At 66.5% G+C, this 56,098-nt stretch carries 50 protein-coding genes, 1 tRNA gene, 1 other RNA gene and 1 pseudogene (1 of these 53 cut by a window edge); 30 read left to right on the top strand and 23 right to left on the bottom strand.

Going from position 1 to position 56,098, the window contains the following annotated elements:
- A protein-coding gene (locus tag ACIA12_RS22820; protein WP_328332386.1) for a hypothetical protein crosses the window boundary here: on the bottom strand, positions 1-169 show its 5' portion. The gene continues 32 nt to the left of window position 1, outside the view; only the first 169 of its 201 coding nucleotides appear in the window; its start codon is at positions 167-169; its stop codon lies off the left edge, out of view.
- 397 nt (positions 170-566) lie between these two features.
- Entirely contained in the window at positions 567-1,805 is a 1,239-nt protein-coding gene (locus tag ACIA12_RS22825; protein ID WP_396369047.1) for an MFS transporter, read from the bottom strand.
- A gap of 45 nt (positions 1,806-1,850) precedes the next feature.
- Here ACIA12_RS22825 and ACIA12_RS22830 point away from each other — a divergent pair, with 45 nt between their 5' ends.
- The 3 genes from ACIA12_RS22830 (at position 1,851) to ACIA12_RS22840 (ending at position 5,241) form a co-directional block, all read left to right on the top strand.
- On the top strand, positions 1,851-2,276 hold the full coding sequence (locus ACIA12_RS22830) for a helix-turn-helix domain-containing protein (protein WP_396369048.1): 426 nt from the start codon (positions 1,851-1,853) through the stop codon (positions 2,274-2,276).
- Positions 2,277-2,438: 162 nt separating this feature from the next.
- Positions 2,439-3,215: a GNAT family N-acetyltransferase gene (locus ACIA12_RS22835; protein ID WP_396369049.1), complete on the top strand. Its 777-nt coding sequence runs from the start codon at positions 2,439-2,441 to the stop codon at positions 3,213-3,215.
- Positions 3,216-3,855: 640 nt separating this feature from the next.
- The gene (locus tag ACIA12_RS22840) at positions 3,856-5,241 is read left to right on the top strand and encodes a purine-cytosine permease family protein (protein WP_396369050.1); all 1,386 of its coding nucleotides are present in this window, start codon (positions 3,856-3,858) and stop codon (positions 5,239-5,241) included.
- Between the two features lie 10 nt (positions 5,242-5,251).
- On the opposite strand, the gene ACIA12_RS22845 is transcribed toward ACIA12_RS22840, so the two are convergent.
- From ACIA12_RS22845 to ACIA12_RS22860, 4 genes are all read right to left on the bottom strand, one after another.
- The gene (locus ACIA12_RS22845; protein WP_396369051.1) at positions 5,252-5,653 is read right to left on the bottom strand and encodes a VOC family protein; all 402 of its coding nucleotides are present in this window, start codon (positions 5,651-5,653) and stop codon (positions 5,252-5,254) included.
- A 497-nt stretch (positions 5,654-6,150) separates the two neighbouring features.
- Entirely contained in the window at positions 6,151-8,604 is a 2,454-nt protein-coding gene (locus ACIA12_RS22850) for a Tex family protein (protein WP_396369052.1), read from the bottom strand.
- Positions 8,605-8,894: 290 nt separating this feature from the next.
- Complete coding sequence (locus tag ACIA12_RS22855) at positions 8,895-10,385, bottom strand: DHA2 family efflux MFS transporter permease subunit (protein ID WP_396369053.1); 1,491 nt, start codon at positions 10,383-10,385, stop codon at positions 8,895-8,897.
- Positions 10,386-10,443: 58 nt separating this feature from the next.
- Positions 10,444-11,079 (bottom strand): DUF624 domain-containing protein, encoded by a 636-nt coding sequence (locus ACIA12_RS22860; RefSeq protein WP_396369054.1) that lies wholly within the window; start codon positions 11,077-11,079, stop codon positions 10,444-10,446.
- Between the two features lie 78 nt (positions 11,080-11,157).
- Here ACIA12_RS22860 and ACIA12_RS22865 point away from each other — a divergent pair, with 78 nt between their 5' ends.
- The 10 genes from ACIA12_RS22865 (at position 11,158) to ACIA12_RS22910 (ending at position 22,552) form a co-directional block, all read left to right on the top strand.
- Positions 11,158-12,234 (top strand): substrate-binding domain-containing protein, encoded by a 1,077-nt coding sequence (locus ACIA12_RS22865; RefSeq protein WP_396369055.1) that lies wholly within the window; start codon positions 11,158-11,160, stop codon positions 12,232-12,234.
- A 117-nt stretch (positions 12,235-12,351) separates the two neighbouring features.
- Complete coding sequence (locus ACIA12_RS22870; protein ID WP_396369056.1) at positions 12,352-13,635, top strand: extracellular solute-binding protein; 1,284 nt, start codon at positions 12,352-12,354, stop codon at positions 13,633-13,635.
- On the top strand, positions 13,632-14,576 hold the full coding sequence (locus ACIA12_RS22875; RefSeq protein WP_396369057.1) for a carbohydrate ABC transporter permease: 945 nt from the start codon (positions 13,632-13,634) through the stop codon (positions 14,574-14,576). The genes ACIA12_RS22870 and ACIA12_RS22875 overlap by 4 nt, the downstream gene beginning before the upstream one ends.
- Positions 14,569-15,474, top strand: a complete 906-nt coding sequence (locus tag ACIA12_RS22880) for a carbohydrate ABC transporter permease (RefSeq protein ID WP_396369058.1) — start codon at positions 14,569-14,571, stop codon at positions 15,472-15,474. Before ACIA12_RS22875 ends, ACIA12_RS22880 begins: the two co-directional genes overlap by 8 nt.
- Positions 15,475-15,842: 368 nt before the next feature.
- Positions 15,843-16,580, top strand: a complete 738-nt coding sequence (locus tag ACIA12_RS22885) for an endonuclease/exonuclease/phosphatase family protein (protein WP_396369059.1) — start codon at positions 15,843-15,845, stop codon at positions 16,578-16,580.
- Between the two features lie 16 nt (positions 16,581-16,596).
- The gene (locus tag ACIA12_RS22890) at positions 16,597-18,063 is read left to right on the top strand and encodes an ATP-binding protein (protein WP_396369060.1); all 1,467 of its coding nucleotides are present in this window, start codon (positions 16,597-16,599) and stop codon (positions 18,061-18,063) included.
- 20 nt (positions 18,064-18,083) lie between these two features.
- Positions 18,084-18,872: an MBL fold metallo-hydrolase gene (locus ACIA12_RS22895; protein ID WP_396369061.1), complete on the top strand. Its 789-nt coding sequence runs from the start codon at positions 18,084-18,086 to the stop codon at positions 18,870-18,872.
- Positions 18,873-18,982: 110 nt separating this feature from the next.
- Complete coding sequence (locus ACIA12_RS22900) at positions 18,983-21,187, top strand: N,N-dimethylformamidase beta subunit family domain-containing protein (RefSeq protein ID WP_396369062.1); 2,205 nt, start codon at positions 18,983-18,985, stop codon at positions 21,185-21,187.
- A 37-nt stretch (positions 21,188-21,224) separates the two neighbouring features.
- Positions 21,225-21,920 (top strand): phosphatase PAP2 family protein, encoded by a 696-nt coding sequence (locus ACIA12_RS22905; protein WP_396369063.1) that lies wholly within the window; start codon positions 21,225-21,227, stop codon positions 21,918-21,920.
- Positions 21,857-22,552, top strand: coding sequence for a phosphatase PAP2 family protein (locus ACIA12_RS22910; protein WP_396369064.1), 696 nt, complete (start codon positions 21,857-21,859; stop codon positions 22,550-22,552). The genes ACIA12_RS22905 and ACIA12_RS22910 overlap by 64 nt, the downstream gene beginning before the upstream one ends.
- 18 nt (positions 22,553-22,570) lie before the next feature.
- Here the strand turns inward: ACIA12_RS22910 and ACIA12_RS22915 are convergent, their stop codons facing one another.
- From ACIA12_RS22915 to ACIA12_RS22940, 6 genes are all read right to left on the bottom strand, one after another.
- Complete coding sequence (locus ACIA12_RS22915) at positions 22,571-23,953, bottom strand: ABC transporter substrate-binding protein (protein ID WP_396369065.1); 1,383 nt, start codon at positions 23,951-23,953, stop codon at positions 22,571-22,573.
- Between the two features lie 10 nt (positions 23,954-23,963).
- The gene (locus ACIA12_RS22920; protein ID WP_396369066.1) at positions 23,964-24,911 is read right to left on the bottom strand and encodes a carbohydrate ABC transporter permease; all 948 of its coding nucleotides are present in this window, start codon (positions 24,909-24,911) and stop codon (positions 23,964-23,966) included.
- A gap of 9 nt (positions 24,912-24,920) precedes the next feature.
- Positions 24,921-25,841, bottom strand: coding sequence for a carbohydrate ABC transporter permease (locus ACIA12_RS22925; protein ID WP_396369067.1), 921 nt, complete (start codon positions 25,839-25,841; stop codon positions 24,921-24,923).
- 85 nt (positions 25,842-25,926) lie between these two features.
- Positions 25,927-28,131, bottom strand: coding sequence for an RNA polymerase recycling motor ATPase HelR (helR, locus tag ACIA12_RS22930; RefSeq protein ID WP_396369068.1), 2,205 nt, complete (start codon positions 28,129-28,131; stop codon positions 25,927-25,929).
- A complete protein-coding gene (locus tag ACIA12_RS22935; protein WP_396369069.1) occupies positions 28,118-29,311 on the bottom strand; it encodes a glycosyltransferase in 1,194 nt (397 codons plus the stop codon). Before ACIA12_RS22935 ends, helR begins: the two co-directional genes overlap by 14 nt.
- A 128-nt stretch (positions 29,312-29,439) precedes the next feature.
- The gene (locus ACIA12_RS22940; protein WP_396369070.1) at positions 29,440-30,072 is read right to left on the bottom strand and encodes a GPR1/FUN34/YaaH family transporter; all 633 of its coding nucleotides are present in this window, start codon (positions 30,070-30,072) and stop codon (positions 29,440-29,442) included.
- Positions 30,073-30,276: 204 nt separating this feature from the next.
- Here ACIA12_RS22940 and ACIA12_RS22945 point away from each other — a divergent pair, with 204 nt between their 5' ends.
- Together ACIA12_RS22945 and ACIA12_RS22950 are read left to right on the top strand one after the other, a co-directional pair.
- Positions 30,277-31,155: a class I SAM-dependent methyltransferase gene (locus ACIA12_RS22945; protein ID WP_396369071.1), complete on the top strand. Its 879-nt coding sequence runs from the start codon at positions 30,277-30,279 to the stop codon at positions 31,153-31,155.
- Between the two features lie 97 nt (positions 31,156-31,252).
- Positions 31,253-31,657, top strand: coding sequence for a hypothetical protein (locus ACIA12_RS22950; RefSeq protein ID WP_396369072.1), 405 nt, complete (start codon positions 31,253-31,255; stop codon positions 31,655-31,657).
- 65 nt (positions 31,658-31,722) lie between these two features.
- On the opposite strand, the gene ACIA12_RS22955 is transcribed toward ACIA12_RS22950, so the two are convergent.
- A complete protein-coding gene (locus tag ACIA12_RS22955; RefSeq protein ID WP_396369074.1) occupies positions 31,723-32,241 on the bottom strand; it encodes a hypothetical protein in 519 nt (172 codons plus the stop codon).
- Between the two features lie 266 nt (positions 32,242-32,507).
- Here ACIA12_RS22955 and ACIA12_RS22960 point away from each other — a divergent pair, with 266 nt between their 5' ends.
- Positions 32,508-33,494 (top strand): alpha/beta hydrolase, encoded by a 987-nt coding sequence (locus ACIA12_RS22960; RefSeq protein ID WP_396369075.1) that lies wholly within the window; start codon positions 32,508-32,510, stop codon positions 33,492-33,494.
- 418 nt (positions 33,495-33,912) lie between these two features.
- Here the strand turns inward: ACIA12_RS22960 and ACIA12_RS22965 are convergent, their stop codons facing one another.
- From ACIA12_RS22965 to ACIA12_RS22975, 3 genes are all read right to left on the bottom strand, one after another.
- Positions 33,913-34,557: a hypothetical protein gene (locus tag ACIA12_RS22965; protein ID WP_396369076.1), complete on the bottom strand. Its 645-nt coding sequence runs from the start codon at positions 34,555-34,557 to the stop codon at positions 33,913-33,915.
- Positions 34,558-34,652: 95 nt separating this feature from the next.
- The gene (locus tag ACIA12_RS22970) at positions 34,653-34,901 is read right to left on the bottom strand and encodes a hypothetical protein (RefSeq protein WP_396369077.1); all 249 of its coding nucleotides are present in this window, start codon (positions 34,899-34,901) and stop codon (positions 34,653-34,655) included.
- Positions 34,898-35,059 (bottom strand): hypothetical protein, encoded by a 162-nt coding sequence (locus ACIA12_RS22975; RefSeq protein ID WP_396369078.1) that lies wholly within the window; start codon positions 35,057-35,059, stop codon positions 34,898-34,900. The genes ACIA12_RS22970 and ACIA12_RS22975 overlap by 4 nt, the downstream gene beginning before the upstream one ends.
- A gap of 99 nt (positions 35,060-35,158) precedes the next feature.
- On the opposite strand from ACIA12_RS22975, the gene ACIA12_RS22980 reads away from it, so the two are divergent.
- Positions 35,159-36,319, top strand: coding sequence for a helix-turn-helix domain-containing protein (locus tag ACIA12_RS22980; RefSeq protein ID WP_396369079.1), 1,161 nt, complete (start codon positions 35,159-35,161; stop codon positions 36,317-36,319).
- Positions 36,320-36,483: 164 nt separating this feature from the next.
- Positions 36,484-37,257 (top strand): DUF6602 domain-containing protein, encoded by a 774-nt coding sequence (locus ACIA12_RS22985; protein WP_396369080.1) that lies wholly within the window; start codon positions 36,484-36,486, stop codon positions 37,255-37,257.
- 32 nt (positions 37,258-37,289) lie between these two features.
- Here the strand turns inward: ACIA12_RS22985 and ACIA12_RS22990 are convergent, their stop codons facing one another.
- From ACIA12_RS22990 to ACIA12_RS23000, 3 genes are all read right to left on the bottom strand, one after another.
- A complete protein-coding gene (locus ACIA12_RS22990) occupies positions 37,290-38,279 on the bottom strand; it encodes an LPO_1073/Vpar_1526 family protein (protein ID WP_396369081.1) in 990 nt (329 codons plus the stop codon).
- The gene (locus ACIA12_RS22995) at positions 38,276-38,779 is read right to left on the bottom strand and encodes a GNAT family N-acetyltransferase (protein WP_396369082.1); all 504 of its coding nucleotides are present in this window, start codon (positions 38,777-38,779) and stop codon (positions 38,276-38,278) included. The genes ACIA12_RS22990 and ACIA12_RS22995 overlap by 4 nt, the downstream gene beginning before the upstream one ends.
- Positions 38,780-39,155: 376 nt before the next feature.
- Positions 39,156-39,243, bottom strand: a tRNA-Ser gene (locus tag ACIA12_RS23000).
- Positions 39,244-39,321: 78 nt separating this feature from the next.
- Between ACIA12_RS23000 and ACIA12_RS23005 the strand changes: the two genes are divergently transcribed.
- Both ACIA12_RS23005 and ACIA12_RS23010 read left to right on the top strand, forming a co-directional pair.
- Positions 39,322-39,954, top strand: coding sequence for a CatB-related O-acetyltransferase (locus tag ACIA12_RS23005; protein ID WP_396369083.1), 633 nt, complete (start codon positions 39,322-39,324; stop codon positions 39,952-39,954).
- Positions 39,951-40,934: a GNAT family N-acetyltransferase gene (locus ACIA12_RS23010; RefSeq protein WP_396369084.1), complete on the top strand. Its 984-nt coding sequence runs from the start codon at positions 39,951-39,953 to the stop codon at positions 40,932-40,934. The genes ACIA12_RS23005 and ACIA12_RS23010 overlap by 4 nt, the downstream gene beginning before the upstream one ends.
- Here ACIA12_RS23010 and ACIA12_RS23015 read toward each other — a convergent pair.
- Positions 40,911-41,729, bottom strand: a complete 819-nt coding sequence (locus ACIA12_RS23015) for a TIGR03620 family F420-dependent LLM class oxidoreductase (RefSeq protein WP_396369085.1) — start codon at positions 41,727-41,729, stop codon at positions 40,911-40,913. The genes ACIA12_RS23010 and ACIA12_RS23015 overlap by 24 nt on opposite strands.
- An 89-nt stretch (positions 41,730-41,818) precedes the next feature.
- Between ACIA12_RS23015 and ffs the strand changes: the two genes are divergently transcribed.
- Together ffs and nadE are read left to right on the top strand one after the other, a co-directional pair.
- Positions 41,819-41,915, top strand: an RNA gene (gene ffs / locus ACIA12_RS23020) — signal recognition particle sRNA small type.
- 78 nt (positions 41,916-41,993) lie between these two features.
- Entirely contained in the window at positions 41,994-42,812 is an 819-nt protein-coding gene (gene nadE / locus ACIA12_RS23025; protein ID WP_396369086.1) for an ammonia-dependent NAD(+) synthetase, read from the top strand.
- On the opposite strand, the gene ACIA12_RS23030 is transcribed toward nadE, so the two are convergent.
- Positions 42,813-43,685, bottom strand: a complete 873-nt coding sequence (locus ACIA12_RS23030; protein WP_396369087.1) for an alpha/beta fold hydrolase — start codon at positions 43,683-43,685, stop codon at positions 42,813-42,815.
- Between the two features lie 55 nt (positions 43,686-43,740).
- Here ACIA12_RS23030 and ACIA12_RS23035 point away from each other — a divergent pair, with 55 nt between their 5' ends.
- The 3 genes from ACIA12_RS23035 to ACIA12_RS23045 all read left to right on the top strand — a co-directional run bounded on the left by ACIA12_RS23035 (position 43,741) and on the right by ACIA12_RS23045 (position 47,731).
- Positions 43,741-44,913, top strand: a complete 1,173-nt coding sequence (locus tag ACIA12_RS23035) for an acyl-CoA dehydrogenase family protein (protein ID WP_396369088.1) — start codon at positions 43,741-43,743, stop codon at positions 44,911-44,913.
- A 29-nt stretch (positions 44,914-44,942) separates the two neighbouring features.
- Positions 44,943-46,031, top strand: coding sequence for a Gfo/Idh/MocA family protein (locus tag ACIA12_RS23040; RefSeq protein WP_396369089.1), 1,089 nt, complete (start codon positions 44,943-44,945; stop codon positions 46,029-46,031).
- A gap of 74 nt (positions 46,032-46,105) precedes the next feature.
- Positions 46,106-47,731: a long-chain fatty acid--CoA ligase gene (locus ACIA12_RS23045; protein WP_396369090.1), complete on the top strand. Its 1,626-nt coding sequence runs from the start codon at positions 46,106-46,108 to the stop codon at positions 47,729-47,731.
- 4 nt (positions 47,732-47,735) lie between these two features.
- On the opposite strand, the gene ACIA12_RS23050 is transcribed toward ACIA12_RS23045, so the two are convergent.
- Both ACIA12_RS23050 and ACIA12_RS23055 read right to left on the bottom strand, forming a co-directional pair.
- Positions 47,736-48,503, bottom strand: coding sequence for a nucleotidyltransferase domain-containing protein (locus ACIA12_RS23050; protein WP_396369091.1), 768 nt, complete (start codon positions 48,501-48,503; stop codon positions 47,736-47,738).
- Positions 48,504-48,581: 78 nt separating this feature from the next.
- Positions 48,582-49,448 (bottom strand): nucleotidyltransferase domain-containing protein, encoded by an 867-nt coding sequence (locus tag ACIA12_RS23055; RefSeq protein ID WP_396369092.1) that lies wholly within the window; start codon positions 49,446-49,448, stop codon positions 48,582-48,584.
- Positions 49,449-49,483: 35 nt separating this feature from the next.
- Here ACIA12_RS23055 and rfbA point away from each other — a divergent pair, with 35 nt between their 5' ends.
- The 5 genes and pseudogenes from rfbA to ACIA12_RS23080 all read left to right on the top strand — a co-directional run bounded on the left by rfbA (position 49,484) and on the right by ACIA12_RS23080 (position 56,021).
- Positions 49,484-50,356 carry a glucose-1-phosphate thymidylyltransferase RfbA gene (gene rfbA, locus ACIA12_RS23060; RefSeq protein WP_363815942.1) on the top strand — a complete coding sequence of 291 codons (873 nt, stop codon included), beginning with the start codon at positions 49,484-49,486 and terminating at the stop codon, positions 50,354-50,356.
- 13 nt (positions 50,357-50,369) lie between these two features.
- Positions 50,370-52,412, top strand: a pseudogene (locus ACIA12_RS23065) (DNA polymerase III subunit gamma and tau); the annotation flags it as partial.
- A 1,873-nt stretch (positions 52,413-54,285) separates the two neighbouring features.
- Entirely contained in the window at positions 54,286-54,783 is a 498-nt protein-coding gene (locus ACIA12_RS23070; RefSeq protein ID WP_396369093.1) for a YbaB/EbfC family nucleoid-associated protein, read from the top strand.
- 1 nt (position 54,784) lies between these two features.
- Positions 54,785-55,384, top strand: a complete 600-nt coding sequence (gene recR, locus ACIA12_RS23075; protein ID WP_363815936.1) for a recombination mediator RecR — start codon at positions 54,785-54,787, stop codon at positions 55,382-55,384.
- Positions 55,377-56,021 (top strand): DUF5063 domain-containing protein, encoded by a 645-nt coding sequence (locus tag ACIA12_RS23080; RefSeq protein ID WP_328332473.1) that lies wholly within the window; start codon positions 55,377-55,379, stop codon positions 56,019-56,021. Before recR ends, ACIA12_RS23080 begins: the two co-directional genes overlap by 8 nt.
- Positions 56,022-56,098: the final 77 nt, after the last annotated feature.

Consider the following 56,098-nt stretch of genomic DNA (forward strand, 5'->3'; position numbering starts at 1 on the left):
CGACGAGAACCGGCTCGCTGGTCACTCGCAGCGAGGCGAACCGGCGGCGCATGGCCTCTTCGTACTGCGCGGCGTGGTCGACGTCGGCGATGTGATCAGCGATCGTGGTAGCGCCGAACCAGACCCGCACGCGGCGGTGCGAGGCGGGAATCTCGATCGACTCGGTCATCGTGGTCCTTCAGTTCTCGAGGGGGCTGCCCGACGCTGGGCATAAGGAAAGAACACCGTATAAAGCCTGCCCCCGGAATAGACTGGCAGGGACCTTTACAGAGGCCTTACGCTCCGTGCGAAACCGCTGGTCAGAGCACCGGTAGCGGTTCCGGGAAGGGTCCGGCTTTATGGCCTGTCAAGAATGTTTGCAGGAATTTGCCAATAACGATTCGAACAGCCACTTCTATTGGCTGCCGCTGCAAATGTAGGGCTTCCTGGTAACTCCCGGCACGCATCTGGCCACGCTCCGAACCGACCTCCCCGACCCGTGGATCACGCCGCAGGATTCCCTTCGCGCCACGCCGATCCGGCACTCACGCATCCTCTCGCCCAAACACTTACAACCAGGACCGTAACTACACCGTGTAGTGCCTGCTGCGGGTGAGCCCGGCCGGATGGCTTGGTACTGCGACGAACGTGACCGGCGCGGCTAGTACTGCGAAGGCTGCGATCAAGTTGAGGGTGAGCGGTAGGCCTGCGAGCTTGGTCAGGGCTGGCGCGGTCAGGGCGCCGATCACGACCGTGAGGGAGTCCATCGCGAAGAACAGTGAGCCGATCCTGCCCAGCAACTCGGTGGGGGCTACGCGTTGGACCGTGGTTTCGGCGGTGATCAGGAGGATGCTGCCGGGGAATCCGATCAGTGCGGTGGCGGCGATCGCCCAGGGGACGGTGGGCGCATTGAACAAGGCGAAGAAGGCCGCGCCGACGGCTGTCTGGGTGACGATGAGCAGGTCGCGGATGTTCAGCCAGGTAAGGGCTTTCGGGCTCAGTGCGGCGCCCAGCAGGAAGCCGGCGCCGAGTCCTGAGATCAGGTAGCCGACGGTTGGCCCGGGTGCGTCGAGTCGCTCGACGGTGAACGGAACCAGGAGGGCTGTCGCGCCGGCGTTGGCGGTCAGGAAGACGCCGTTCGCGATCAGAATCCCGGAGAGGATCTTGTTCCGCACGACACCTCGCAGGCCTTCTCTGAGCGCCTGGAATCCCTTGCCTGCCTGGGGGTTCGGCGTCAGTCGCCGGTGGCTGACCGACGCGATGACGGCTGCTGACAGCAAGTAGCTGACGATGTCGACGATCAGGACGAAGGTGATCCCGGGGCCTGTCAGCAGGAGTGCGCCGAGGGGTGGTGTGGTTAGTCGGATGACGCTGCCGGAGAAGGCCGAGAGTGAGTTCGCTGCCGCCAGTTCGTCGCCAGTGCCCACCACGGCCGGGGTGAGTGCCCGGGCCGCGGGTCTGAAGACGGTGGTCGCAAGATTCTCGGCCAGGACGGCGACGTAGACGAGCCAGATGCGGTCGGCCGAGTCGGCGAACAGGATCAATGCGACGGCCGCCGCGCTGGCGAGATCGGCCAGCCACATGGCGCGCGACAGATTCCAGCGATCGAGCAGTACGCCGGCCCACGGTCCGACGATCAGCGCCGGTACGGCCTCCAGGGCGACCGTGAGTCCCGTTGCCGTGGCCGAGCCGGTCAACTGGAACACGTGGACCGGGATCGCGACCACCAGCAGCCAGGAGCCGATCCCGGAGATCGCACCGCTGACCCACAGCCGCCGGAAGTCGCTGTTCCTCAGGATCCTCACGTCGATCGAAACTATCTTCATGGGACACTTCTTGGCAACAGTGTTTTGTGAAGATAGTCTTCTGTCGTGGACCTGAGCACTGAGCTGAGAGACCGCCGCAAGGCGGCCAACCGCACGATCGCCTCCGTCGCCGTCGACGCCGGTCTCTCCGTCCCGTACATCGCCAACCTCGAGAACGGCCGCGGCAACCCCACCGTCGCCGCCCTCGACCGCCTGGTCTCCGCCCTGGGCGCGCAACTGCAACTCACGATCGTCGACGAGTCCCCGCAGCCGGCGCTCGACGCATCGGTCGCTGCCGACCTCCTGGCCGCGTCACCGCGCGCCCGCCAAGTCATCGCCGAGCTAGCCACCGCCCGCGGCCGAACCAAGCGCTCCATCGAGCGCCACCTGCTGACAACCCTCGACGCCCTCACCCACCTCCTCCCCGCCAACCCCACCCCAGCCGACCTCAACCGCCTCCTCGACCTCCTCCTCCTCGCAACCAAAAGCTGACTGCCGGTCAACCCAGCCGACAAGCCGAGCGCCGCCACCAGCCCGACCCAGCCGACAAGCCGAGCGCCGGCACCAAGCCCGACCCAGCGGCTGCCGGCTTGGTCGACTGGCGCGAGCATCAGCTGCCGGGTGAGTAGTTGGGGGTGGGGCTAGGGTCGGGGAGTGGAGATTGCTGCGCGGATCGCGTCCGCTCAAATGGTGGGGCTGGGGAGGTCGCGGCGGCAGATCGTGGCTGGGCCGTTGGTTGGCATGCTGCATGACGAGGACGTCTGGTTCTTGTCCAGTGCGGTCGCGGCGGATCCGGGGACGCCCTTCGATCCTGACGAGGTGTCCTGGGCGCTCGAGACGATTCGTCAGGCCTTCGCCGCGGAAGGGCGCTGGCTGCACGTCGAGCTGATCGAGGAAGCCAACCCAGGACTCGCTGAAGCTCTCGTGGCGAACGGTATGACGATCGCCTCGCGCCCGCCGTTGCTGGTGGTCGAGCCCGCCGACCTCAAGCTCCCCGACCTCCCCGAAGGCATCACCGCCTCGGTCGTCACCTCACCCGAGGAGCAGTCCGAGGCCGACGCGGTAGCCGCCGACGCCTATGAGACCAAGGACGCGGCAAACCCGTTCCAGCCCAACCCAGCCGACGGTGCGAGCGTCCTGATCCGCCAGGACGGCGTACCGGTCGCTACCGCCGCATGGACCGCCATCGCCGACGGAGTAACCGAGGTAGCCGGCGTCGGCACCCTGCACTCCCACCGCCGCCAAGGCCTGGGCGCGATCGCCACGGCGTACGCAACCCAACAAGCCTTCGAAACCGGCGGCGCCACCCTCGCCTGGCTGACCCCCGGCGACGACGGCGCCGACCGCCTCTACCGCCGCCTCGGCTACACCCCGAAAGCAACAGCAATCCACCTAGGCGACCCCGGCCCCCACCTAGCCGACCTCCGCTAGCCCCCCGCTGCCCGCCTCACCCGAGCGCCCCAGGCAGCGACCCGCTGGCCCGCCGGCGCCCCGGCGCCCCGGTGCCCCGGTGCACCTGGGCCACCCGGGCGGCCACCTAGCCGGACTGCGCTAGCCCACCCCCGCTGCCCGCGTCACCCGCGCGACCCAGGCAGCCACCTGCGCCGGCCCGCCGGTGCCCGCGATGCATCTGGGCGACCCGGGCGGCCACCTAGCCGGACTGCGCTAGCCCACCCCCGCTGCCCGCGTCACCCGCGCGACCCAGGCAGCCACCTGCGCCGGCCCGCCGGTGCCCGCGATGCATCTGGGCGACCCGGGCGGCCACCTAGCCGGACTGCGCTAGCCCACCCCCGCTGCCCGCGTCACCCGCGCGACCCAGGCAGCCACCTGCGCCGCGCCGCCGGTGCCCGCGGTGCATCTGGGCGACCCGCTTGACCCGGGGTGGCTGTCCCGATCGACAGGACATAGTCCGCCAAACCGCCCTGCAGACCACCGCTGCGGGCCTGGCGTGCCGCCGATTCGGCGACTATGTCCTGTCGATCGGGACCGACTGCGTCGTCGCCGGGCCGGGAGATCGGTGGCATGTCGTAGTGCGGGTTAGGAGGTCGTTGTCGGTGGCAACATGCTGGGCATGGACAGGGTGGTGGTGGAGCAGCGGAGTATTGATGTTGTGCCGGAGGGGGAGCGGCACGGGACGGCGTTGAGTCAGTTCACGTTGTGGTTCGGCGCGAACATGCAGGTGACCGCGGTTGTCGACGGGGCGCTGGCGGTGGTGTTCGGAGCCGACGCGCTCTGGGCGATCGTCGGGCTGTTGCTCGGCAACGTGCTGGGCGGGATCGTGATGGCGCTGCATTCGGTGCAGGGTCCGCGGTTGGGGTTGCCGCAGATGATTTCCAGCCGGGCGCAGTTCGGCGTGTACGGCGCCGTGGTGCCGCTGGTGCTCGTCGTCGTGATGTATCTCGGGTTCGCCGCCACCGGAACGGTGCTTGCCGGGCAGGCGGTCAACAAGGTCCTGCAGGTCGACACGGCCGCGATTGGCATCATCATCTTCGGGGCGCTGACCGCGATCGTCGCGACCCTCGGGTATCGCTGGATCCATCGGCTCGGACGGATCGCGACCCTCTTCGGCATTCTCGGCTTCACGTACCTCGGTATCCGCCTGCTGACCACCGAGGACGTCGGCGCGCTGTTCGGTGCCAAGCCCTTCGACTGGGTGACCTTTCTGCTGGCGATCTCGCTCGGCGCCGGCTGGCAACTGACCTTCGGCCCGTACGTCGCCGACTACTCGCGCTACCTCCCGCGCGACACCCCCGAGCGAACCACCTTCCTCGCCACCTTCGCCGGCTCGGTGATCGGCTCCCAATGGTCGATGACGCTGGGCGCCCTGGTCGCGGCCAGCGGCGCGGGCTTCCTCTCCAACCAGGTCGGCTACCTGGGTTCGCTCGCCGGCCCGAGCGGTATCGCGGTGCTGATCTACCTGGTGATCGTCGTCGGCAAGCTGGCCGTCAACTGCCTCAACGCGTACGGCGGCTCGATGACCCTGCTCACCACGGTCTCCGCCTTCACCCGAGCCGCCAAGATCGGTCCGGTCGCTCGGTCGGCGTACACGATCGTCTTTCTGGCGGTCTCGGTGCTGATCGCGATCTTCGCCTCGGCGAACTTCCTGGACAACTTCAAGAACTTCGTCCTGGTCCTGCTGATGGTCTTCACCCCGTGGAGCGCGATCAACCTGACCGACTACTACCTGATCTCCAGAGAACGCGTCGACATTCCTGCCCTGTACGACCCGTTGGCCCGGTACGGCGCCTGGAACGTGCCCGCCCTCACCTCGTACTTCGCTGGCATCGTCCTGCAGATCCCGTTCCTGGCCCAGAAGCTCTACACCGGCCCGATCACCGACGCTCTAGGCGGCGCCGACATCTCCTGGCTGGTCGGCCTCTTTGTCACCGCTGCCATCTACTACCCGTGGGCCCGCCGCACCGCGAACCCACCAGCCCAGATGGTCTACCCGTCCTGAGTCAGCGTGGTCAGCTCTGCGGTGCTGGACCGAGGAGGTCCCAGCGGTTTCCGGAGACGTCGACGAAGACGACTACCCGGCCGTACGGTTCGTCCCGCGGCTCGGCGACGAACTGAACCCCCATCCGACGCATCCGGTCATAGCTCTCCTCGAAGTCGTCAACCCGCAGAAACATCCCCACTCGCCCGGCGAACTGGTTTCCAACCGCCTGCAGTTGACGCTCACCATCAGCTTTGGCGAGCAGCAACGCGGTCGTCGCACCAGGCGGCCGGACGACAACCCAGCGCTTCGGCCGTCCATCGTTGGTGAGCGACGGCGAGTCCTCGACCAGCTCGAACCCCAACACGTCCACGTAGAACCGGATCGCAGCGTCGTAGTCGTCCACAATCACCGCAAACTGCTCAAGATGCATACCCGCCACAAAATCACCCCCACCCCCACCAACCAAACCAGCCACCCCCCGCCGCAACCAACACGCCAGCACCCCCACCGCCCAAACCGGCCAACACCCGCGCTGCCCAACAAGCCAGCACCCGCACCAACCAAACCGACCAGCACCCGCAACAAACAACCGGCCAGCATCGGCGACATGCAGACCGGCCGGCACCTGCGGCGGACAGTCGGCGAGCATCGGCGACATGCAGACCGGCCGGCACCTGCGGCGGACAGTCGGCGAGCATCGGCGACACGCAGACCGGCCGGCACCTGCGGCGGACAGCCGGCCAGCATCGGCGACACGCAGACCGGCCGGCACCTGCGGCGGACAGCCGGCCAGCATCGGCGACACGCAGACCGGCCAGTACCTGCGGCGGACAGCCGGCCGGCACCTGTGGCAGACAGTCGGCCAAACCCGCGACAGCAGACCGGCCGGCACCCTCGAGGGGTGCCGGCCGGTTTGTTTGGTTCTGGTCAGCGGACGGTGAAGCCGGCTTTGCGGAAGGCGTCGGCGAGGGAGCCTTCGTCCATCGGGACGTCCTTGGGCGGCTGTGAGTTTCCTCGGCCGCCTTGGCCACCGCGGCCTTGACCGCCACCCTGTCCACCGCGACCACCGCCGCCGGAACCGCCTGGGCCGCGGCCGCCACCGCCACCCGGACCACGTCCTCCACCCGAGCCGCCGGGGCCGCCGCGGTTTTCGGCGGAACGGGCTGAGCGGCCTTCGCCGGTGCGGGGGCCGGAGGTGGGGGCGCCTACCTCGTCGTCCAGGCGCAGGGTCAGGGAGATGCGCTGGCGGGGGATGTCGACCTCGAGGACCTTCACCTTGACGATGTCGCCCGGCTTGACCACCTCGCGCGGGTCCTTCACATAGTTCTTCGACAGCGCCGACACGTGCGCCAGACCATCCTGGTGCACGCCGATGTCGATGAACGCGCCGAAGGCCGCCACGTTGGTGACCTGACCCTCCAGCCGCATCCCCGGCTTCAGGTCGCCGATCTTGTCGACGCCCTCGGCGAAGGTCGCGGTCTTGAAGGCCGGCCGCGGGTCGCGCCCGGGCTTCTCCAGCTCGGCCAGGATGTCGGTCACCGTCGGCAGACCGAACATGTCGTCGACGAAGTCAGCCGCGTTCAGCGCCTTCAACGCGGGCGAACCGATCAGCGACTTCAGGTCGGTACCGGTCGAGTCGATGATCCGGCGCACCACCGGATACGCCTCCGGGTGCACGCTGGAGGAGTCCAGCGGGTCCGCGCCGTCGGGGATCCGGAGGAAGCCCGCCGCCTGCTCGAACGCCTTCGGGCCGAGCCGCGGCACCTCCTTGAGCGCGGTCCGGGTCTTGAACGGACCGTTCTGGTCGCGGTAGATGACGATGTTCTCCGCGAGGCCCTGGGTGATTCCGGAGACCCGGGTCAGCAGCGGCGCGGAGGCGGTGTTGAGGTCGACGCCGACCGCGTTCACCGCGTCCTCGACCACCGCGTCCAGCGAACGCGACAGCGAGGCCTCCGGCAGGTCGTGCTGGTACTGACCGACGCCGATCGACTTGGGGTCGATCTTCACCAGCTCGGCCAGCGGGTCCTGCAGCCGGCGCGCGATCGACACCGCGCCGCGCAGCGTGACGTCCATCCCGGGCAGCTCGGCCGAGGCGAACGCGGACGCGGAGTACACCGACGCCCCGGCCTCGGACACGACCGCCTTGGTCAGCTTCAGCTCCGGGTGCTTGGCGATCAGCTCGGCCGCCAGCTTGTCGGTCTCGCGCGACGCCGTACCGTTGCCGATGGCAATCAAGTCGACCTTGTGCGCTGCAGCCAGCGCGGCCAGCGTCGCGATCGACCGGTCCCACTGGTTCTGCGGGACGTGCGGGTAGATCACCCCGGTGGAGACGACCTTGCCGGTCGCGTCGACCACGGCGACCTTCACGCCGGTACGGAAGCCCGGGTCGAGCCCCATCGTCGCGCGGGTCCCGGCCGGTGCCGCGAGCAGCAGATCGCGGAGGTTCGACGCGAAGATGCGGACGGCCTCGTCCTCGGCGGCCTGGCGCAGCCGGGTCCGCAGGTCGATGCCGAGGTGAACCAGGATCTTCGTCCGCCAGGCCCAGCGGACCGTCTCGACCAGCCATTGGTCGGCCGGGCGGCCCTTGTTCTCCACGCCGACCTTGCGGGCGATGGTCGCCTCGTACTCCGTCGGGCCGTCCGATTCCTCGGCGCCGGCCGGCTCGGGCTCGACCGTCAGCGAGAGGACCTCTTCCTTCTCGCCGCGGAACATCGCCAGGATCCGGTGCGACGGCATCTTGGTGAACGGCTCGTCGAAGTCGAAGTAGTCCGAGAACTTCGCGCCCTCGGTCTCCTTGCCCTCGCGCACCTTCGACGCCAGCCGGCCGCGGGTCCAGACCCGCTCGCGCAGCTCGCCGATCAGGTCGGCGTCCTCGGCGAACCGCTCGACCAGGATCGACCGGGCGCCGTCCAGCGCGGCCTGCGGGTCGGCGACCTGGTCGTTGACGAACACCGTCGCGGCGGCCAGCGGCGGCACGGTCGGGTCGGCCAGCAGCCCGTCCGCGAGCGGCTCCAGCCCGGCCTCGCGGGCGATCATCGCCTTGGTCCGCCGCTTCGGCTTGAACGGCAGGTAGATGTCCTCCAGCCGCGACTTGGTCTCCGCGGCGAGGATCGATGCCTTCAGGGCGTCGTCCAGCTTGCCCTGGCTCTCGATCGACTCGAGCACGGTCTGCCGGCGCTCCTCGAGCTCCCGCAGGTACCGCAGGCGCTCCTCGAGCGTGCGCAGTTGCGCGTCGTCGAGCTCGCCGGTGATCTCCTTGCGGTACCGCGCGATAAACGGCACCGTCGAGCCCTCGTCCAGCAGTCCGACGGTTGCCCGGACCTGCCCCACGCCGACTTCCAGCTCGTCAGCGATCCTCTGCTCGATCGACTGCAATGCCACTGTCCCGCATCCCCTCTACATCCGATGACAGACGAGCATTCTGCCCCGCTCGCCGCACCCACATCCTTCCCTATCCCCCAGACAGAACACGACCTCCGCCCCCACCCTGTGGACAACCCACCCCTTCCCAGTCCTACGGAACGCCCCGTGCCAAGCCCACATCTGGTGGGCTCGGACACGAACCGGCGACCTTGAACAGGAAGCGGTGGCCTTGAACAGGGCACACCTTGTTCAAGGCCACCTGATGATGTCCGAGCCCACCAGATGTGGGCTCGGACAGGAAGCGGAGGTCAGGCGGCGTCGAGTACTAGGTCCTCGTCGAGCTCGACCTCGGTGGAGGTTGAGCGGGTGGGGCGCATCAGGGTGCAGGCGATGACTACGGCGGTGGTGACCAGGAGGGCGGCGATGGCGAAGGAGAGGTGGTAGCCGCTGGTCAGGGCGTCCAGGACCGGCTTGCCGGCAGCGGCGACATCTTCCGTGCGGGTTGCCGAGACCGTGGCCAGGACGGCCAGGCCGAGGGCGGCGCCTACCTCGCCCATGGTGCCGATCAGGCCGGATGCGAGGCCGGCGTCCTCGGGCTTCACGTCTGCCATCGACAGGCCCATCAGAGCGGGGAAGCAGATGCCGCCGCCCAGACCGAGCAGGAACAGTACCGGCATCACGTGGATGAAGTAGTTGCCGCCGACGGGAGCCTGGGTGAAGAGCGCCAGCCCGATCACGATCAGGACCAGTCCGCCGATCAGCGGCCGGCGCGCCCCGAACCGCATCACGAGCTTCTCCGAGTACTTCACCGACAGCAGCCCCATCACCAGCGTCGTCGGCAGGAACGCCAGCCCGATCTCCAGGGCGTCGTACCCGAGAACGCGCTGCAGGTAGAGCGACCCGAGGAAGAAGATCCCGAACATCCCCGCCGAGGACAGCGCCTGGATCAGGTTGGCCCCGGTCAGCGTCCGCGACCGGAAGATCCGCAGCGGCACCAGCGGGTTGGCGGCGGTCGCCTCCCGCACGATGAAGCAGGCCAGCAGGGTCAGCGTCAGCAGCGACAGCGCGATGCTCCGGGGAGCGGTCCAGCCCAGCTCAGCGGCCGGCTTCACGATCGTGAACACGCCGACCATCAACGCCGAGGTGATCAGCACGGCACCCGGTACGTCGGTACCGCGGCCGAACCCGAGACCCTTGTCCTTCTCGATCACCCGAACCGCCAGCAGTGCGGTAGCGATCCCGATCGGCAGGTTGACGAAGAAGATCCAGTGCCAGCTGATCGCCTGGGTCAGCACGCCACCGGCCAGCAGACCGATCGAGCCACCGGCTGAGGCGACGAAGGCGAAGACGCCGATCGCCTTGGCCTGCTCGCGCGGCTCGGGGAACAGCGTCACGATCATGCCCAGGATGACGGCCGAGGTGAGCGCCCCGCCGACCCCTTGCAGGAAGCGTGCGGCGATCAGCACGGCTGAAGAAGAAGCGAGCCCGCAGAGCACGGAGGCCGCCGTGAAGACGATCAGGCCGCTGACGAAGATGTTCCTTCGCCCGAGCAGGTCACCGAGCCGTCCGGCCAGCAGGAGCAGGCCGCCGAAGGCGATCAGGTAGGCGTTCACCACCCACGCGAGGCTCGAGTTGCTGAAGCCGAGGTCGTCCTGGATGGCCGGCAGCGCCACGTTCACGATCGTCACGTCGAGAACGATCATCAGCATGCCCGCGCAGAGTACGTAGAGAGCAAGCCAGCGCGAGCGGCCGCCCTGCGTGGCCGGCGTCGTCGCCAGGGTGTCGGTCGTCGCGTACATCTTGGTACTCCTTCTGGTCCGGTAGGGGCCTTACACCTCTACGTCGAACCAGCAGGGCTCAGATTGACACGTCCGGCGAATCTTTTTCGGCCGGTACGGTCCGGGTGCGCGAGATCCAGTAGCCGATCAGCGCCGGCACGAGCCCGGAGCCGACCGCGAACAGGGTCGGCAACTGGCTGACCAGGGCGAACCAGGTGAACAGACCGATCACCCCGCCGGCGACTCCGAGCGAGCGACGCAGGAGAAAGAGGTTGGCCTCCCGGAAGAGGCTCTTGGGCGTACTGTCCTCGGGCGCGGCCGGCAGCACGGCAAGCGTGCTGAGGTAGAGCCCGACGATCATTCCGGTCAGCGGGATCAGGATGACCAGGGCGGCGATCCGGATCGGGCCGTTCGCGTTCGCCCAGAAGAACAGTCCGAAGGCGAGCGCGATGCTGCCGAAGTACAGGGCGAGACCGGTCAGCCAGAAGCGCGGGAAGGCCCACCTGAACTGGCGGAAGAAGCGCCGCAGCAGCTGCGGATGGTCCTGGCTGAGGGCATCCGGCAGCACCCGCTGGAACGCGAACGCCGCCGGATAGAGCGTGACGATGCCGAGGCTGAGGACCAGGAAGACCAGCTGCAGCATCAGCAGATCACCGACCACCGACAGCTTCGACAGCACGGCGTTGGTCCGGCCGGCTCCACTCGTCTGGCTCACAGGCACTCCCTCACGTCGAAGCTGATGATCGTATGATCACAAACAATCACATCCGGATCACCGTCCCCGGAGGACCGCATGCTCGCACCGGAACGCCACGAGCTGATCCTGCGCAGCCTGCGCCGGCACGGCCGATTGCGGGTGGCCGACCTGGCAGCCGAGCTCGGCGTTTCCGCGATCACAGTACGCCGGGACCTCGCCGAACTGGACACGGCCGGACTCCTCCGCCGGGTGCACGGCGGCGCGGTCGGCACCACACCTGCCCCTGTCCGAGGCAGCCAAGGCAACCAGCCGACGATCGGCATCATCGTCCCGAGCTCCACCTTCTACTACACCGACGTGATCCGCGGCGCCGAGGCGACGGCCGAGCGGTACGGCGCCCGCCTGGTGCTCGGTGTCTCCGGGTACGACGTCGCCGTCGAGCAGGAGCGTCTGGAGAAGGTGCTCGGCATCGGGGTCGCCGGGCTGCTCCTCAGTACTGCTCTGGGTGACGGCCGCGCCGCCGAGATCAGCCGGACGCTGGACTCGATCGACGTGCCGGTCGTGCTGATGGAGCGGGCGTTCGGGTTCCCGGATGTCGGGCGTGAATACGACCATGTGCGCACGGATCATGCGTACGGGGCGATGCTCGCGCTGCGTCATCTCGTCTCGCTCGGCCATCGGCGGATCGGGATCAACCTGAACGCGAGCGTTACGGCGTACTGGCTGAGGCAGGGCATCGCCCGGGCAGCCGAGTCGCTCGGAGTGGAGCTGTTCATCTCGCCGGTCGCGCTGCCCGCTCGCGGTGAGGACCCGACCACGATCGCCCAGCACGACAAGTTCCTGGCCGAGTGCGAGGCGTTCGGCGCCCGGGCGGCGCTCGTGCACTCCGACGAACACGCCGCGCGGCTGACCGAGCGGGCGATGGAGCGCGGCCTGCGGATCCCGGACGATTTCGCGATCGTCGCGTACAACGACGAGACCGCTGCGCTGGCGGTCATCCCGCTGACAGCCGTCTGCCCGCCCAAGCTCAGACTCGGCGAGGCGGCCTGCGAACTGCTCCTCCGCAAGCTCCGGACACCGCCCGACCAGGCCTCGGCGACCCAGCATTTGAGCCTCCTGCCGGAACTCCGGGTCCGGGAGTCCTGTGGGGCGGCACTCGCTGATCGAATTTGATCATTCGAGCGCTGGGGTATTGACGGGAAAGCCCTTTCCCCATACTTTCGCTGCACTCGGTGGTCCGGTCGTCACGTAACTGGCGCCGGTCCCGCTCGGCAGCGAAGGAGTTCCCCTGTGAGACGTGGTGCCCGGAGTGGATTGGTGGTGCTGGCCGCCGTGCTCGGCCTCGCCGCCAGCAGTTGTGGCAACGGGGTGATCGACAAGTCCACGGACGGTGTCCCGCCGGCCGAGGCGACCGGCACGTTGCGGGTGCTGATCCCGTCCTTCCCGTCCAGTACGAAGGGCCGCGAGGAGTTCGACAAGGTCGTCAAGGACTTCCAGAAGACCTATCCGAAGATGAAGGTCGAACCGGACTTCGCGACGTACAACAACCTGAACGAGAAGATGTCCACCTCGATCGCGGCCGGCATTCCTTACGACGTGATGGTCACCGGTGTCGGCTGGATCCAGCCGTTCGCGTCGAAGCGGATCTTCGCCGACCTGGCGGCGTACGGCGTGACACCGGAAGTGATCAAGGAGAAGAGCGTCGCCGCGCTGATCGAGCCGGCGATGTACGAGGGCAAGCTGTTCGCGTACCCGCTGCTCGCCGACGCTCGCGCCGTCGCGCTGCGCAAGAGCGCGTTCCGCGAGGCCGGCCTGGATCCGGACAAGCCGCCGACGTCGCTGGCCGAGATCAAGGTCGCCGCCGAGAAGCTCACCAAGCGCGGCGCGGGCGGGTCGATCACTCGCTCCGGCTTCGACTTCTTGGCCGGGGCAACCAGCTATCGGCAGACCTACACCACATTGCTCGCCTCGACCGGTACGCCGCTGTACCTCGACGGCCAGCCGAACTACGCCGGCGAGAAGGGCGTGCAAACGCTGCAGTGGCTCAAGTCGTTGGTCGGCAACGTCCAGCCTTACGGTCAGCAAAACGCCGCGCAGCAGCCCCTGGTGCTCTCTGGTGAGGCCGCGATGGGCATCGTCGGCGGTGCGGTGGACTGCTCCGAGAAGGGCATCGGCCAGAAGAACTGCGACGACCTGAAATTCTTCCGCTTCGACAGCGGCCAGGAGATCGAGTACGTCGGCGGCGACCTGGCCTCGATCGGGTCGCGCAGCCGTCACAAGGACGCGGCCTGGGCGTTCATCCAGTCGCTGACCGTGCCCACGACGCTGGACGCGATCGCCAAGCTGAACAAGAAGCTGCCGGCCTACAAGGACGCCGGCAACTCGCCTCAGGCGAAGTCCAACCCGCTGAGCAAGTTCGTCGCCGACGGGCTGGTCCACGCGGTGAACGAGAACAGCCCGCCGACCAACTGGCTCGAGATGCGCGGCAACTTCGACATCCAGCTCACCCAGGCGGTCCTCGGTCAGAAGGATCCCGCCAAGGTGCTGGCCAACCTGGCAGGACAGTCCCGATGAGCGCCACCCTCGAACACCCCACGAAACCCACCGTCGCAGCGCGCGGTACCGCACCGGCCAAGGACAGCCGTGAGCTGATCCGGAGCCAGGTCCGGGCCGGCTGGATGCTGCTCGCCCCGGCACTGCTGCACTCTGGGATCTTCATCGTGATCCCGGTGCTGGCCGTGATCGTGCTCAGCCTCACCGACTACAGCTTCGGCGACTCCTGGTCCTGGGTCGGGTTCACCAACTACGGCGACCTGTTCCGCGATGTCGACTTCCAGGCCTCCCTGGTCAACACCGTCCTGTACGCCATCGTGGTGATCCCGATCTCGATGGCGATCTCGCTCGCCGTCGCACTCGGGCTGAACCAGAAGATCAAGGCGCTCGGCTTCTTCCGGACCGCGTTCTACATCCCGACGGTGACCGCGACGGTCGCGATCGCCACCATCTGGCTGTGGATCTACAACCCCGGCTCAGGTCTGGCGAACGGCTTCCTCAGCCTTTTCGGCTTCGCGCCGAACCGCTGGCTCGCTGACCCGGCGACCGCGTTGCCGTCACTGATGGTGGTCGGCGTCTGGCAGGGGCTGGGGACCAAGATCATCATCTATCTGGCCGCCTTGCAGGGCGTCTCCCGGGATCTGCTGGAGTCGGCCGACCTGGATGGTGCGGGCCGTTGGCGAAAGTTCGTCAATGTCACCCTGCCGGCCCTCAGCCCCGTCCAGTTCTTCGTCCTGATCACCTCGATCGTGGGGACCTTCCAGGTCTTCGACCTGGTCTATGTGATGACCAGAGGTGGGCCTGGCACCGAAACCCGGGTGCTGGTGCTGGACATCTATCAGAACGCGTTCCAGGACCTGAAACTCGGCTACGCGTCCGCCGAGACCGTGATCATGATGGTCGTGATCGCTGTCTTCATCGGCGCCGGACGCCTGCTCCAGAAGGCGGATGTCAATGACTAGCGCAACGCTGACCGGTCCCGTCGTCGGTACCAAGCCGCCAGGTCTGCGGCCCGGCCGGGTGCTGCTGTACGTCGCGCTGAGCCTCGGCGCGCTGGTGATGATCACGCCGTTCCTGTGGATGGTGCTGACCGCCTTCAAGAGCGACCTGGAGATCGCCAAGTTCTCCTGGCTGCCGGGCGAGCTGCGCTGGCACAACTTCGTCGAGGCGATGCAGACCGCGCCGTTCCTGCGGTACTTCCGCAACAGCCTGTTCATCGCGGTCGGCGAGACTGCCTTCACCCTGGCGGTCTGCACGACGGCCGGCTACGCGCTGGCCAAGTTGCCGATCCGCGGCTCGAAGGCCCTGCTCAGCTACTTCATCCTGCTGCTGCTCGTGCCGTTCCAGATCATCCTGGTACCGCTGTTCCTGATCGTGAAGTCGATCCCGCTGTTCGGCGGCAACAACATCCTCGGCCAGGGCGGCATCGGCTGGCTCAACTCCTGGTGGGGACTCATCATCCCGCTCGGCGCCGCGCCGCTGTTCACCTTCCTGGCCAGGCAGTTCTACGTCTCCATCCCGAACGAGCTGGCCCAGGCGGCCCGGGTCGACGGGCTGGGCGAGTTCGGCATCTTCTGGCGGATCATGACGCCGCTGATCAAACCGGCCCTGATCACCATCTGCGTGTTCCAGATCGAGGCGGCCTGGAACGGCTTCCTCTGGCCGCTGATGATCACCACGTCGGACTCGATGCGGCCGCTGCAACTGGGACTGGCGATCTTCGCGCAGAACCCGGCGGAGATCCAGTGGCCGTACCTGATGGCCGGTACCGCGCTCGCGACGCTGCCGATGATCGTGATGTTCGTCTTCGCCCAGAAGCGCTTCGTCGAGGGAATGGCGAACGTCGGCATCAAGGGCTGAGGCCGGGCCGGGTCGATCCGGTTGATCCGGCCCCGGACAGCAAAAGAGGCCCCCTCCGCAGGTGCTCACCCCGCCCCGGGCGAGCACCTGCTGGGGCCCCCTCCAAATCACCGGCGTTTCCGAAGAACCACCGGAGCGTCCACTTGCCCCCCTCAAGACCAGGACGTCTCAACCTTTTATCGTCACAACCTGAGGGCCGTTACACCTTTCGCCAGAATTTCCCCGAATCCCCGCAGTTCTTCCGTTCGGGACCCCTTTTCACCGCAATTCCGCTACCCGCGGAATCAGCGACATAACTCTGCGTGACAACGATCCGAAAATCCCCGTACTTCGGATTGACGGGTGGCCCGGCGGGCACCGGATCGAAGATGCGAGTCCTGACGATGAACGTCCAGCACGATCAGGGCGATCCGCGCCGGACCGCCCTGATCAACGCCGAGGTCCGGCGAACCGCGCCCGACGTGGCGACCTTCCAGGAGGTCTGCCACCCCGGCACCCAGCTCGCCGAGCTGACGGCCGGTACCGGGCTGATCCACTGCACTCAGCAACACGAACTGATCGGCCCGGTCGGCGTCGACCACGGCACGGTCATCGCCACCCGGTGGCCGCATCGGGTCGTCGACGTCGTCGAGCATCGCGGCGATCCACACTGGTGGACGGTCGCGGTCGCGATCGAAGTACCGGATCGAGGCGAGCAGTTGTTCATCGTGCCCACCACGCCGTGGCGGCCCGAACATGAGGACGCACGTCTCCAGCAGGCGCACGAGCTCACCGCCCTTGACGCCCGCCATCACAAGACGCTGCCGACAATCGTCGCCGGCGATTTCAACGCGGCCCCGGACTCGCCGACCATGACCTATCTCTTCCGGTACTACGACGACGCATGGTCCAAGACAACGGACGCCCCCGGCTACACCTGGACAGTCGACAACCCGGTAGCCGCCGCCGAGATCCTCCACCTACTAGGCGAAACCGATCACCGCCACCCACCTGATCGGAGCCACCCCCATCAAAAACACCTGGCTAAGCGACCACTACGGAGTCCTGGCCGAACTCACCTGCGGCGGCAATTCTTAGGAGTACACTTCTTAGAAGTGCAGTCCTAAGAATGGAGACGGTTGCATGGTCCGGCGTATCGCCAAACCCGCGCACGTCTTCGGGCGGGACGCCGAGTGGGACGGGCTCGTCTCGTTCGTCACCCGGCCGCTGCCACACGCAATGCTCGGTGTGGTCAGCGGTCGGCGGCGGATGGGCAAGACTTATCTCCTGCGCGCCCTCGTCGAACAGCAGGCCGGGTTCTACTTCGCCGCCACGGCTGGGACCACAGGGGAGTCTCTTCGCCAGTTCGGGGCGGCGCTGGCTGCCCATGCCGGTTCGCCATCGCCCTTCTCCTTCGCCAACTGGGACGACGCGATCAGTTATCTGTTCAGCCTGGCGACGCCGGGCCGGCCGCTGCTGGCGGTGATCGACGAGTTCCCGTATCTGTCCAAGACGGCGCCGGAACTGCCGTCGATCGTCCAGCGCGAGATCGACCGGTTCCAGCGCGAGGAAAGCTCGATGCGGTTGCTGCTCTGCGGTTCCGCGATGTCGGTGATGGGCGGACTGCTGGCCAGTACTGCGCCACTTCGTGGACGTGCCCAGCTGGAGCTGGTCGTGCGGCCCTTCGACTATCGCGAGTCGGCTCGCTTCTGGGGCGTCCAGGACGATCCCGCGCTGGCGGCCAGGCTGCATGCGGTGCTCGGTGGCACACCGGCGTACCGGCGCCAGTTCCTCGCCGAGGATGCGCCGGGGAGTCTGGAGGAGTTCGACGACTGGATCACGCGAACGGTGTTGTCGCCGCTGAGTCCGCTCTTCCGGGAGGCCCGCTATCTGTTGGCGGAGGAGATGGATGTCCGCGATACCGCCTTGTATCACTCGGTTCTCGCGGCCGTTGCCCACGGCAACTCTACGCGTGGTGGCATCGCGAACTACATCGGCCGGAAAGCCGTCGACATCTCCCATCCGCTCAACGTGCTCGAGGACAGCCACCTGCTCGAACACGAGGAGGACCTGTTTCGGTCGGGGCGGGCGCAGTACCGGATCACCGAGCCGCTGATCAACTTCTACGAGGCGGTGATGCGTCCGTCGTGGGCGAGGTTGGAGGCCGGCCAGGGGCGTGAGGTGTGGGCGCAGTCGGCGGAGCGGTTCTCCTCGCAAGTCGCCGGACCACATTTCGAGGCGGTCTGTCGCGAGTTCATGCTCGGTCCTGGCGCGGCGCTCGTCGACGCGCCGCTCGGCAAGGTCGGGCGTGGTGTGGTGTCCGACCCGACCGAGCGCAGGCAGACCGAGATCGACGTCGCCGTGACCGAGGGCGGCAGCGGTGGAGCGAGAGTCGCCCTGCTCGGTGAGGCGAAGTGGGGCCGGACGATGGGCGTCGACCACCTCGACCGCTTGGCCCGTGCTCGTGAGGTTCTCGGAGCGCGAGGGGTGGACACCGGCCGCTGCGTCCTGGCCTGCTTCAGTGGTGCGGGATTCACCGACGCGCTCAGAGCGGCCGGGTCCGAGCGTGAGGATGTCCTGCTGGTGACCGTCGCGGACATGTACGCCTGATTTGTCTGGAGGAGAGACACATGCAGGTTGGTGGGGTTCGGGTTGATTGGGTCAGTGATGGGACGTTTGTCGTGCATCCGAAGTACTTCGGGGAGGGGGTGGCGGAGGATGCGCGGCCGGAGTCTTTTGCGCGGGAGGGGTTTGCTTGGTTGCCGATCGGGTGTTTTCTGGTTCGGACCGGGGAGCGGACGATTCTGGTGGATGCGGGGTTGGGGCCGGATCAGGAGGAGTTGCCGCACGGGATGCGGTTGGTGGGTGGGCAGTTGTTCGTGGGGCTGGGCGCGCTCGGGGTTGAGGCTGGTGACATCACTGATGTCGTCATCACTCACTTCCATACCGATCACGTCGGGTGGCTGTTCGACCTGGCCGCTGAGCCGGTCTTCGGCAACGCGGTGATCTGGTACGGGGCTGCTGACTGGGACTACTTCGTCAACGGGCCGGGGGACATTCGGGCGCATATTCGGGACGGGTTCCTGGCCAATGCCGATCGGCAGCGCCCGTTGACGCATGACACTGCGGTCGCCGAGGGCGTCAGCGCAGTACTGACTCCAGGGCACACGCCTGGGCACCTGTGCGTGGAGATTGCCTCGGACAACGAGTCGCTGCTGCTTCTGGGGGACGCGATCACCTGTCCGATCCAGTTGTCCGAGCCCGGCTGGCATTCCTTCGGCGATGTGGACGCCACTGCGGCCCAACGCAGCCGGGATCGGCTCTGGGAGCAGTTGAGAAGTACGCCGGGGGTGGGTGCGCATTTCCCGGGGCTCGCCGCGGGCCGGGTGGGGTCCGGGATCAATTGGGTCACGGACTGACCTCTGCTGGTTCCCGAATCGCCTTATGTCCTTAACCTCGAAGGAAGGGGAGTGGGATCCAGGGGGGAACCATGGTCCGGAGGGTGTTGTTTTTTGCTGTCATTTTGTCGGTGACGAGTTCGGTACTGCCCGCAGTCGCGGTGACCGCGAATGTGACCGTCACAGCGTCCGCAGGCTCGAATGCGACGACGACGTTGACCTATCGGGGGACGGTGACGAGCGCCGGCCTGCTGCGTGACATCGTCATGGCGGTGCCTCCCGGATCGACCGGCGCGATCACCTCGGTGAACGGCACCGTGACGACGGCGTCACCCGGCGTCATGCGCTGGCGGCCGAGCAAGCCGACCTCTGTCGGGGTGGGCGCGCGACTCGCGATCCCGCTGTACGGCCTGCGCTTGCCGGCCGGTGGGCCATGGACCCTTCTTTTCAAGGCGACCGGGACAACTGGGACGGTACTGTCCGCAGGAAACGGCATATTGGTGCCGCAGGCAAGCATCCCTCCGGCGGCAGTGCGGATCGTCGCGTCCAACCCGATTCCGGGGCAGAAGACCACGCTCACCTACAGCGGTACGGTGGGATCGGCCGGCATCCTGACCGCGGTACGGATGCAGTTGCCGGCCGGTGCGTCAGGCGCTGTCACGAGCATCAACGGCACGTTGAGCACCTCGAGCGGGTATGCGACCTGGAGGCCGCTGACGCCGCTGAACGTCGGCGCCGGAGCACGCCTGTCCATCCCGATCAACGGGCTCGTACTGTCGAAGTACGGTGGAATCCTCACGCTGGCGATGTCAGCGACTGCCTCGACCGGCGCGGTCATGATGTCTGGTACCGCCTCCCTCGCCCTGATCGCTCCGCCGGCGGCGATGCCTGCCGTGGCGGCCGGCTCACCGCCGGTTGCTCGCGCCGGTTGCCCCACGAGCTGGCCTTCCACTGTCACCGAGAACGCACGGCCCGGAACGGCCGACTGGGTGATCCCGCCGTCGATGAACGGCGCGCTGGCCGCCTATCTCAACCAGACGTCCGCGACCTGCGGCGACCTCGTGGACCTCAAGGTGACTTCGGGCGATCCGGTCAGCATCGTCGCGTACCGGATGGGCTACTACCAGGGCCTGGGCGCGCGGGAGATCTGGCGGCGGGTCAACGTGCCGACCATCGTCCAGCCGGCTCCGATCACCAGCGGCACTGCCAACGGTCACGACCTGCGGATGACGTCGGCGGCGCACTGGACGCCCACAGCCAGCATCCCGATAGATGCCGAGTGGGTCCCCGGTACGTACCTCATCAAGGTCAGCGGCGGCGGGCTCGCCTCGTACGCGCCCCTGACGATCCGCGACGACAGCGGGACGAAGCACGCGCTGCTGATCCAGCAGGCGACGGCGACCTGGCAGGCCTACAACAACTACGGCGGCGTGAGCTTCTACACCAGCCTGGCCACGGGCTCCGGCAGGCTCACCTACGACCGCCCGTACGCCGAGGGGCAGGGCTCGGGCCAGTACCTCCCCCTGGAGCAGGGCCTGGTGTTCTGGGCCGAATCCAAAGGGCTCGATGTCACATACTGGACCAACGAGGATCTGGACCAGTTCGGCGGCCAGTTGGCTGATCGGGCCAGGACGATGTTCCTGCCCGGGCACGACGAGTACTACTCGCTGCGGATGCGGGCGGCGCTCAGTCAAGGGATCGCGAGCGGGGTCAACGTCGCGAACCTGGGCGCCAATACGGCGTACCGGCGGATCACCTACACCGACGACGGCAGGCGGGCCTGGGACATCGATCGCTACACGGCCGGCTACACCTCGTCGACCTGGCGGTACCTGGGTGATGGTTACGCGTCGCAACCGCTGCTCGGCGCCGAATACGTCTGCGCGGTTGTCGGCAACACGCTGACGACCGGGAGCGGTTGGATCTTCGACGGGATCGCGCCCGGTACAGCTCTGCCCGGGTTCATCGCGGGGGAGGTCGACACTGTCCAACCTGGTCTCTACCAGCACGGCGGACAAGCAGTCGCGGCGACCGGGGCCGGCAGTTGCAGGACGAGCAACCAGCCGGTGACCATGCACACGACGACCTACACGGCGTCCTCGAGTGCCCGCGTTCTGAACGGTTCGACCTTCGCGTTCGGCTGCTTCCTGGTGGTCCGATGCCCCTCCAACTGGACGGTGCCGACGCCATCCGCGGCCTCCCAACGGGCGGTCGGCGCGATGGTGGCCAACATCGCCGAGTGGGTGAGTCACGGCGAACTCGTCGTACCGATCGACACGTCGACGCTGCGGGCCGAAGTACCGAAGCAGGCACTCGCGACGGCCAGTCAGCCGTAGCGCGTTTCGAGCGCGGAGGCGCGGGCACAGGGGCTTGATGACGACGGCTGGCGTGGTGGTGCGGACGCGGGGCTGGCGGCTGCTGCGTGGGGTGCTGGCGATGGCGGGGTTCGCGTTGCCGGTGCTGGTGCTCGGGTTTGCGGTGCGGCAGCAGTTCGATCCGTTGATCAGTCTGGACGAGTCGGTGATCAGCCGCGCGACGGTCTTCTCCGTGCAGCATGGGTTGGTGCGGGCGCTTGAGGTGGTGCAGGCGATCAGCCAGCCGGTATGCGTCTATGTCGTCGCGCTCGGCGTAGTGATCTGGGCGTGGCGGGCGAAGAAGCTGAAGGGGCGGGCGTTGTGGGCGGGCGTCACGATGCTGGCCGGCTGGGCGATCGGGGCGGGCACGAAGCTCGTCGTCCAGCGGGCGCGACCGATCGTCGATGATTCGGTGCCGCATGCCCAGGGGTACTCGTTCCCATCGGGTCATGCACTGAACATCACTGTGGCGGCCAGCGTCATGGTGTTTTTGCTGTGGCCTTTGCTGTCGGTGACCGGCCGGCGGATCGGGATCGCGGTGGCCACCGTCGTGGTGGTCGCGGTCGGGCTCGACCGGGTGTTCATCGGAGCGCATTTCCCGTCCGACGTGGTCGCGGGATTCATCCTCGGCGTAGGGATCGTGTACTCATCATGGATCGGTTTCATCGGCAAGACGGCAGCGACCTCCTCACCCGGGCCGTCGCACCCTGCGTAGCGCTGGGCGGCGTCATCGTCGGCTTCGGCTTCGCCTTGAAGGGCCCGCTCGACGGGCTGTCCCATTCCGAAGAGGCGGTCAACAAGGACCTGGCCGCCGACCGGAGCAGTACCTGGAACACGATCACCCTGATCTGGTCACACATCGGCAACACGGAATCGGTGATCGGTGTCTGCATCGTGGTCGCGGCCATCCTGCTGTGGCGTACGCGCGACTGGCGGCTGGCCGCAGTACCGGTGCTGGCGATCGCCATGCAGGGCCTGATCTTCCTGGTCGCTTCCGAGCTCGTCCGGCGGCAACGTCCCGAGGTGGAAAAACTCGACCCCTCACCCCCGACCGGCAGCTATCCCAGCGGTCACACCGGCGCCTCGACAGGCCTGTACCTGTCGTTCGCCCTCCTGGCCCTGGCCATCCACCGTGCCTGGCTCCGCACTCTGACGATCATCGTCTGCCTGTGCCTGCCGCTACTGGTCGCGTACGGCCGCCTCTATCGCGGCATGCACCACCCCACTGACATTGCCGCTGCCTTCCTCAACGGCATCGTCTGCGCCCTGATCGCCTACGCCTGGTACCGACATCGCGCCAAGCAGCTCAACCGCACCGAACAGCTCCACCCCATCGGCAGGCGATGAGGCGGAGCCGATCGCCGGCTACTGAGCGACTTCGAAGAGCTTGTCCAGTTGGGTGTTCAGTTTGGTCAGGGATGAGACCGGGGAGCTGCCGATGTAGACGGCATCCAGTCGTGGCGCCATCAGCGCGGTGATGTCGGCCGCGTTGGTGGTCACCGGGAAGAGGAAGGTCGTCTTGTCCTTCACCTGCTGGGTGAACGGGGTGACGTCGAGCTTGCGTTCGGTCTTGTTGTAGTTGATCGCGAGCTCGGTGCCGGCCGGCCGGGCGGGGAAGACGACGCCGGACTGGCCGATGATGTTCTGGCACTGCTCGCCGGACAGGAACTTCACCCACTTGGCCGCGTTCTCGGGCTGCTTGGACAAGGTGGTGACCGAGTCGGCCAGGCCGTTGAACATCGACGCCCGCTTGCCGCTCGGGCCGATCGGCGTCGGCGCCAGGCCGATGTCGAGTTTCTTCCCCTTGGCGTCGGTCAGCTTGGTGAAGGTGGAGATCATCCACGACCCGCTGAGCCCCATCGCTGCGGTCCCGGACTGGATCTGCTTGTCGGTGCCGACGGCGTTGGTACCACCGATCTCGGCGTAGCTGGGCATGTAGCCCTTGTTCACCAACCCGAAGTACCAGCTGAGCGTGTCCTGCAGCTCAGGCTTGTCCAGGTTGAACTTCGTGCCCCACGGGTTCTTGTCGGTCGCCTGCCAGCCGGCGCTGCCGGCGAACGCGGACCACTGGGTCTGACCCCAGCCGCCACCGCCCGAGCCTTCAGCGGACAGTCCGTGCATCTTGATGTGGTTCTTGTCGAAGCCCGGCTCGTCGCCACGCTTGCCGTTCGCGTCGATGGTCAGATGGGCGACCAGCTTTTCGAAAGTACCGCCGTCCCGGGGATTCCAGTTGAGGTTCTGCAGCTCCGACGGGTCGACGCCTGCCGCCTTCAGAACAGTCCGGTCGTAGAAGATGGCGATCGTGTCCCAGTCCTTCGGGGCGCCGTAGCGCTTGCCGTCCTGGCCCTTCCACAACTGCGCCAGGCCTTCCTGGTAGTCGCCGTCCTGGATGTCCTGCGTCGGGCCGAGGTCGTCGAGCGGCCGCAGTACCTTCAAATCAACGAACTGCGCGAACTTCGACAGATGGTCGGTGAAGACGTCCGGCGCCGTGTCGGCGATGAAGCCCGCGGTCAGCTTCGACCAGTACGTGTCCCAGCCGTACTGCGAGATGTGGATCTTGAGATCCGGATTCTCCTGGTGGAACGCGTCGGCGCACTTCTGGTATCCCGGCTGCTGCGCCGAGTCCCACAGCCAGTACTCGATCGTGCCGTTCGTACTGGAGCCCCCACCGCCGCTGCACGCCGTCAACGTGCTCGCAGCCAGGATGACGCCGACGGCCGCTGCCCGGATCCGTTTGCTGATAGTCATCATGGCGTCCTCACTTGATCCCGCTGAAGCCGATGGAGTTGACGATGCGCTTGGCGAAGACCATGAACAGCAAGAGCATCGGGAGGGCGGCGACCAGGGTGGCCGCCATCAGCCCGGACCAGTCCGGCCCGGTCTGCGGGGTCTGCGACTTGAAGACGCCGAGCGCCACGGTCAGTACCCGCGACTTGTCGGTGTAGCTGACCAGCAGCGCCCAGAAGTACTCGTTCCAGGACGCGATGTAGGTCAGGATCGCCAGCGTCGTGATCGGCGCGACCGACATCGGCAGGATCAGCGTAAAGAACACCCTGGTCTTCGAGGCTCCGTCGATCAGCGCCGCCTCCTCCACCTCGCGGGAGATGCCGAGGAAGAACTGGCGCAGGAAGAACACCGCGAACGGCGTCATGAACATCGTCGGCAACGCGATCCCGAGCAGCGTGTCCACCAGGCCAAGCTGCTTGATCAGCACGAAGTTCGGCAGCAGCGTGAAGATCGACGGGATCATCAGGCCGGCCAGGAAGAACGCGAACACCCGCTCGCGATGCTTCCACTGCAACCGCGCGAACGCGTACGCCGCCATCGCGGAGAAGAACACCTGTCCCGCGGTGATCAGCGTGGAGACGACGACCGAGTTGAACAGGTACCGCCAGAAGTGGATCTCCTGGCCGGCGCCACCCGCGTCGATCGCCGCCTGCCCGGTCTGCAGGCCGAAGACCCGCTCGAACCCGCCTGCGGACGGTTGGACGGGGAGCAGGCTGTCGCCCCCGGCGTACAGGGCGTTGTTGCTGGACAGGGCGGTGCGGAGCATCCAGTAGAAGGGGAACAGGCTGACCAGGATCACCAGGATCATGAACGTCCAGGCCAGCCCACGGCCGATACTGAAGCGACGCGGCGGGGCCGGCGGCGGTACGTCGTTGTCGGGGAGAGCGACGGACGGAGTGCTGTCGAGAATGATGCTCATGCTCGCTCCTCAGGCCAGGTCGGACGAGTCGGCCCGGGTCAACCGGTACTGGACGAAGGTGATCACCATCAAGACGATCAGCAGCGCGACCGACATCGCCGACGCGTAGCCGAACTGGAACCGGCCGAACGCGACGTCGTAGATGTAGAACTGCAGCACCCGCGACGAGTCGACGGGTCCACCACGGGTGGTGACCGCGACGGTGTCGAAGACCTGGAACGAGCCGATCACGGTGATGATCAGGACCAGCGACAGGATCGGCCGCAGCAACGGAACGGTGAGGTGGCGGAACATCCGGATCTCGCTCGCGCCGTCGATCTTGCCGGCCTCGTAGACCGTGTTCGGGATGGTCTGCAGCCCGGCGAAGATCAGCAGGGCGGTGTAGCCGAGGTGCCGCCAGACGTTGATCAGCGCGATCGTCGGGATCACCCAGGTGTCCGACGACAGGAACGGGATCTGGTCGATGCCGATCGCGCCGAGCAGCTTGTTCCCGATCCCGAGCTGGTAGTCGAGGATCCAGAGGAAGACCATCGCGGCGACCACGTTCGAGACCAGGTACGGCGTGAGCACGATGCCGCGCAGCCAGGTCTTCTGGGTCAGTCGCTGCATCATCACGGCGATCACGAGCGCCAGTACCGTCTGGATGCCGATGTTGAGGACGACGTAGTACAAGGTCACCTTCAACGCGTTCCAGAACACCGGGTCCTGGACCATCCGGATGTAGTTGTCCAGGCCGTTGAACTTCGGCGGGGTGAGCAGGTTGAACTTGGTGAAGCTGAGATAGATCCCGCGCAGGGTCGGCCAGACCAGGAACACCCCGAAGCCGATCGTCGCGGGCAGGATGAAGAGCAGGGCGAGGCGCGTGTCGTCACGCGCCCCGCCCCTGGTACGACGAGCGGGTGCCGCCGTGGGCGGCGTCGTACTGGCCATGCTGTCTCCTTCGCCGGTGCTACGGCACGCGCCGGCGAGAGTGACCACCTGGACATGCCTGGAGGGGATTACTTCCAGGCTGAAATTAATCCATTTCATCCAGTGTGACAAGGGGCACACGAAGGATTACCAACTGCTGTGTCGCCCGGGTCATCGCGACGTACCGGTCCACGGCGCCCTCGATGCCCTCGCCGAACGACTCCGGGTCGATCAGTACGACCAGATCGAACTCCAGGCCCTTGGACAACTCGGGTGTCAGCGACCGTACCCGCGGACCAGCCGGCTGGTACGACGGATCGCCGATGACACAGGCGATCCCCTCGTCGTGCTCGGCAAGCCATTCGTCCACGATCTGCTGCAGCTCGGTCGCCTCCCCGTATCTGACCGGTACTCCGCTGCTGCGGATCGACGTCGGCACATTGGCGTCCGGCAGGGCGGCGCGGATGACCGGCTCGGCCTCCGTCATCACCTCCTCCGGCGTCCGGTAGTTGATGCTCAAGCTCGCCAGGTTGACCCGATCGAGCCCGACGCGCTCGAGCCGCTCTTCCCACGACTCGGTGAACCCATGCCGCGCCTGCGCGCGGTCCCCGACGATGGTGAAGCTGCGCGACGGGCACCGGAGCAGCAGCATCTGCCATTCCGCATCGGTCAGTTCCTGGGCCTCGTCGATGACGATGTGCGCGAACGGGCCTTTGAGAAAGTCCGGGTCCGCTGTGGGCAGACCGCCCGTGTCGACGAGCGCCTCCTGGATGTCGGCGCCGCGCAGCATCGGGATCCAGCCCTCGTTGTCGTCGTCGGCCTCGATGATGTGGTCGATGACGTCCTTCATCCGCTCGCGCTCGACCGCGGCGGCAGCTTTCTGCCGGCGCTTCCTTCGCGAGGCCTCGGGGTCGCCCAGTCGTTGCCTCGCCGCGTCGAGCAGCGGCAGGTCTTCCGAGGTCCAGGCCTGGGGGTCCTTGCGCTGCAGGAGTTTGACCTCTTCGGGGCTGAGCCAGGGCGCACACCTGCGGAGGTACGCGGGGACGGACCAGAGGTCGCCGACGAGGTCGGTCGGTTCGATCAGCGGCCAGGCCTTGCCGAACTCGTCTTTGAGATCTTCGTTCTGCTCAAGCGATCTGCGGATCAGATCGGGCGAGAGATCCTCGTCGTCGTACTCGGTTTGATGCTTGTCCAGCAGGATCGTGATCAGCTCGTCCCAGACCTGGTCGCGCGCCTCGTTGTGCGGCGTACCGGGGTCGGCCGCTCCGAACGCCTCGGCCCAGTCGGCGGCGGTGAGGTCGACGTCGGTCCAGTGCGTCTCGACGGTCATTCGCTTGGTGGGTGGCTCTTCGTACAGCCGCACGGCCGGCTCGATGGCCTTCACCATGTCAGCGGTCGCTTTGAGTCTTGCTGTGGCGGGGTCTTGCTCGTCGGGTGCTGTGGGCCCCTCGGGGAGAAGGTCTCGCAGTGTGCAGGTCTGCACGCCTTCCTCGCCGAGGCTGGGGAGTACGTCCGAGACATAGGCCAGGTACGGCTGGTGGGGGCCGACGAACAGTACGCCGCCGTGGCTGTGGTCGAGGCGCGGATCGGAGTACAGGAGGTACGCCGTACGGTGCAGCGCGACGACCGTCTTGCCGGTACCGGGCCCGCCGTCGACAACCAGCGCGCCGCGGGAGCTGGCGCGGATGATCGCGTCTTGGTCGGACTGGATGGTGCCGAGGACGTCGCGCATCCGGGCCGAGCGATTGCTGCCGAGGCTGGCGATGAACGCGGACTGGTCGTCGAGCGCAGCCTTGTGTCCCTCGAAGCCCTGGTCGGTGAACACTTCGTCCCAGTAGTCGGTGATCCGGCCACGGGTCCAGCGGTAGCGGCGGCGGTTGGCCAGACCCATCGGGTTGGCGTGGGTCGCGCCGAAGAACGGCTCGGCCGCGGGGGATCGCCAGTCGATCAGCAGGCGGCGCCCGTCGCGATCGGTGAGGCCCAGGCGGCCGACGTACACGACCTCGTCGTCGGTGGTGACCATGTGGCCGAGGGTCAGGTCGAGACCGAATCTCTTGAGTGTGCGGAGCCGTGCGGTCAGACGGTGGACCTCGAGGTCGCGGTCGAGTGCCTCCTGGCCTTCGCCGCCGGGCGCCTTGCGGGTCTCGTCTAGGCGCTCGGACAGTTCGGCGATCGTCTGCTGCAGGCTGTCGGCGATCGCGGCGAAATGCTCTTCGTCCTTGCCGATCAGGGCGGGGTCGGCTTTGGCTGCGAGGTTGCTGGGGAGGTCGAAAGCAGTGGTTTTCAAGGGGTTCACGTCAGCGGCTCCCATCAAGCAGTAGCTTTGCGGCTACTGCTGTTCCGTCGGTGCGGATCTTGGCTGCTATCGCTTGTGCTTCTCGTTTCAGGTTGAGGGCAGCTTTGAGTGCCGTGGACAGGGATTCGGTGGTGGGTGTTGGGCCGTCGTGGGCGACCCCGATGCCGAGGGCTTCCGTGCGGGCGGCCCAGTAGGGCTGGTCGGCCAGTTGGGGGACGATGACTTGCGGCGTACCGGCCCTTGTCGCGGTCAGCGTCGTACCGGCGCCACCGTGGTGCACGACGGCGGCTGTGCGCGGGAACAGCGCTTGCTGGTTGACCTCGTCGACGACGAAGCAGTCGTCCTGGTCGTCGATCAGCTCGAGCTCGGCCCAACCGCGCTTGAGAATCGCGCGGCGGCCTTGCGCCCGTACTGCCTCGATGACTGTTCGACCGGCGTTTGCCGAGGAATGCATAGGCATACTTCCGAAGCCGACGAACACCGGCGGCTCGCCTGCTTCGAGGAAGGTGCTCAGGTCTTCGGGCAGCGGGCGCTCATCCGGCAGGATCCAGGCGCCTGTTTGGGTGATTGGTTGCGGGTCCAGCCATGGGTCAAGCGTCGGATCGGTCGCCAGCCAAGGCTTGTCGCCGACGACATACTGGCGAACGTCATCGACCCTCGGCAGCCCGTACTTCGCCCTGCTGCTGTTGAGCGCTTCGCCGAACAACACATTGTTGCTCTCGGCATCCAGCTCCCAAAGCGTCTGGTTGTCGGTCACATCGTCAGGGAAAGGTCGCCCAGGCAGCGCCAGCGGCCGACGTCTATCGGATGGCAGCGTGAGCTGCTGAAAGGTCACCGAGACAGCTTTGATGTTGAGTAACTCGGCGACCGACAGCGCACCGGCCGCAGCCGGCAACATGCCCGTGGCAACTACCACATCAAACCCGCGCGCCGCCTCCGTGAGCACCTCGAACTCAGCAGCGATGATCTCCGACGCCCGCTCCGGAATGCTCGCCGGCGCCGACTTCGACCTGGTCAGCTCTTTGGCCGACCGCCCAATCGGCACCACTGGTACGCCGAAACTCCTCAGCAACTCACCGAAGTCCGGCGGCGCGCCCAACCGAACCTCCGCCCCCCGCGCCCGCAACTCCAGCGCGAGCGCGAGCATCGGCTCGACGTCTCCCCGCGACCCGTACGTCGACAACAAAACCCGCATCCACAACTCCCCAGCTCGGCTACAGACAGTGAGTCTGAGCCATCACCGGGGCCTTGCGGCAAGTCCCCCCATGCGTTATAACTTAGACACGGCAGGGAGATCCTTTCTCCTTGCCTTTCGTTTTGCCCTCAGCTGCGGACGAGTGCCTGTCCGAGTGGGAGGGCCTTGCCGCCGGTCGCCTGCGAGGCCGAGTTGAAGAACAGGTAGACCCCTACCGCGGCGAAGACGAACACCAGCACCCCGGCCACCTTCAACGTGCCCGCCGACTGCTGCAACGTGCCGATCAGGACCAGTACCAAGGCGATTTCGATCAGCGCGAAGAGGATCGTGTAGGCACTCGGTAGCCGCAGGGTTGCCAGCGTGAGCATCCCGATCACCACCAGCCATGAGATCAAGAACAACCCCTGCGTATGCAGCGCATCCCCAGCAACAATGGCGAACCAGTTGTGCGTCAACCCCAGTACGAGCGTCGCATAACTCAACCAGAACCCAGCAAAGATCCCGAACACCCCGGCCACCGCACTCTGCCCAACAGCCGCCGCCCAAACAGCCGCGATCACCAGCCCCAACCCGGTAGCCGCGACAATCACCGGAAGCGAAGCCCCCACCGCCGCCGCGGGTACATACCCGACAAGCACCAGCCCCAACGCAACCGACCCCACGATAAAACTGGGCAGCCCGATCAGAGCCGGATCTCCGGCTGGAACAACAACTTCAGGGGCGTACTGAACGCTTTGCAGTTCGGCATCGACAGTGGTCATGACCAGCTCCTTCAGCGCGAATCCCGAGTGCTCAGAAGCGTAGGTAGCGGCCCGATCACCGAGCGTCTCGTTTTGAGACTGGCTCCGCTCGGCACCCAAGCCGTTCACCCTAAGTGGCAGCGGTTGTTCCGAGACGGGGGGACCTTGGGCGCGGTACGGTCCTGGTCTCGCGTAATCCGGCGTGAGCAGAGGCGGGGACGACCAATGACCGATGCGTCGGCCGACGTGGTCTGCATCTTGTGTGGTACCGGCGGTCCGTTCCGCCCGCGTGGCGCGAAGGACGGCTACGGCATCGAGGAGTGCCCGGGCTGTGGGCTGGTGCAGTTGGTGCCGACGCCCACACCGGAGACGTTGCGGGCGTTGTATGAGGAGGAGTCGTACTTCGGCGGCGAGGGCTCCGGCTATTCGCAGTACGAGAGCCAAGAGGCCGAGTACCTCGCTACCTTCCGTGAGGACGTCCGCCGGATCGCCGAATTCGTCCCGACCGGCCGCATCCTCGAGGTCGGCTGCGGCTACGGCTATTTCCTGAAGGCCGCCCTGGACGCCGGCTACGACGCATACGGCGTCGACCTGTCGCCCTCGGCCGTCAAGTTCGCCGACGAGCGCTACCCCGGCCGGGTCTTCTGCGGCCTAGTCGAAGAAGTCCCCGAGATCCAGGCCGAGAAGTACGACATCATCTTCGCCTCCCACCTGATCGAACACGTCACCGACCCGGCGGCCTTCCTCAACACTGCCCGCGAGTTGCTCAACCCAGGCGGCCTGATCGTGATGGTCACCCCCAACATCGGCAGCCTCCTGTCCCGCGTCTCCGGCTCCCGCTGGGTCTCCTTCAAAATCCCCGAACACGTCAGCTACTACGACCCGCGGACCATCACCGAACTCCTTCGCCGAACGTCCTTCCAGACAACGGCGATCGACAGCGCCTACCAGTACTACGCCCTGCCCTTCGTCATGTCCCGCGTTCGCGAACTCCTGCACCCGGCCTCTCGCCTGATCCCACCCTTCGAACGCACCCGCCTCCTCCGCGACCGCCGAATCCGCGTCACCAGCGGCTCGATGCGCGTAATTGCCACCCTCAAGTAGAGATCAGCGGCCGACCCGGCCGTTGTATACACTGACCGGCCGTTACTGCGCGCAGATCAGAATGATGGGGACAGCGATGCCGACGCACGAGTGGACCATGGCCGACGACAGATACGGCTCACCCCGCCAGCCCAGGCGGAAGACCGGGATGATCATCACCGTGGTCGTACTGGCGTTCCTGGCTCTCGTCACCGCGCTCTACCTGAAGGCCGGCCCCACAGCCGGCGGCACCCCTCCCCTGGACACGAAGAGCTACCAAACCAACGTCAACTGCCAGGCGAACACAGTCGGCTCGCAGGGCACGGTCACCATCACCGGCACAATCACAGGCGACGCATCGAGTTACTCGGTCACCGTAGAGGTCCTGGACAAAGCCACCCAGCAACGAATCGGCGGCCAAACCTTCGAAGTCCAGGGCACCACCTCTTTCACCGGTACCACCCCCACAGAATCCCCCTTCGGCCCCGCCGGCATCGACTGCAAGATCACCAAGGTCGCCTAGCACTCAGACCTCTCACCGCCTGAGTACACTCTCGCCCCGGTAAGGCTGATAGCCGGCAGGCCCGCTCATCCGGCGTCGATCGTGAAGGTGATGGCGTCATGAAAATTCTGCTGACCCGCTGAATCGCTGATGTCCACTTCGAGTCGGTGCTGTCCGACGGTCAGGTCCGTCGGCGCCATGATCCTTCCCTGCTGGAAGTAGTAGGCAACGTCCAGGCCGAACGGGGTGGGATCCAGGAACCGCCGGATCGCCGTCCGGGTCGTCTCCAGCGGATTACCGTCGAGACTGAAACTGACCGTGAGTCCTTGCATGATGCGTTCAGCGTCCTGGCGGCTGAAGGAGCGGTCGCCGCCCTCGAAGTCGGCGATGAGAATCACGTGCCAGTCGTCGGCGCGGAAAGTCGCGCCGTCCCATGGCGATCCAGAGAACGGGCGGATCGACCCACGCGTGCCGAAGTCATCGGCAGGTGCGGCTTGCGCGCCCCGCGAGTGTTGCAGAACGGCCCTTCCCCCATTACCGAATGCCTCGAAAACCGCGGTGGCATCACCGCGGGTAATACGGTCTGGCCCCGCTGATTTCATCATGAGACCGCTCCTCCCTTCGTCATGGCATCACCGGCCGTACGGCGAGCGTGACACGGGCCGCTTCCGAGAGGAAGCGCCGAACCTGCCTCATTGCGATCGGCAGAATCATTGCTCTTTCACCGGCGACACGCGACTGGTGAGCGCGTACGGTTGTTGGGGTCTGCGCCACCACGGGCGTCACACAAGGCGGGCCGCCCGGCGCGGATGAGCTGCGGGGTGGGGAGGACGCCGTGTTTCGTCAGGTTGGTCGTCGTACGGTCGGAGCCTTGCTGTTGGCCATGGTGATCGGGGTTGCTCCGGCAGCCGCTGCCGTCGGGAATGCCGGAGGTGATGCGGGACATGTACGCCGGGGCGGAGGTGCCCGGGTTGTCGCCGAGGAGCAGGTCGGCTCCCGTCTGGTAGACCTCACCGTCGAGTCGCCGGCATTGGGCCGAACCGCCAAGGTGCGGCTGCTGACTCCCGACGGCTGGAACCAGCGGCGGCGTAGTGATCATTGGCCGACGTTCTACCTCTTACACGGCTGCTGCGACACCTATGAGAGCTGGACTCTGCAGACCGACGTCGAGGACCTGGCGCAGCTTCGCAACGTACTTGTGGTGATGCCCGAGGCCGGTCCGCAGGGCTGGTACAGCGACTGGTGGAACCACGGCGAAGGCGGACCGCCCGCGTGGGAAACCTTCCATACCCGTGAACTTCGCCAGCTGCTGGAGCACGACTTCGGCGCCGGACAGAAACGCGTGATCGCCGGCCTGTCCATGGGTGGTTTCGGAGCCCTCTCGTACGCCGGCCGCAACCCCGGCATGTTCCGCGCGGCCGCTAGTTACAGCGGCGTGGTGCACCCGCTGTACGACGGCTGGCCCGAGGGAATGATGGGGTTCATGGAGGAGGAGTTCGGCCTGGATCCCCTGGCGCTCTGGGGCGACCCGGTCGCTCAGCGAGGCATCTGGCAGGCGCACGATCCGTACTACCTCGCGAAACGGCTGCGCTCCACGTACGTCTTCCTGTCCAGTGGTGACGGCACCCCGGGCCCCTTCGAACCACCCGGTGAACCGGGCGATGAACTCGAGGCCCAGATCTACCAGATGAACCAGCTGCTAGCGCCGAGACTCCAGCAGGCCGGCGTACGCGTAACAACTGACTTCTACGGCCCGGGCATCCACAACTGGCCGTACTGGGAGCGCGAGCTGCACCGGTCGCTACCCCTCCTCCTATGCGCCCTACAAAACACCAACCACTGCGAGCGCGCCGCCTAGTACTCCAGCCATAGCCCCCGCATGATGACTCGCGCTGTGTTGGACTCAAGACGATCTCGCGGAGGTCGCAGGTCAAGAGCAGACATTAGGCGGCCTGAGGCCTGAGCAAGTCGTTTCCGCTGGTTGCGCGCTAACAATCATCGCTATGCGTGGGCGGACTTCCCCGGATGCAGAAGAGCCGGACGCCGAGCGTCCGGCTCTTCCCAAGAATGGCGGAGGATACGAGATTCGAACTCATGAGGGGTTGCCCCCAACACGCTTTCCAATCGCTCGATGGGTCGTTCAGGGGTGTTCGGCAAGGGCCATTTAGGCGGAGCTGAGGAGTCCTAGAACCCCGCTGAACGGTCCCGAACGTACGCGGATGAGACTAACTTTGAGACTGTCCACAGGCCTATCTATGGTCTGGCTGGGGAGGTCATCACTCCGGCCCAGAGGGCGAGCCCGACAGCTTTTCGTGCATCGTCAGAGGGTCTTGCACGGCGTCCGACACGAATGCTAATTCCTCAAGGATTTCGGCCAGTTCGCCGAACGTTAGGTGACCGTCAGGGCATCGAAGTCCATCGTTCGTCAGCCACACCGCGAGGGTGGAACCGTGGCCGATCTGATCACTGTTGATCGCCTTAGGTAGGTGCTTAGAGCGGTTGTAGAGCAGGTTCAGACGTTGCAGTGTCGTACCGTCGTCCTTCTTGAACAGCGCGTTCTTCTCCGCGCGAGTGAGCAACTCGTAGGCTTGGTAGATATACGAAAGGACGACTTCCCAGTGACCGACAGCCGCCAAGTACTTCAAGAAGTGCTCAGGGTTTGCTAGATAGTCAGCAGTCTTGTTCCGGGCGAGCTCGTACTCGCTGAACGCAAACTGCGTGCGCCGCAGGAAGTTGAACAGTGTCTGACGCGACCGATCGTCCATGCTGGTCCGCACCATCGTGTTCAGAATGAAGTTGGCCAGCCAGTGCTGTTGCTGGTCGCTCGTCTTGCTCATGTCTCTGATCAAGGCCGACGTGAAGCGGGACAACTGCGGTGCAACGAACGTATCTTTCGAATAGTCAGAAAACCCGATAGCCACGCGTTAAGGCTACGCGCCGGCCGCTTGAGAGTCAGGTGGATTTGGTAGGCGAGGCGCGCGCGGTTCTCAGGGCGTCACACGCGCGCCTCGCCGGTCTAGGCGTTCTCCAGCTCCCTACGAAGGTCGGCAGCGAGCTGCTCCAACCCTGCTCTCGGAACGGTCGGACCTGCGTGTTGCGTCAAGAGCCGCTCGACGTACCGCACGGCGTCGTCGATGCCCTGGTCCCAGCCATCCCCGTAGATCCGCTGCCACCACGGCGTCCGCTCAAGGAGGCGTGTCCACCAAGGTCCATAGACGCTGTCTCCTCCAAGGAGCCGCGTCAGCCGGGCCCTCTGCGTGCTCATTCCTCGTCCAGCCATTCCGCGCCGTCGGCCGTCCGATGGAAGCCTTTGTGTTCCCCGAGGATGCACGGCATGCCGGTCTTGGGGTGGAGCCCGTCACAGACGTCAGTGCCTGCCCACTCAACCCCGGCTGTATCGCGCCCCGTACGTGTGCCGTTCATGTATTCAGCTTGACGACCACGCGGCGTGAGATCACCAGTTCCCGCGTAGCCCTCGTGCTCAGGATGCAGGGATACAAACCCATGAGAGACACTGGATAGGTGACCTTCGGAGACCGGCTGAGGGAGTATCGGCAACACCGAGGTTGGTCCCTGGCCGACCTCAGCAAAGCCACGCACTATCACCGGTCGTACCTGTCGAATCTAGAGAACGGCAGGAAGGTCCCGAACGAGGATCTAGCCCGCGTCTGCGACGAGGTACTGCGAGCCAAAGGCGAGCTGATCGCCGCAGCTCGAGGTGACACCGTCTCCAAGCTCGACCAGACCCCATGGCAAACGGCGGAACTCATCCAGCGGATGCAGGCTAGCGATACCACGGCTGGCACCCTTGAAAGTCTGCACTCAACCGTCGAAGAGCTGTGTTGTCAGTACAACCACCGCGACGCCTTGGGTCTGCGTCAGGAGGCGCACAGCTGGCTTCAACATGTGGCAGGTCTGCTGCGTCGCCCGGTCGGTCTGAAGGCGCATGCGGACCTCTTGGTGGCCGGTGGGTGGCTTGCCCTGTTGGCTGGGTGCGTTGAGTACGACCTAGGGATGCGCACGGCTGCTGAGTCCACTCGGACCGCAGCTATGCAGCTCGGTCTAGAGGCCGGACACCCAGAGATCGCCGGTTGGGGCCACGAAATGACCGCCTGGTTCGCGCTCACCCAAGGCCGCTTCCGCCAGGCCGTCGACGCCGCTCAACGCGGCCAGGCCGTCGCCCAGCGCAGCAGCGTGCATGTCCAGCTCATCGCCCAGGAGGCCAAGGCCAAAGCGCGCCTTGGTGAGTCCGATCTACACGCGGTGCTTGAGAACGGCAAGGAGATCCTCAACCGCTTGCCCTATCCAGACCGCCCGGACAACCATTTCAAGATCGACCCGGCCAAGTGGGACTACTACGCCATGGACGTCCACCGCATCGCCGGAGACAACGACCTAGCCAGCCAATACGCGCGCACCGTCATCAACGACAACATCACGCCAGACGGCCACGAGCTAAGCCCCATGCGAGTCTCCGAGTGTCGCATCACCCTCGGCATCGTCGCAGGCCGCGAAGGCGACTTAGAGCAAGCCGTAGGCCTCGGCATATCTGGCCTCAAGGACGGCCGCCAAAGCAAAGTCCATCTGCAGATGATCGCCGGGGAGTTGGACCAGGAGCTCCGCCGACGCTTCCCCAGCGAAGGTCTCGTCACAGAATTTGAAGAGGCCCTACGCGGGATCTAGACCTGCGTAGGCTGGATAGCTTGGCCAAGAATTACGCGGCCGGTTCTCCGTGAGTGGCCTTGTGGGAGAATTTCAGGATGGCCTGCCTAGAGCCTGAGGCTCCCACCATGCTAAGTCATGTTCCGGCAGGTGACGTTCTGTGCTTCTAGCGCTATGTTTAGGGTGTGACCGGACTTACGGAACTTATGGCCCAAGCGGCGCAACATATGCGTGTCTCGTTGGAGGAGACGCGCATTGCGCTTTCGCATAGCCTTTCAAAGGGTGAAGCGCTAGAGGACGCCGTCCGGAAATTCCTTCGTAAGCATCTCCCGGATTCGATCGGAATCGCGAAGGGACAGCTTATTGATTCTAAAGGTGCTCACAGTCCGCAGTTAGATGTCATTCTTTATGATGCCGCCCGTACCCCGCTTCTCTTCTCCAGTGGCCAGGATGGAATCCAGCTTGTGCCGTCAGAAGGTGCCATTGCTGCTATCGAGGTGAAAACGCACCTCGGGCCAAGCGATGTAGAACAGCTTGTCAAGCACATGTCTGGCGTCAAATCTCTTGATAAGTCGGCCTATCATCCAGCTGGGCTTGTTAGCACCACCTACAATCTCTACGGAAAGACGCTGGATATAGCGCCAACGTGTTATTTTGCCCTCACATTGGAGTGCTCGAATCCAGGAGGGATTGCGGCGGCCCTGGCTGAACGTCAAGCAGAACTTCCGTTGGAGCGGAGAGTAGACAGTTTATGCAGCCTTGACGGCTATGCGCTGATGAATGCAAAAGGTGTGCCGCTGGAAAGTTTCGACGCGATACCGCGGCCTGACTCAATATTGTCTTCATATCCTACTGAGAATGCTCTATTGCTTTGGTACCTAGGAATTGTTTCCTATACCAGTCAGGTCCAGCACCGTCCTATTGACCTCCACAGGTATCTACCGCCAGGTCCTGTCTGAACAGTCTTCGCCGCTGTGGAGTTGTGGATGGGCTAGACGTCGTCGGGGATCCATACGGACAGCCGGTTCTCTGAACCGGAAATCCTCGCCCAGTTTGCGTAGGCTATGGCCAGCCCGACCGACGTTACGTTGATCCGAAGCATTTGAGTAGTGTTCCAACGGCGTATGAATTCCTCTGCGGCGGGGAGGTTGGAAATTAGAATGTCCTGCGCCTCCCCTTCGGACATGACGTTCGCTTCAAAAACATTCTGCAGCGTTTCGGCGCTGAGGTCATCAAGTCCGCACGTTGCTGCGATGTTCTTCACCTGAGTAGAGTCTTTAGCGGCTACCTGGAGAAGATCTGGAAAATTGGTGCATGGCTTGAATGGGGAGTCATACGGCCTTAGTGCAGGCGGAATAGCTTCCCGTTCAAGGCCCTTGGCGAACGCGCCCGGATAGACCCGGCCAGCCACATATCCAAAGCCGCGTCCAGATCCGTCCATGGAAACGCATCCCAAAAAGGCGAGGTGTTGATACTCTGAGATGTGCTCCGAAATATCGAAGAATGGCTTCATGTCGGCTGCCAGCCATTCGGCGTACTTGGCGACGCTGTCGATGTCTTCGAGCACCGTTCGGGTGACAAGCCAGCTTGCGGTTAGCGTGCTGACCTGCCTGCGGGTTAGACGACCTACCGTTTCGATTGCCTCATTGAGCACGAGCGCTTGAAGGCCACGCTGTTCCAGGGCGCATCGACCGACGAGTAGATCCACCAGCAGTCCGGCGGTAGTCTCGTCTCCTGATCGCGCGTATTCCTTCTCGGCTATGAGTAAGGAGTATTGGATGTCGGGATCCTTGACTGCGTCAAGCCGCGCATTCGGGTGCTGATCAATTCCTGCAATGAACATCTCAATGAATCTCTGGACGCGTACATCGACAATTTCCTGAGAGTGGCCTGAAAACTGGATCATGTTGTTGCGGGCAATGTTCAGGCCAATATTTGTTACTTCGCCCGCAGTGAGGCTCCCGTTGTCCTCGATAGTCATCGCTCGTCCGCCTGCGTTGATCTCTGGAATAGTGCGCCGCTCATTCGGCCGGGGATATTGCACGTTCGGACGTGTTCAAAGCCGTGAGCGATGTAGTACTCATGAAGCCTGGTGTTGGTGCTCCAGCAGTTCAGGCGTACCCACTGCTTATCGTCTCGGCGCGCCTGTTCGATCACCGCGTCAAGGAGGTTCGAGCCGTAGGCCTTGCCGTGTTCTATGACGAAGAAGCGGCTGATGTAGGTCTGTGGTTCGGCTAGTTCCTCGGGGGTCCAGAAGTCGGCTTCTTGGTCGATGATTGCCATCATGGCGACTACGCGGCCGTCGACTTCCCAGCCGACGAAAGGGAACTTGTCGAAGTCGTGGTCGATGTTGGCGTGGACCTTGGCCATGTCGAGGCCGCCTCGGTACTGGTCGGTGCCTTTGGTGGCTAGCCACTCGCCCGCCTGGTCGCGGACCTGGTGGACGAGCTGGCGGTGTGATTCGTCTAGTTGGATCGGCATTAGGCGTCCAGGTCGTAGGAGGCTTCTACGCGGTTGGCGCCATGCGGGTGAACATGTGCCCAGCCGGCCGCGCTTTGGCGTCGTAGCTTACTGAGATTCCCCCTGATGCGATGCGTTGGGCCGTGGTCTTGTCTTGCAAGCGGACGGCATTGGGTCCCGAGGTCAATGGGGTTTGCGCAGGTCAGTTCGGCTTGGTGCGCGGTGACGGTCATCGCGGTGCTAGAGACCGCTGGCGGGCGAAGGCAGCGTGGCGGCGCGACGGAGGAGCACCGCGGAGCTGGGGGGTGGGGAGCGGCGAGGTACGAGCCGCGTGGGCCTAGCTATCCCTGGATGCAGTAAGAGCCGGACGCTTGGGGCGTCCGGCCCTTCCCAAGAGTGGCGGAGGATACGAGATTCGAACTCGTGAGGGGTTGCCCCCAACACGCTTTCCAAGCGTGCGCCCTAGGCCTCTAGGCGAATCCTCCAGGCGCGAGGATACGCGAGGAACGGGTGGGGAGGAAAATCGGGGGGCTCAGGGGAGGTGGGGCGCCTAGGGTCGGGGTATGGATGGTGTGCCTGATCCGGGGGTTGTTTATCCGATGGTGGGGGTAGAGCGGGTGGTGCTGCTCTCGGGGGTGGTGGACTCGGACTTGGTGGAGGTGGGGGAGTACTCGTACTACGACGATCCGGTGCAGCCGGAGCGGTTTCTTGAGAAGAACGTGCTGTATCACTACGGGCCCGAGATGCTGCGGATCGGGAAGTACTGCGCTCTGGGTGAGGGGACGACGTTCGTGATGAACGGGGCCAATCATCGGATGGATGGGCCGTCGACGTTTCCGTTTCCGATCATGGGTGGGGGCTGGGCGGAGCACTTCGGGTTGATCACTGGGTTGCCGGGGCGTGGGGACACGGTGGTCGGGAATGACGTCTGGTTCGGGTACGGGGCGACGGTGATGCCGGGGGTGCGGATCGGGGACGGGGCGATCGTCGCGGCCAAGGCGGTCGCGGTTGACGACGTACCGGCGTACGGGATCGTCGGGGGCAACCCGGCCAAGTTGATTCGCAAGCGGTTCGAAGATGACGAGATCGCCAGATTGCTGGCGGTCGCCTGGTGGGATTGGGCGCCAGAGAAGGTCGGCCGCAATATCCCGGCGATCATGGCCGGCAGTATTGAGGAGTTGGAGGCTGCGGAGTGACGGTGCTGCGGGAGATCGCGGTGGGTGAGGTGGGTGCGGTTCAGGAGTTGATTGAGTCGGATCCGGGGTATGCCGAGCGGGTGACCGGGTATCCGCCGGGGGCGGCCGATGCGCAGAGTCTGTTGATGATGCGGCCTGACGGGCTACACGCTGAGCAGAAGAAGGTGCTCGGGGTGTGGGAGGGCGAGCAGCTCGTTGCGGTGGTCGATTTGTTGCGGGGGTATCCCGATGAGCACACGGCTTTCATTGGGCTGTTGGAGGTGCACGGGAGGCATCGGGGGCGGGGTGTGGGGGCAGCGGCGTACCGGGGCGTGGAGGAGTACGTCGGGCGCGAGTGGGGTGAGGTGCGGACGCTCAGGTTGGCTGTGGTGGATACGAATGCCCGGGAGGCACAGGGGTTCTGGGAGCGGCAGGGGTTTGAGCGGACCGGTGAGGTGAAGCCGTATCGGTACGACAAGGTCAAGAGTTTGGCCCGGTTGTATGAGAGGCAGTTGTGTTGGGGACATCCGCATCTGGAGGTCAGGGAGTCGGGGATCGCCGGGCGAGGATTGTTTGCCAAAGCATCAATAAAGGAAGGCGAAACTGTCTCTGTACTGGCTGGGCGGAGGGTGAACACGGCGGAGCTCAAGGTGCTGCTGGAGCGTCCGCCGGTGGATTCCATCACGCTGGATGATGACGAGCATCTGGTGTTGCCTGATGAGCCGCGGCCGGTCATTGCTTATGGCAACCACAGTTGTGATCCGAATACCTGGTGGGTCGACGCGGTCACCTTGGTGGCGCGGCGGGATATCCCTGCCGGGGAGGAGGTCACCAACGATTATGGGACTTGTACGGGGACTGAGTTCGAGATGACGTGCGGCTGCGGGTCGGCGCTGTGTCGTGGGGTGGTCACCGGGGAGGACTGGAGGCGTGAGGACCTCCAGGAGCGGTACGGGGACCACTGGGTGCCGGTGTTGTTACGTAAGCAGCGCGGGGGCTAGGGCTCGCCACTGGTCGATTGGCTGGGGGCCGGTGATGCCGGTGATGACGTCGATGGAGACGTGGTCGGCGCCGGCGGTGTGGTGTTCGTGGAGCTTGTCGGCGATCTGGGTGGGGGTGCCCCAGGCGGCGAGGGAGTCGACCAGGTGGTTGGGGAGATCCTTCAGGTCGGCGTCGGTGAAGCCTTGGCGTTTGAGTGAGGCGGCGTAGCCGGGGATCTGGGGGAAGAAGCTGATCGTGTCTCGGGCGATTGCGCGGGCGCGGTCCGGGTCGGTCTCGAGGACTACTAGGTGGGCGACGGTGAGCAGCTTGTCCGGGCCGAGGGTCTGCCGCGCTTCGGCGGTGTACTCGGGTGTGATCAGGAACGGGTACGCCCCGGCAGTGCGGTCAGCGGCCAGCTTGAGCATCCGCGGGCCGAGCGCCGCCAGCAGCCGATGCTCAGCCGGTACTACGTCCAGTTGGTCGAGGTAGTCGTTGAGCCGGGCCAGTGGGTGAGGTCCGTGAGCTCCGCCGAGCCCTACGGTGAACCGGCCCGGGGCGGCGGCCTCTAGGTCGGTGTACGCGGCAGTGACGTCGGCGGCCGAGTACTGGTCGATCGACAGGATGCCGGTGACGAACTTGATCGTCGAGGTCACCCTGATGAGGTCGGCGACGGTCTGGAGGCCGGGGAGCGGTCCGCCGGAGAGCCAGATGGCGGGGTAGCCGAGGTCCTCGGCGGCCCGCGCCGCGTCCAGGGAGTCAGCGCTGCTGGTCAGGCCGGTCGTGATCCCGAAGGGGCCGAAGTCGAGGGTCTTCATAACGATGGCAACCCAGCGGCAGCCGCTGGCATTCCGGCGTACCGGAGGGCCGGATTCTGAGGTGGGGGGCCTCATCCCGTACACTTCTGGCTGGTTCCCCGCGTGGCGGTATCTCGCCCAACTCCCCCAGGGCCGGAAGGCAGCAAGGGTAAGTGAGCTCTTCCGGGTGCGCGGGGAATCCTCATGTCCGACCCCTTCGCAGGCGCCACGGCAGGCCGCGAAATAGGCTGGGATCGAACGATCCACGCCTAACGAGGGAGTCCGATGAGCGAGCTCGACCGCCGGTACCTGCAGGAACTGATCATCGGCGAGCTCGGCGTGACGCCGTCCTTCGACGCCGGCATCGAGATCGAGCGCCGGGTCGCGTTCCTCGTCGACCAGCTCCGGACCTCGGGCGCCACGTCGTACGTGCTGGGCATCTCCGGCGGTGTCGACTCCAGTACTGCGGGCCGCCTCTGCCAGCTAGCCGTCGAGCGCGTGCGGGCGGAAGGCGGCCAGGCGAGCTTCATCGCCATGCGGCTGCCGTACGGGGTGCAGGCCGACGAGGACGACGCGCAGCGGGCGCTGGAATTCATCCGCCCGGACGAGACGCTCACGGTCGACATCAAGCCGGCCACGGACGCGATGGTCGAGTCGGTCCGGCACGCCGATCTGGGTGATCGCGAGGACTTCCACAGCGGCAACGTCAAGGCGCGGCAGCGGATGATCGCGCAGTACACCGTCGCCGGGGTGCGCGGCGGGCTGGTCGTCGGGACGGATCACGCGGCCGAGGCAGTGATGGGGTTCTTCACGAAGTACGGCGACGGTGCCTGCGACCTGACCCCGCTGGCGGGCCTCACGAAGCGCCGGGTGCGGGCGGTCGGGGAGAAGCTCGGCGCCTCCGTGGAGATCACCGGCAAGGTTCCGACCGCCGATCTCGAGACAGGCAATCCGGGTGTGCCGGACGAGCAGGTCCTTGGGGTGACGTACGACGAGATCGATGACTTCCTCGAGGGCAAGCAGATCGGCGACAAGGCCGCCGAGACGATCATCGGCTACCACCGACGCACCATCCACAAGCGCGCGGTCCCGATCGCGCCCTAGTTATCGCTCGAGCACGTACGAGGTCACCAATGCGGTGTAAGCGTCGGCTGCTTCGGCATGGACGAAGTGGCCGGCAGCCTCGAAGTAGCTGTAGCAGCCGTTGCGGACGTCCTGCTGGAAGCGGGTGATCTCGGTCGGGCTGGTGACCGGGTCGTACCCGCCCTTGATCAGCAGGGCGGGCTGCGGCACCTGGCTGAGCAGCGGTAGCAGCGATTCGAGGAAGCCGGGCGACTGGATGATGCTCTCGGCGAATCGGCCTGCCCGGCTCTGGATCTCGTCGGGTAGCTCGTCGCCGGGCAGCTTCAGGTCCTTCGAGTCCGGACCGAGGTAGATCTCCATCCGGCGGTCGCCGAGGCGGTGCATCGCGCTGATCCGCTGTTGCCAGTGCTGGACGGTCATCGGGCCACTTGCCTCGAGCAGCTCGGCCACGCCTTGGTCCTGGCCGAGTTCACGCAACAGGGGCAGGGCTGCCTCGACCAGGTTTCGGGTGACGGGGTCCATGTCCCAGGCCGGGTTCTCGAAGATCACCCGCTCGACGATCGCGGGATGCTGGACGGCGTACCGGAGCGCCGGCCGGCCGCCGAACGAGTGGCCGAGGATCGACCACCTGTCGATGCCGAGTGCTTCCCGTACCGCCTCGAAGTCCGCGACCAGGTCGTGCTCGGTGACCTCGCCTTCGAGCGGATCGGAGTGCTGTACGCCGCGCTGGTCGACGGCGATAAGGCGAAGACTCCTCGACAGCGCGTCGCCCTGGAAGGAGAGGAAGTCGTAGGTTCCGGAGCCGGGGCCGCCGTGCAGGAAGAGGAGCGCCGGGGCGTTCGAGGGGCCGCGCTGGTCGACGTACAGGTTGGTACCGCGAATCTCCATCAGCATGTGAGCGAGCGTAGAACCGCCTACGGTGGTTGGAAACCCATTCGATGGAGGGCAGATGGTCGACTTCTCGCTCAGTGAGGAACAGCGGGCGATCCGCGAGACGACGCGGGAGTTCGTCCGCCGGGAGCTGATGCCGCTGGAGAACGAGGTGCTCAAGCGGGAGCGGGAAGGTCTGCCGGGAATCGAGCCGGACGTCGTCAGGGCGCTCCGGCTGAAGGCGAAGTCGTTCGGGTTCTGGGGGTTGAGCACACCCGAGGAGTACGGCGGGATGGATCTGTCGGCGGTCGACCAGGCCCTCATCACGAGCGAGCTCGGGCGTACTTTCGTGCCGTTCTCGTTCGGCGGCGAGGCCGACAACATCCTCTTCGAAAGCAATGAGGAACAGCGCAAGGAGTACCTGCTGCCGACGATCTCGGGGGAGCGGAGGTCGTGTTTCGCGATCACCGAGCCGGGGGCCGGCTCCGACACCCGGGCGATCCGGACCACCGCCCGGCGCGATGGTGACGAGTGGGTGATCCGGGGTGAGAAGACCTTCATCACCGGCGGCAACGAGGCGGACTTCGCGATCGTCATCGCGGTCACCGACGCCGAGAAGGGCTCGAAGGGTGGCTTCACCGCCTTCCTGGTCGACCGGGACCGTGGCTGGACCTCCGACCCGATCGTCACGATGGGCCAGGCGGTGCCGGCGACCTTGAGCTTCGACGATGTACGGGTCCCTGCCGACCACATCCTCGGCGAAGTGGGGCAGGGCTACGAGTTGGCGATGCGGTGGATCATGAAGGGCCGCTTCATCATCCCGGCCCGTGGGATCGGAGCTTGTGAACGCTTGCTGCAGTTGGCGATCGAGCACTCCACCACGCGTGAGACGTTCGGGAACCCGATCGGGGACAACCAGGCGATCCAGTGGATGATCGCGGACTCCGAGGTCGAGCTGGAGGCGGCGCGCTGGCTCGTCCTGTACGCCGCTTGGTCGGTCGATCAGGGGCGGCCGCCGCAACATGACAGTGCGATCGCCAAGCTCTACGGGACCAATACCGTCAACCGGGTCGCTGACCGGGTGCTGCAGATCCATGGCGGGATGGGGTACACGAAGGAGCTGCCGATCGAGCGCTGGTTCCGCGAGGTGCGGCTGTGGCGCATCTTCGAGGGCACCGACGAGATGCAGCGGCTGATCATCTCCCGCGATCTGCTCCGCGGCTACCGCAAGCCGGGAGCCCACTTCAACTGAGCCGTGCCCGTCCCGGCGAGACTAGGGGTATGTCAGAGCAGCCGGGGCGGTACGGGGTCGTTGGTAGCGGGTGGCGGAGCGAGTTCTTCCTCCGGTTGGCGGAGTTGATGCCCTCGCGGTTCGCGGTGAGTGGGGTGGTCACCCGGACGGCCGAGCGGGGGCAGGAGGTCGAGCGGCGGTGGCGCGTACCGGCGTACCGGTCGGTGGGCTCGTTGCTCGCGGAGGGGCGGCCGGACTTCGTCGTCGTGTCCGTGCCGTGGGAGGTCGCGCCGGGGGTGACGGCTGAGTTGGTTGCGGAGGGCATCCCGGTACTGACCGAGACGCCACCGGCGCCGGATGTGGAGGGGCTGCGGCGGCTCTGGTCGTCTGTGGGCGGCAGTGGGTTGGTGCAGGTGGCCGAGCAGAACCCCTTCCTGCCCTTGCATGCGGCGCAGATGTCCCTGGTACGGAGCGGTGGGCTCGGGGAGGTCTCGTCTGTGCAGCTGTCGTCGACACACCTGTACCACGCGGTGTCGGTGATTCGGCTGCTGCTCGGGGTCGGGATGGAGCCGGCGACGGTTGCGGCGCGGCAGTTCGAGGCGCCGCTGGTCGATCCGATGACGCGTGCCGGCTGGACGGGCGCAGAAGTGGCGCGTCCGGCTGTCACCACCTTGGCGACGCTGGATTTCGGCGGTCGGGTCGGGGTGTACGACTTCACCGACAACCAATGGCACAACCCCTTGCGCAGCAGCCGGATCGTCATTCGTGGGAGTCATGGTGAGCTGGTCGACGATCGGGTGGTGCGGCTCGTCGATCCGGTGACCGCTGTCGAGTCGCAGCTGGTTCGGCGGCAGACGGGGCTTGGTTCGAATCTGGAGGGGTTCGCCCTCGACCATCTCAGCCTCGACGGGTCGGTGGTCTACCGGAATCCGTTTCCCGGCGTCCGGCTGGCTGACGAAGAGATCGCGATCGGGTCGTTGCTGGCGGGGATGACGGATTGGTGCCGGGGTGCGGGGGAGCCGCCGTATCCGCTGGCGTCGGCGAGTCAGGACCATCTGATCGCGCTGGCGATCTCCGAGTCGGTTCGTTCGGGTGAGGCGGTGAAAACCGCTTCGGAGGCCTGGTCGGAGGCGCGGTGAGTTCCTTCTCAGTGCAGTTGCAGGTCAGTGCGAGGTCATGGTCAACCTGACATCGGGACTGGCACAGTGTGTCCATGAAGGGTCTGATGCAGGATTCCCAGCTGTCCCTGGACACGATCTTCCGCCGCGCGGAGCAGTTCTTCCCGGACAAGACCGTCTACACCGGCGGCCCCGCACCCACCAGTACTACGTACGCGGAGTGGGCAGCGCGGACGCGGCGACTCGGCGGCGTCTTCGACACCCTGGGCATCAGCTCGGACGGCCGGGTCGGCACCTTCGCCTGGAACTCCGGCCGCCACCTCGAGCTGTACTTCGCGGCGCCCTGCACCGGGCGGGTGCTGCACACGCTCAACATCAGGCTCTTCCCGGACCAAGTCGTCTACATCGCGAATCACGCCGAGGACGAGGTGGTCTTCGTCGACCGGTCGTTGCTCGGGCTGTTCCTGCCGTTGCTCGACCGGCTGCCGCTGCTCCGGCACATCGTGGTGATGGACGACCTGCCGGCCGGCGCTCCGAGCGTCGAGCTGCCGGACGACGACCGCTTCCACGACTACGAGGAGCTGCTCGCCGCCGCTGAGCCGGTCGAGTTCCACGTCGAGGACGAGAACCAGGCCGCCGCGATGTGCTACACGAGCGGGACGACCGGCAACCCCAAGGGCGTCGTGTACTCGCACCGCTCGACCTGGCTGCACTCGATCGGCGTGCTCACCAACGCCGCCATCGGACTGCACGAGACCGACACCGTGCTGCCGGTGGTGCCGATGTTCCATGCCAACGCCTGGGGGCTGGCGCATGCGGCGCCGATGGCCGGCGCGAGCCTGGTCTTCCCGGGCCCGGACATGTCTCCGCAAGGCATCCTCAAGCTGCTGAAGGAGCAAGACGTCACGGTCGCCGCGGGTGTGCCGACGATCTGGCAAGGGCTGTTGCCGTTGCTGGACGGCGTGGAGCTGCCCAAGCTCCGGCGGATCCCGTGTGGCGGCTCGGCCGTGCCGCTCGCGTTGTCCGAGGCTTTCCGGAGCAAGCTCGGCAAGCCGATCCTGCAGGCCTGGGGCATGACCGAGACCAGCCCGGTCGCGACGGCGTCCCACATCCCCATGCGCGACCAAGACCTGCCCGAGGAGGAGAAGGCCAAGCTCCGCGCCCGGCAAGGACTGCCGCTGCCAGGGGTCGAGGTCCGGATCGTCGAGCCCGGGTCCATCACCCCGCTGCCCTGGGACGACGAGGCGACGGGTGAGCTACAGGTCCGCGGGCCGTGGATCGCGGCGGAGTACTACCGGCCTGATGCAGGGGTCGAGCTCAACACCGAGGACGGCTGGATGAAGACGGGCGACGTCGCCGCCATCGATCAGTACGGCTCAGTGCGACTCGTCGACCGGACCAAGGACCTGGTGAAGTCCGGTGGCGAGTGGATCAGCTCGGTCGAGCTGGAGAACCTGCTGATGGCTCACCCCGCGATCAGGGAGGCGGCGGTCATCGGCGTACCGCATCCGAAGTGGGATGAGCGGCCGCTGGCGTGCGTAGTACTGCAAGAAGGCGCGACCGCAACCTCCGAAGAGATCCTCGCGTACCTGGAGCCGCTGGTCGCCAAGTGGTGGCTGCCCGATGCGGTCGAGTTCATCGACGAGGTCCCGAAAACCAGCGTCGGCAAGTTCTCCAAAAAAGACCTCCGGACCCGCTTCGCCGACTATCACCTCGACTGAGCCTTCAGGCACCGGTGGCGGCCGCGAGGCGGGTGGTGCAGGCGGTGCGGATGGCATCGATCAACGAGGAGAGATCTTCTGGTTCGCTGCCGTGTTCTGCGAGGAGTTCGTCGACTACCTCCAGGCCGGCATCCGAGAGCAGCCTCTTCTCGTTGGTCACCCACCGGCCCTCGGCTGCCATCACGGCATGAGCCGCCATCATGGCGGCTTGCGCCACCAAGCCGAGACATTGCGTAAGCCGCGCGGATGATGTGCAGCTCTTCTCGGCGTATCCGAGGAGCAGGTCGGCACTGGTCCACCACCTCGTCGCAGCGCGCTCCCGGAGCAGCGGCGGATAGCTAGGACGGGGAAGTTCGCCGTGAAGTACCTGCGCCAAGGCCAGCTCGCCGACGACGAGATAGCTGGGGATGCCGGCCAGGTGGAACATCAGCGGTTCGATCGTGAACTCGCCGGCCTCGGCCGCTGCGATCTCCCGCTCGATCGCGGCGAGATCGCGGTAGTGGACATCCACCCGCCGACCGTCGATCTCCAGCCACGCACCCCCGTTGAAGATCCCGCCACCCCAGGCCCCCAGCTCGAAGACCTGCCCCGACCACCCGACTTCCCGGAGGTGCTGCGGATCGAAGGAGTTCCGGTAGTAGATCCCCAGATCCCAATCGCTGTCGGCCCGATGCGTCCCTTGAGCGCGCGACCCACCAAGCGCGACTGCCATCACGCCGGGCAGCCCAGCGAGCTCGCTGACGACGTGGCCGAGGAACTTTTCGTCATCCACCGTGACGCCTCCTCTGTTTGGGGCGGTCAGTCGACTCACCGGCTGTCCGCGAAACGATAGGCGGGTAGTGCGTCGGCGTCAGCCGAATTCGACGCCGAAGTGGTTGTGCAGATGCGCGAGAGTGGCAGCGACGAAGGGGGCCGGCCAGGGTGTGCCGGTGACGGCGGCCAGAGCCGTTCCCCGGCGGATGAATTCCCTGCACAAGTACTGGTTGGCCGCGATGAGGTCGGCGGGGTCGTGGCCGGCCGGCGGGAGGGCCTCCAGACAACGGCGTTGCTCGAGTGAGAGCAAGGCGTTCAGGCGCTTGGCTCCACTGGTACGGCGTACTCCGCGTTCGGCGAGCATCAGGCTGATGAGCTGGTCGCGGGTCGCGCCGAGGCCCTGGTTGGCGACGATCCGTTCGTCGCGGCCGAGCACCGTGACGAGGTTGCCGAGGAAGTAGAAGAAGAGACTCACGGCGCGCTCGGGCCAGTACGGCGTACCGGCCTGGCCGCTCGCGGACGGCTGATCGCCATCCGGGAAGAGGGTGCCGTCACGATCGAACAGCACCCGGACGCCGTCGTACTGGAATCGATCGAACGTGGCCAGTGAATGGAAGAGGAGGTCGACATGTAGCCAGTCCGGGGTGATCCCCAGGCCGCCGATCAGACCAGGGAGTCCGTCGGCCAGGACGGTGGGCCCAGCGATCGTTGTCAGTGGCTCCGTCCAGTGCTGCTCGAACCAAGGAGCGCTCTCGTCGGTCACGACGCAGTGCACGTCGACGTCGCTGAACTCGTCCGCCTCGCCGGTGCCGTAGCTGCCGATCAGGTAGACGCCGAGGATTCGCTCGTCCTCGGGGAGCAGCGCGCGGGCGCGTTCGATGACGAGCTGTTGCCGGGGATCCGCGATCCCGCGGGCAGCCATGGACGAGTCGTCCGCGGGCCGGCCGGTCGAATCGCCGAGCATGCGCGAAAGCCTAACGCCGTCGGTAGGGTGCGGGAATGCGAGGGATCATCCTGGCCGGTGGGGACGGTACCCGGCTGCATCCGTTGACGATGGGGGTCAGCAAGCAGCTGTTGCCGGTGTACGACAAGCCGATGATCTACTACCCGTTGTCGACGCTGATCCTGGCGAACATCCGTGAGGTGCTGGTGATCACCCGGCCCGGCGACGCCGCGCAGTTCCGGCGGTTGCTGGGCGACGGTTCGCAGTTCGGGATGGAGATCTCGTACGCCGAACAGCCCAGCCCGGACGGTCTCGCCCAGGCGTTCCTGATCGGAGAGTCGTTCATCGGCTCGGACCCGGTCGCGCTGGCCCTCGGCGACAACATCTTCTACGGCCCGGGACTCGGGTTGCACCTGCAGCGGTTCAACGAGGTGGACGGCGGGGTCATCTTCGCGTATCGGGTCGCGGATCCTTCGGCGTACGGGGTGGTCGAGTTCGACGCGGACGGGCGGGCGTTGAGCATCGAGGAGAAGCCGGTACGGCCGAAGAGCAAGTACGCCGTACCGGGGCTGTACTTCTACTCCAGCGACGTGGTCGAGGTCGCCAAGGAGGTCCGGCCGTCGGCACGTGGCGAGCTGGAGATCACTGCCGTCAATGCGAGCTACCTCCAGGACAAGCGGTTGCAGGTGGAGGTGCTGCCCCGCGGTACCGCCTGGCTGGACACGGGGACGTTCGACGCGTTGATGTCGGCCGGCGAGTACGTCCGTGCCGTCGAGACGCGGCAAGGGCAGAAGATCAGCTGCCCGGAGGAGATCGCCTGGCGCCGCGGGTTCATCGACGACGCCGGGCTGCAGCGCTGCGCCGACGCCCTGCCCAAGTCCGGCTACGGGGACTACCTGCTCGGGCTGCTGGAGGAAGGTCTGCACTGAGCTGTGCACCGGCCTGTGCACGGGGGAGAGTGGATTGTCGGTGCTCGGCGCTAGGGTTGCCGTCGTGGAAGCACCCCTTGCGTTGTATCGCCGGTATCGCCCGGAGACCTTCTCCGAGGTGATCGGGCAGGACCATGTCACCGTCCCGCTGCGGAACGCGCTGAGCAACAACCGGGTGAACCACGCCTATCTGTTCTCCGGTCCACGCGGCTGCGGCAAGACCACCAGCGCCCGGATCCTGGCCCGCGCGATCAACTGCGAGAAGGGCCCGATCGCCGAGCCGTGCGGAGTCTGCAAGTCCTGTACCGACCTGGCGCGCGGCGGGCCCGGCAGCATCGACGTGATCGAGATCGACGCGGCGTCTCACGGTGGTGTCGACGACGCGCGCGACCTGCGTGAACGGGCCTTCTTCGCGCCGGTCGAGAGCCGCTACAAGATCTACATCATCGACGAGGCGCACATGGTCACGACGCAGGGCTTCAACGCCCTGCTGAAGCTGGTCGAGGAGCCACCGCCGCACCTCAAGTTCATCTTCGCGACGACCGAACCCGACAAGGTGATCGGGACGATCCGGTCCCGCACGCACCACTACCCCTTCCGGCTGGTACCGCCGAAGGCGCTCGCCGAGTACATGGCGACCCTGTGCGACGCGGAGGGCGTGACGATCGAGCCGGCCGCGTTGCCGCTGGTGGTTCGGGCGGGTGCTGGGTCGGTGCGTGACTCGCTGAGCGTGCTGGATCAGCTGATCGGTGGCGCTGACGCCGACGGCGTGACGTACCGGCTGGCTGTGCAGTTGCTCGGCTTCACGCCGGACTCGTTGCTGGATGCTTGCGTTGACGGGTTCGCGGCGCATGACAGCAGGGCCGTCTTCGAGACGATCGAGAAGGTCATCGAGACCGGGCAGGACCCGAAGCGCTTCGCCGAGGATCTGCTTCGGCGGCTGCGCGACCTGGTGATTCTGTCCGCAGTGCCGAACGCGGTCGCCTCCGGGCTGATCGAGGCGGCCGAGGACCAGGGCGAGCGGCTGCAGACCCAGGCGGCAGGCATCGGTGCGGCTGAGCTGACCCGCGCGGCAGACATCGTCGCCGCCGGCCTGCTGGAGATGCGCGGCGCGACAGCTCCCCGCCTCCAACTCGAACTGATCTGCGCCAAGGTCCTACTCCCCGGCGCCGACGACTCCACCAACGGCATCCAAGCCCGCCTGGACCGCATGGAACGCCGCCTGACCATCACCGGCGGCTCCATCCCAGCCGGTACTCCGACAATCCACGTCGCGCCCACCCACCAACCGCACTCGGCTCCCCACCAGCAGCCGGCTCCGGTCGAAAACCAGGTCCAGGCAGCAGCTCCCCGGACGGCTCCAGCCGGTCAGCCAGCGACTTCGCAGGGTGCTCCAGCGGGTGGCCAATCAGGGACTTCGCAGGCCGCTCCGGTTGGGGGACAGGAAGCGGTATCGCAGGCGGTGGCAGGCCAGGCGGCGGCTGCCGCTTCGCAGCCGACTCAAGTGGCTGGCTCACAGCAGACCGGAGCAGACGGCGCGCCGCAGACTCCCCAGCCGTCGGCGGGCCGGGAGGCTTCGGCCGGTGGGCAACCTGCGGCTCCGGTTCGAGTGGACAACACCGGTTCGCGGTCTGGCGCGTGGGGTGATGAGCCTGCGCCTGGCCTCGCACAGGGTGATCGTTCTGCGCAAGTGGCAACACCTGGCGCGGACGCGCCTGCGGCGAACGCTCCGAGTAGTGCGCCTGCTGCAAGCGCACCCACCCCGGCGGCTCCTGCTCGTGGGGCGGCGGCGGGGACTTCTTCGGGGTCTGTCGGGCTGATTGATGTTCGGCGGTTGTGGCCGGAGATTCTCGAGGCGGTGAAGGCCAAGCGGCGGTTCGCCTGGATCATGCTGAGCCAGAACGCGCAGGTCATCGCGATCGACGAGCAGACGCTGACGCTCGGGCTGGTGAACGCCGGTGCCCGGGAGAGCTTCGCGCGCTCCGGCAGCGACGAGATCCTGCAGCAGGCGATGATCGATACGATTGGCCTCAACCGCCGCATCGAAGCCGTCGTCGACCCCTCCAGCGATCCGGGTGCCACCCCACCCGCAGCCCCACCCCCAAGCTCCCCACCGCCGTCATCCTGGGACTCCCCAGCCCCCGGTAGTTCCGGTACTACGAACGCCCCCGGTGCGGGCCCCGGCGGGAACGCCCCGGGGTCGAGCCCCGGCGGGCACCCCACAGGTACGGGCGCCGGCGGGCACGCGTCGGGTACGGGCCCGGGCGGGCACGCGTCGGGTACAGGCCCCGGCGGGAACGCCCCAGGTACAGGCCCCGGCGGGAACACCGCGGGTACGGGTTCTGGCGGGAACGTTCCGGGCGCGGGTTCTGGCGCGGGTGCCGGGCAACAGGCTCCGGGCGCTGGACCGTCAAACAACCAGCAAGGCTCTGGCTCAGGCGCTCACGGATCGGCAACCACAGGTGCAGGCGCTCTGGGTTCGGGCATCTCGGGGGTAGCAGGAGTAGGCGGTCCGGGTGGCGATGCTGGAGCCACGGCCGGGTACGGGGCGAGCGTGCCCGGTGCCGGTGGTAGTAACGCGCAGGTAGGCGTCGCGGCTGGTGGGGACACCCCAGGGGCTGTGGCCACTGCCTTGCATGAGTCGGAGGCAACTTCGGCCGCCCAGGCTGTCGGCGTACAGGCTGGTGGAGGACCGACGGTCGCCGTGCAGGAAGCGACCGACCAGGGTGGGCTGCAAGCAGACCAGCAGGCCGGAGGGCCTCCGGCGCCGGCTGCGACCCCTGAGCCTGCCGAGGACAGGCGGGAGCAGGCGGCTAGTAAGCGGCGGGCGGCTGAGGCTGCGGTGGCGGCTGAGCAGAGTCGCCGGGCTGCGGCAGTACCAGTTCAAGAGGCGCCACTGACGCCTGAGGAAGAGGCCGAGGCAGTCGGCGAGGACGACATCGTGCTCGAAGAAGACTCCCGCAGCCACACCGACCTGCTAGCCGAAACCCTCGGCGCCCAAATCATCAGCGAAGAAACCAACTAGCCGGAGCGCTCCCCGGCCCCCGGGCCCTCCGCCCTAGAGCTCCAGCGCCTCCGGGCCCCTGGGCCCGCGCTCCCGCCCCGGGCCCGCGCTCCCGCCCCGGGCCCCCGGCTCCCGCCCCCGGGCCCCCGGCTCCCGCCCCCGGGCCCCCGGCTCCCGCCCCCGGCCTCCGGCCCCCGGCTCCCGCCCCCGGCCTCCGGCTCCCGCCCCCGGCCTCCGGCCCCCGGCCCCGGCCTCCGGCCCTCCGGGCCTCGTGCTCCTCGTGCTCCCGCGCCCCCGGGCCCTCCGATCCTCCGAGCCCTCGTGCTCCCGCGCCCCCGGGCCCTCCGATCCTCCGAGCCCTCGCGCCTCCCGCGCCCCCTGCGCCTCCCGGGCCTCCGGCCCCCGGGCCTCCGGGCTCGCGCTCCCGCGCTCCCGCGCTCCTCGCGCTCCCGCGCTCCGGGGGCCGCCGGGGCCGCCAGGCCTTTCGGGCTCCGATTCTCCGAGCCCTCGCGCCTCCCGCGCTCCCTGGCCTCCGGGGCCTCCGGCCCGTCGGCCCCCGGGCCTCCGGGCTCCCGACCCTCTGAGCCCTCTAAGCCCCCGCGCCCCCGGCCCGGTCCTCGGCGGGCCGGGGAGCGCGGTGTGGCTGACTTGGGGTGGGGCGGGGTGTGCGGTGCTTGGTGAGGGAAGGGGTGGGAAGTGAACTCTTTTCGAATTCACAGGTGGGTTGTTGTTCGTCCACAGCGGGTGGGGCAGTGCGCAGGCTCTGGTGGGGTGGTTGTCCACAGGGTGTGGATAAAGGTGTCCACAACTTGTGGAGAAGGCTTGGGAGACTCATCGGTTTCCACCGGGGCGCGGGGTTGTCGGAGTGACCGGCTAGGCTCGGGGAGCAAGTGGAACTGGGAAGCAGTTCGGACGGGAGATCGCGGTGTTCGACGGTGGCGGTTCGCAGGGCGCTGGTGGGTTCGACATGTCCAACCTGCTGGCCCAGGCACAAGCCATGCAGAGCCAGTTGATGGAGGCGCAGGCCAACCTGGAGAGCCAGGAGGTCGAGGGCAGTGCCGGCGGTGGGCTGGTGACCGCGCTCGTTTCCGGTACCGGTGAGCTGCTCAGCCTGACCATCAACCCGCAGGCCGTGGACCCCGACGACACCGAGACGCTGGCCGACCTGGTCGTGGCCGCGGTCCGGGACGCCTCGGAGAATGCCAAGCAGCTTGCGGCCAACGCGATGGGCCCGCTGGCCGGCGGCCTCGGCGGCGGTCTGCCCGATCTCGGTGGCATGTTCGGCGGCGGCGCGGACGACGACGGCGACGGCGACGAGCAATCCGGCCCCGGCGCTCCCGGCGTACAAGGCGGCGCGAACAGGCCGAGTATCGGCTTCGGCAAGCCAGACGCGGCCGGTTCACCCGGTCAGAACCCGGGCTGACGTGTACGAGGGGGTCGTCCAGGACCTCATCGACGAGCTCGGCCGGCTGCCCGGCGTGGGTCCCAAGTCCGCGCAGCGGATCGCTTTCCACCTGCTCTCCACCGATGAGACCGACGTCCGCCGGCTGGCGCACGTGCTGGTCCAGGTGAAGGAGAAGGTCAAGTTCTGCGAGATCTGCGGCAATGTCTCGGAGGAGACGCAGTGCAGGATCTGCCGCGACCCGCGTCGCGACCTCGCGCTGATCTGCGTGGTCGAGGAGGCCAAGGACGTCGTGGCGATCGAGCGGACCCGCGAGTTCCGCGGCCGCTACCACGTCCTCGGCGGCGCGATCTCGCCGATCGAGGGGATCGGGCCGGACGAGCTGCGGATCAGGGAACTGATGCAGCGGCTCGCCGACGGATCGGTGACCGAGATCATTCTGGCCACCGATCCGAACCTCGAGGGTGAGGCGACAGCGACGTACCTGAGCCGGTTGTTGAGGCCCATGGGGTTGCGCGTCACCCGTTTGGCTAGTGGACTTCCAGTAGGCGGTGACCTCGAGTACGCCGACGAGGTCACACTCGGACGGGCGTTTGAAGGGCGACGATCGATCGATGACTGAATCAACCGATATTGCAGAGCGCGCTTTGGCGACGGATTCCGAGGATCTGCTGGAGTTCGCCGAACAGATCGCGGACCAGGTGCAGAGCTTCCTCATCTCGGTGCGCGACATCGCCGCGCAACCCGACGAGGACGGCGTCGACGAGGGACTCGCCTCGCTGCCGTACCTGCTGCTCGAGGTGAGCCAGCTGCTGCTGGCCGGCGGGCGGCTGGGCGCCTTCGAGGACTTCGTCCCGGAGGAGCGGTTCGAGAGCGACGCGGGCCCGGATCCGGACCTGGACGCGATGCGCGACCGGCTGGCGATCCTGTTCGAGGGCCTCGACGAGTACGCCGAGGTCTTCGACCCGTACGCCGCTCCGCCGGAGATCACCGTCAACCGGCTCTCCGACGACCTGACCGCGATCGCGACCGACCTGGTGCACGGACTCGCGCACTACGAGGAGGGCCGGGTCGTCGAGGCGCTGTGGTGGTGGCAGTTCTCCTACGTCTCCACCTGGGGCGCCGCGGCGAGCGCGGTACTGCGCGCCATCCAGTCCCTCATCGCGCACGACCGGCTCGAGCCGGCCCACGACCCGGAGACCGAGGCGACCGACCGCGAGCTCGTCGAGGTCGCCGAAGAGGCCGTCCAGCGCCGCTGATATCCCGTACTGCGAACGCGCGACTCCACGCCCTATCGGGCGAGGAGCCGCGCGTTGTGGGGTGGCGGCTGCGTGCG

Origin of the sequence: Kribbella sp. NPDC051620 (genome assembly GCF_044453825.1) — a bacterium.
In the GTDB taxonomy this organism is placed as follows: Bacteria; Actinomycetota; Actinomycetes; order Propionibacteriales; family Kribbellaceae; genus Kribbella.

Excerpts from the sequence above, each read along its gene's own strand:
- ACIA12_RS22825 (WP_396369047.1), bottom strand. The coding sequence starts at position 1,805 with ATGAAGATAGTTTCGATCGACGTGAGGATCCTGAGGAACAGCGACTTC.
- ACIA12_RS22840 (WP_396369050.1), top strand. The coding sequence starts at position 3,856 with ATGGACAGGGTGGTGGTGGAGCAGCGGAGTATTGATGTTGTGCCGGAG.
- ACIA12_RS22845 (WP_396369051.1), bottom strand. The coding sequence starts at position 5,653 with ATGCATCTTGAGCAGTTTGCGGTGATTGTGGACGACTACGACGCTGCG.
- ACIA12_RS22855 (WP_396369053.1), bottom strand. The coding sequence starts at position 10,385 with ATGTACGCGACGACCGACACCCTGGCGACGACGCCGGCCACGCAGGGC.
- ACIA12_RS22865 (WP_396369055.1), top strand. The coding sequence starts at position 11,158 with ATGCTCGCACCGGAACGCCACGAGCTGATCCTGCGCAGCCTGCGCCGG.
- ACIA12_RS22875 (WP_396369057.1), top strand. The coding sequence starts at position 13,632 with ATGAGCGCCACCCTCGAACACCCCACGAAACCCACCGTCGCAGCGCGC.
- ACIA12_RS22880 (WP_396369058.1), top strand. The coding sequence starts at position 14,569 with ATGACTAGCGCAACGCTGACCGGTCCCGTCGTCGGTACCAAGCCGCCA.
- ACIA12_RS22885 (WP_396369059.1), top strand. The coding sequence starts at position 15,843 with ATGCGAGTCCTGACGATGAACGTCCAGCACGATCAGGGCGATCCGCGC.
- ACIA12_RS22890 (WP_396369060.1), top strand. The coding sequence starts at position 16,597 with ATGGTCCGGCGTATCGCCAAACCCGCGCACGTCTTCGGGCGGGACGCC.
- ACIA12_RS22895 (WP_396369061.1), top strand. The coding sequence starts at position 18,084 with ATGCAGGTTGGTGGGGTTCGGGTTGATTGGGTCAGTGATGGGACGTTT.
- ACIA12_RS22905 (WP_396369063.1), top strand. The coding sequence starts at position 21,225 with ATGACGACGGCTGGCGTGGTGGTGCGGACGCGGGGCTGGCGGCTGCTG.
- ACIA12_RS22910 (WP_396369064.1), top strand. The coding sequence starts at position 21,857 with ATGGATCGGTTTCATCGGCAAGACGGCAGCGACCTCCTCACCCGGGCC.
- ACIA12_RS22915 (WP_396369065.1), bottom strand. The coding sequence starts at position 23,953 with ATGACTATCAGCAAACGGATCCGGGCAGCGGCCGTCGGCGTCATCCTG.
- ACIA12_RS22920 (WP_396369066.1), bottom strand. The coding sequence starts at position 24,911 with ATGAGCATCATTCTCGACAGCACTCCGTCCGTCGCTCTCCCCGACAAC.
- ACIA12_RS22925 (WP_396369067.1), bottom strand. The coding sequence starts at position 25,841 with ATGGCCAGTACGACGCCGCCCACGGCGGCACCCGCTCGTCGTACCAGG.
- helR (WP_396369068.1), bottom strand. The coding sequence starts at position 28,131 with ATGGGAGCCGCTGACGTGAACCCCTTGAAAACCACTGCTTTCGACCTC.
- ACIA12_RS22935 (WP_396369069.1), bottom strand. The coding sequence starts at position 29,311 with ATGCGGGTTTTGTTGTCGACGTACGGGTCGCGGGGAGACGTCGAGCCG.
- ACIA12_RS22940 (WP_396369070.1), bottom strand. The coding sequence starts at position 30,072 with ATGACCACTGTCGATGCCGAACTGCAAAGCGTTCAGTACGCCCCTGAA.
- ACIA12_RS22945 (WP_396369071.1), top strand. The coding sequence starts at position 30,277 with ATGACCGATGCGTCGGCCGACGTGGTCTGCATCTTGTGTGGTACCGGC.
- ACIA12_RS22950 (WP_396369072.1), top strand. The coding sequence starts at position 31,253 with ATGGCCGACGACAGATACGGCTCACCCCGCCAGCCCAGGCGGAAGACC.
- ACIA12_RS22955 (WP_396369074.1), bottom strand. The coding sequence starts at position 32,241 with ATGATGAAATCAGCGGGGCCAGACCGTATTACCCGCGGTGATGCCACC.
- ACIA12_RS22970 (WP_396369077.1), bottom strand. The coding sequence starts at position 34,901 with ATGAGCACGCAGAGGGCCCGGCTGACGCGGCTCCTTGGAGGAGACAGC.
- ACIA12_RS22975 (WP_396369078.1), bottom strand. The coding sequence starts at position 35,059 with ATGAACGGCACACGTACGGGGCGCGATACAGCCGGGGTTGAGTGGGCA.
- ACIA12_RS22990 (WP_396369081.1), bottom strand. The coding sequence starts at position 38,279 with ATGACTATCGAGGACAACGGGAGCCTCACTGCGGGCGAAGTAACAAAT.
- ACIA12_RS22995 (WP_396369082.1), bottom strand. The coding sequence starts at position 38,779 with ATGCCGATCCAACTAGACGAATCACACCGCCAGCTCGTCCACCAGGTC.
- ACIA12_RS23005 (WP_396369083.1), top strand. The coding sequence starts at position 39,322 with ATGGATGGTGTGCCTGATCCGGGGGTTGTTTATCCGATGGTGGGGGTA.
- ACIA12_RS23015 (WP_396369085.1), bottom strand. The coding sequence starts at position 41,729 with ATGAAGACCCTCGACTTCGGCCCCTTCGGGATCACGACCGGCCTGACC.
- nadE (WP_396369086.1), top strand. The coding sequence starts at position 41,994 with ATGAGCGAGCTCGACCGCCGGTACCTGCAGGAACTGATCATCGGCGAG.
- ACIA12_RS23030 (WP_396369087.1), bottom strand. The coding sequence starts at position 43,685 with ATGCTGATGGAGATTCGCGGTACCAACCTGTACGTCGACCAGCGCGGC.
- ACIA12_RS23035 (WP_396369088.1), top strand. The coding sequence starts at position 43,741 with ATGGTCGACTTCTCGCTCAGTGAGGAACAGCGGGCGATCCGCGAGACG.
- ACIA12_RS23040 (WP_396369089.1), top strand. The coding sequence starts at position 44,943 with ATGTCAGAGCAGCCGGGGCGGTACGGGGTCGTTGGTAGCGGGTGGCGG.
- ACIA12_RS23045 (WP_396369090.1), top strand. The coding sequence starts at position 46,106 with ATGAAGGGTCTGATGCAGGATTCCCAGCTGTCCCTGGACACGATCTTC.
- ACIA12_RS23055 (WP_396369092.1), bottom strand. The coding sequence starts at position 49,448 with ATGCTCGGCGATTCGACCGGCCGGCCCGCGGACGACTCGTCCATGGCT.
- rfbA (WP_363815942.1), top strand. The coding sequence starts at position 49,484 with ATGCGAGGGATCATCCTGGCCGGTGGGGACGGTACCCGGCTGCATCCG.
- ACIA12_RS23080 (WP_328332473.1), top strand. The coding sequence starts at position 55,377 with ATGACTGAATCAACCGATATTGCAGAGCGCGCTTTGGCGACGGATTCC.